The organism is Lentilactobacillus parakefiri (assembly GCF_002157585.1).
GTDB classification, from domain to species: Bacteria; Bacillota; Bacilli; order Lactobacillales; family Lactobacillaceae; genus Lentilactobacillus; species Lentilactobacillus parakefiri.
Genome location: NZ_BDGB01000029.1, coordinates 84,048 through 141,718, shown reverse-complemented (window position 1 = coordinate 141,718; position 57,671 = coordinate 84,048). Strand labels below are relative to the sequence as shown.

Genomic DNA, 57,671 nt, shown 5'->3' with positions numbered 1-57,671 from the left:
TTGATCAATCTTGTAGCTAACGTTGGCATACGGCCTGGAATCAGTGACTTGACGACCAACCTTATATTGCGTCCATGCCGGCTGCTTATAAGTAACCGTCTGATTATCGTTGGCCGTTCCAGGATTAGCAATTTGGAAATTTCCATTGCTCATCTCGCTTGATAAAGAAGTCTGCTGGAAAGTTTGATAAGTCTTTAAACCACCGGCAAAGTTGGTTCTGCTTCTCCCGCCGTAAATCCAGCCACGATCTTTACCATCAAAAGTAACTACTTTGTAGTAAACTCTCCCGCGGTTGGTTCTGGCAACCCGGTAGGCACGAACATTTTTGCTTGATCGGCCAGCCTTGGCAAGATCCTTCAGCGTGATCGTTGTTGCAACCTTTTTAGCCCCTTTTAGTGCCGAGGCCTTATTCCACAACGCTGCTTTACCTGTAAAGGTAACGTTCCGGGATGCGGCATCCGTCTTTAACTTGGCGTTTGAGGTCACCTTCACCCGAGATTTTGCCGAAACAGTTGTGGACTGCGATATCCCAGCTGCGGCAAAGAATCCCAACGCAGCCATTGAGATGGCGACTGATTGCTTAATATGAATTCTCATGTGTATTTCCCCTTAATGTTTTTGTCTTACAGTAATATTGTATCCTAATTAGAAATATATTAACATTACACGAATATTAAGTATTACATTTATGTTAAGTAAGTGCACAAATGATTGGCTTGGGCAAAAAAATAACCCCCGCCCATCAATGAACGGAGATTACGTATGTTAACAATCGTTATTTACTTGCTTCACTTAATACCTTACTCGTGGCTTTTTCATTCAAAGTAATCGAACCGGTCTTCTTGTCACCCTGATGGTAATAGGTAACTGAAATCTTGTCACCGATTTGATGCTTATACAAGATATCACGCAACTGGCTTTGTTGGGTAATCTTAGTTCCATCCAACTCGGTAATCACATCATATTTAGCCAATCCAGCCCGCTTAGCAGGTGAATTCGAGTTGACATTAAGGACAACCGCTCCTTGAGTGACACTCTTAGGCAACTTCAAACCGGAGCGTTGCTGCTGCTCGGAAACGTTAGATAAATCAGTGTAGCCAATTCCAAGTGCTGGGCGAATAACCTGACCATTTTTAATCAGCTGGTTGATAATCATCACAACCTCGTTACTTGGAATCGCAAAGCCCATTCCTTCAACGCTGGTCCCTTGCTGATCAGAGGCTAATTTCATGGAATTGATACCGACAACCTGGCCGGCAAAATTAATCAGCGGTCCACCAGAGTTCCCAGGGTTGATAGCGGCATCAGTCTGAATAACCGTGGCGTTACCAATTTGTTGACCGCCTTCCGAGGTTTGTGGAACTTCCCGTTTTTTAGCAGAAATAATTCCCTGTGTCACTGAAGTTGCATATTGAGATCCCAGTGGCGAACCGATTGCCAGCACTGGTTCGGCAACTTTGATATTGTCTGAATCACCAAAGGTTGCGACTTTCTTGACTTTATCAGAGTTAATCTTGATAACGGCCAAATCAGAAACTGCGTCCTTACCGACAACCGAAGCGGAAACCTTCGAGCCATCGCTGAGAATAATCTCAAGGGCGTTGGCACCGGCAACCACGTGGTTATTAGTAACGATGTAAGCAGTGTTGCCGCTCTTTTTATAGATCACCCCGGATCCTTCGCTTGAGGCTTCAAGTTCGCCACTGCTCTTCTTTTTGCTGGAAGAACCGCCTTGAATTTGACCCAAAATGCCAGATAAGGTGTCGTCACTTGAACTTTGTTTCTGTAAATTAATAACGGAAACAACGGTGCTCTTAGTTGCATTAAACGCTTTTTCTGCCTGAGTATTGAGATTAACTTTCACATTGCTGACCTTGGTATTGCCATTCTTGTTCGTACCAGAAACCAACTCTGTTCCCGTTCCATTATTATTGTTGTTAAAATAAGAAACGCCGCCATAGGTAATCCCACCGCCGAGTGCACCGGCGATAACCGCGGTTGCAATGAATTTTCCAAATCCGTTATTTTGTGCCAATTAGTGTGCCCCCTTATTATTTTATATTACCTATAATATACTTTTTTCATGACGAAAGTGTGTTTAAAAGTTTAGAAATATCTAAAGGATTGTTAAATAATCATTAAAGGTGACGCCTGGTCTTGGGACGTATCGTACAGCTTAAAGTCTTCGCCGACCCCCATATCATGGTCTTCGAGGATAGAAGCAACCGTTAAATGGGCGAGGGTTTTCATATTGTTATGCTGGCTGCGGTGACCCAAGAAGACTCTTTTAGTCCGATGACCAATCACATCCAACATCGTATTGGCGCCGTCTTCATTGGACAAATGGCCCTGATCACCCAAAATCCGCTTCTTAGTCATCCAAGGATAGTCACCATTTTCCAGCATTTCAATATCGTGATTACACTCCAAGAGATACCCGTCGGCATCCTTGATAACACCCTCCATCCGGTCAGAAACATACCCGGTATCGGTTAGGATAACGAAGGACTTATTATTATGATGAAAAACGTAGAATTGCGGTTCGGCCGCATCGTGGGACACAGAAAAACTCTCAACATCCAGGTCGCCCATGTCCATCACACTATCAGGTGCAATGATGTTCTTTTGATCATCGGCGAGCTTGCCAATTCTTGGCGCCATGGCATTCCAAGTGCCTTCGTTGGCGTAAACTTGAATCCCATATTTGCGTGCTAAGACACCGGCGCCCAGTCGATGATCTGAATGCTCGTGGGTCACAAAAAGGGAGTCGACATCGCTGAGGTCACGCCCAATCGAATTCATGAGCGCTTCAATCTTCTTACCGCTCAATCCAGCATCACATAAAACTTTGTGATCCGGCGTTTCGATATAGGTCACGTTGCCGCCGCTGCCACTTGCGAGAACGCTGATTTTCATATCATCATTATTCATAATCGTTCTTCTTCCTAACTTTAATTCATTGACGTTTGATTATTCTTCAAATTCTCATCAGTTTGTTTGATGATTCCACCGGTAAACGCATTGATCCGCTTTAACTGAACCTGAGTTGAATTCTGCGGTCTAATCGCGATGATCCAAGTTGGAATAAAGACCCGATTGCCATCGATTGATAATAACTTCGTATACCCAAGGCTTGCCCAGGCAACCGTTGTGTTGTTTGGGATCTCGTTATACTGATACAACCAAATCAAGGCGCGGGTTTCCGAAATGGTTTCCGAACTTTCCCGAAGGCTCTTAATTCCCTGCAGATAAGACTGTGTGTAGCTGACAATCTGGTAATTGGAATTTAAAGTAAACCTGATTTGTGCTTCGGAGGAGTATATCGAACTGCCCATCGCCTTTTGATTGTAGACGATATTTCGACTGGTTGAAAGGTTTTTGCTGTAGACGTATTGGTCACCGAACAATACAAACGTGGAATCGGTCAACAATTTGTCAATTGATTTCCGCGGATTGTTCTTATCAACCGTGATTGGCTGCTTCAGTTCACTTTCCAGTTCATGGCCAACAAATTGAGGAGTCTGGTTAACCAATTGGCCCATCTGGTTCCGCAAAACATCACTTTGTTCACCGGAAATGTAAAAGGCAGTTTCATTCTTCTTGGACAAATTGCCGACTTTAATCTGGTCGTTACGCATTTCCTTGACGATCACTGAATCTGAGTCGCCTTGCGATACGTTGTCGGCCTGCATGTCCATGTTCTTTTTAAACATCCCGAACAAGAAAATGTCGATTGCGATAAAGGTCACCAAAAAGATGATCTCAATTCTTCGAAAGTTCACCAGGCTCCCTCCTTTCCTAATATTGGTTCATGAGTACAGTATAACTGCGCCACTGATTCTTATAGTAAACGTACCAATCGGGATTCAAATCAATCAAAAGTGGTGAGGTGGCATCCTTTTTCCAAGTGTACCCCAGGCGAACTTTTTGAAGATCTTTCAAGTTATAGCCATGGTTGACCAACCGTTTCAGCATTGTTTCAGTTGAGGGCAGCGAAACGTAACCCTTATTACTTGGCAGCGGCACTTCAGGATTGTCCAATGAAAATTGGGTCCGCTGAGCACTTGAGTTTAGTGTTCGAGTCGACACCGTTCCAAATCCGGAAGTCTTAAAAATCGGAAAGCCTTCAACATAGGTTCGATACATGACCGTCCTGCTCTGTGGATCATAGCTGAAGTAGCGGACATTATCCATTGGTAATCCTAATTTGGTGATGTTCTTGTACGAATCATTAATCGTCGAGGTCAGACTGCGGCGATTGTGATTGGGCCGAAAATCAGAAAATTCCGCCATTCGATTTCGGGAATTAAATGTTAATTGAAGCGAACTTTGATCGCCGTAAATTGTCATATTCTTACGCCGCTTGACGTTAACACTGGTTGAATCCTGAGTGTTCAGTAAACGACTGACATAGTAATCGTCAGACTGACGATCGATTAAATACTTATAGGGCTGCATCTGAACGGTGCTGGTAACGTAGACAGCGGGTCGATTATTCAACAACCTGAAGCTCGCCGGCTGAGTCCGCATATCCATCTGCAGAACTTTGTTTAAGGATTTTAGGCTGTGTTTTTTAACATCAACCTCATACACGGTGAAATTTTTGTCGTATAGCAGATACAGCTTGGTTGAATTATTGGTTGGTAACACCACTCGGTTAATCTTAATATTGGGCAGTTTTCGGAACCGATTGCTGACAATTGCGTTAAAAGTCCGCATCGAAACAGTATCTGAATAATTCAGCATAATCGAATCAGTCTGGTTGGCAATCCGAAAGTAGTCAACCCTTGAATTTTTACTCAAAGTCTTGATTCGTGGGCTGCGATAGTTGTGCATGGTTTTTTTGATCTCAGTAACCGTGTTCACCAATTTATTGACCATGATTTGCTGGGTACCGTCGGCATTCGTGTGAATTGCCTGAACCGGTGAGTAGACGTATCGTTTCGGCTTGATCATCTGCTGGGTCTGCGGGCTCTGGGCGGTCTGCTTATTTGTCCGATAGTTGGCAGGATTGGTCCAAAGAACCACCGACAGCGTTAAACTAATGACCACCGCAATCGTGAGTGCAAGTGGTATTAAGTATTTACTAAACCTCATCCCACAAGTCCTCCTCTTCTACTGGTTCATATGGAAGCGCAATGTAGAACGTTGATCCTTTGCCTTCCACACTTTCAGCCCAAATTTGGCCATGCAAGGCTTCAACGGTTTCCTTAGAAATCGCTAAGCCCAAACCACTGCCGCCTTGCTGACGGGAACGTGCCTTATCAACTCTGTAGAAACGATCAAAGATGTGTGGAATATCCTTTCGGGGAATCCCCAGTCCCTGGTCACTGACACTCAAAATCACTTTATTTCTGGTTTCATAAAGCCGACAGGTGATTACACCACCATCCGGCGAATATTTGATCGCGTTATTCATTAAATTATCCAGCACTTGGGTAAACCGGTCAGTATCCAACTCAACCCATAGATCCCGTTTGGTGAAGTAACGCTTAATCGTGTAGGTCTTTTCTGGGTGATCTTCTTTTTTGAGAATCATATCAAATCGGTTCAAAACATAGTTGAATAGTTCGTTGATATTAACCAGTTCGACTTCCATCTTTTGGGTTCCGGAATCCATCCGTGACAACGTCAGAAGGTCGTTAATCATTCGAATCATTCGATCCGTCTCATCCTGAGTGACTTTTAAGAACTTCGGTGCCAGCTTGGAATCCTTCCATGCGCCATCTGACAAAGCTTCGATGTACGAACGGACACTGGTTAGCGGGGTTCGTAACTCATGAGAAACGTTGGAGACAAACTGTTTTCTGTCTTGGTCAATCCGCTGCTGCTCGGTGATATCCCGAAGGACACAGACCAAACCGCTGATAAAGCCAGATTCCCGCTGAATCAGTGAAAAATGGGCGTGCAAAACTAAACTGTGATCTTCGCTTGAAAAATCAAGAATCAACTCATCCGGTTTTTCGAGTAAGTCCCTCAGGCTATAGTCCTTTCGAATATCTAAAACATCCAAAATTGACTTGCCCATTGCTTGGTTCTCATCAAGATCCAGGAAACTCGCAGCTGTTTCATTGATAATAATGACGTTTCCACGACGGTCGGTGGCAAGAACCCCATCGGTCATGTTTGCCAGGACAGAATCCAAGCGCCGCCGTTCGGACTCGGTCGATTCATGGGACTCTTCAACCCTGACAGACAGGTTGTTAACCGCACTGGCCAGTTGTCCCAGCTCATCGTTTCCATATACGTGAACTTGGCCGGAGTAGTCCCCACGGGCAATTCGAATGGTCTGTTTCTTCATTTCTTCAATTGGCCGGGTGATCGCTCGCGAGATAACAATCGAGATTAATAACACCAATATAATGGCAATCGACGCGGCGAATAGATAGATCAGCGTAATGCTGTTGATGCTGTCATAGACGCTGTCCAGGTTTGCTCGGGTATAGACCACCCCGACGACCGTGCTATTATTATTGGAGCTCTTAATCAACGGTGAAATCATCGTGTAGTACCGCGCACCAGTCGATGAATCATAGGTTGTTTTTTCAAATTTTTTGCCGTTGTAAATCGCGTTTTTAACGTTATCATCGGTGGTCTTTTGGCCAACGATTGCCTGGTTGTTAATCTGGTTGGTTCCACGAATGGTCCCCTTGTTATCGATCACTTGAATCTGGGCGGTATTGCCGCTGTCTGAATCGTTCAAGATTGTTTTAATCCGTCCATTGGCCTGAACCTCATTGGAATTGGATAGTTGCGTCGTCAAGGAATTGGTCACGTATGTCTGCAGCTGAATTTGGTTCTTAAAAGTCGCCAAATTTTGGTGTTCCAGCTGTCTGACAAAAACGGAACCAACAATTTCCAATGTGACTAACAGGATGAGGGCGAAAACTAGTGCGATTTTAAATTTGATTGATTGGTAAAATTTAATTCGATTATTCACAACCAGTTAATACCTCTTATGCATTGATTTCATTGAGATTATGCTTGATCACTTTCTGGGTTGCGCAGGTAATAGCCCACCCCACGACGGGTTACCAGCCAAGTCGGATGACTGGGACTGTCTTCAACTTTTTCACGCAGACGACGAACAGTCACATCAACGGTTCGAACATCACCAAAATAGTCATAACCCCAAACGGTTTGCAGCAAATGTTCCCGGGTCATGACTTGGCCAATGTGTTGTGCCAGATAATGGAGCAATTCGAATTCTCGGTGAGTTAATTCGATATTTTCACCACGTTTGGAAACCGAGTAAGCTTCCGGATGAATCACTAAATCACCAATTTTGATGTCTTTATTTTCATCTTCTTCGTTGTTGGAACCACTGTTGGTGCCCTGGCGACGCAGGTTGGCCTTTACTCGGGCAACCAGCTCACGGTTTGAAAACGGCTTAGTCACATAATCATCGGCACCCAGTTCCAGGCCGAGGACCTTATCTAATTCGGAATCCTTGGCAGTCACCATAATGATTGGGGTGTCCTTTGTCTTTCTGACTTCACGGGCAACTTCCAGGCCGTCAACCTTGGGTAACATCAGATCCAAAATAATTAAATCCGGATCAACGTCTTTAACTTGCTGCAAAGCTTCTTCGCCATCATAGGCCACTGAAACTTCGTAGCCTTCTTTAGTTAAATTAAATTTTTCAATATCGACGATCGGTTTTTCGTCGTCGACAACGAGTATCTTTTTTGCCATTAACAATTTCTCCTAACATGGATTTTAATATTGTTATTTTCTAAAATTTGCACACGCCAACATGTTGCTATTATAACACAGACCATTATTCATCAAATAAATGCGGTAATGCCAAGCAACTGTATGTAGTCAGTACCCTATCAACCCACCCCTTAATTATTAGTTTGCCGTGTTTCTTTCAATAATCACCGTCGCCAGTAAAAAATCTCCTTTTCCGTGTTGCAAATATTTTGAGCATATGCTATTATATTTAAGTCGGTTAGTAATGGGCAGTTAGCTCAGTTGGTAGAGCAACGGACTCTTAATCCGTGGGTCCAGGGTTCGAGCCCCTGACTGCCCATCAATTACATACCATTAAATAACGATCATGCAGCTACTTGTAGCCGTGATTGTTATTTTTTTGCGCAAAAATAAAAAAACTGTTCGATACCCCTCTATACAGGCGGTAATGAACAGTTTTTTGCTACACTAATTTTCATGTGTTGTTAGTCCATTAGTCAAAAAAGCGGTTGTCTGCTGAATCTCATCTTCAATATTAACTGGAATGCCCAACACCCGTTTACCCATATAACCAACCACTGTCGAAAACAGATACTGGATAATGTATTTTTCCGGCAGATCAACCATCTTGCCAGCTGCTTGAAGCCGCTTGATATTGGGAACCAGGTATTGGCCCATATGATTGCCAAACACAGCATTTAACTGAGTCACAATTCCCTGATCGTCAATAATCACTTGGCTGATCAACAGTTTTAACGCCGCAAAGTTTTGGTCAATAAACCGGATTCGGTCCGGCACGATTGCGTTAACAAACGCTTCAACGTCATCAAATGGCTGACTAAAAACACTTCTGCCAAATTCATCAACTGCTTGCGGCAAAACGTCATTTAGCAACGGTGCAAGCACTGCCAGCAGTAATGCCTGCTTGTTTTGAAAACGCTGATAGACAGAACCAACCGCGACTCCTGCCCGTTCCGCAATCTGCGAACTTGATGTTTCACTGAATCCCTGCGTTGAAAATAGTTCCAAAGCCGCTTGGAGAATCTGCTTCTGCTTATCCGTCAAGCCGTCCATTTTCTTGAGCGTCTCTTTATAGAGTTGTTGAAAATCATTCTCCGAATCAGCCATAACTCGCACCTCACTTCGTTTTTAGTTTAGCGGACTTTGAATTGCTTTTCAAATGTGTTTGACATTTGTTTAGAAAAAGATTATGGTTGCTACGTTAGAAAATGAATGAGCGCTCATTCGTTATTTTAAGGAGGAACCGTTAAAATGTCAAAATGGTTTACAAATAAATTTAGTTGGTTGGGAATGTTAGTCGCCAGTTTTATTGCCGTCTCATTTGTATTCTGCATTCTACCAGCATTCAAGCACATGCCAACTAATTCTCAAAACTTACCAATCGTTATTGTCAATCAGGATAATCAACAAATCTCAGACAAAGTTACCAGTGGTTTAAAAGACAACCTGCCTTTTAAGCACATCTCAACTTCAAGTAATCTAAGTCACACCAAGCAGCAAATTAAAGCTCGCAAGGCGTCTCTTGCGATTGTGATTCCAGATGGATTTAACAAGGATGTGCGTGCCGGCAAACGGCCAGCCGTTAATTTTATTGTCAACAACGCCAACAGCATGGTCCAGACCAACGTCAATCAAGGGTTGATCTCACGCATCCAGAGTACGATTAACGCTCAGTTGACTCAGCAGTCGCTTGTCGGCATGTATGCCAAACAACTTGGACCTAAGATGATGAAAACCGCAATGGCAGCTGGGATGAAGACCGCCATGCAAAAGGCCATGACAGCTTCCAAAGGCCAAGCAGTTAATCAAAAGCAGATTCAAAAACAAGTTCAGGCACAAGTACAACCTAAGATTCAAAAGCAAGTCATGGCTCAAGCAACTAAGATGGCGGCTCCCTTTAACATTACCGCCAAATCCTCAACTGATACGCTGGGTACTGAGCAGCCGAACATGCAGCATCAAATGGCCCCGATGTTTATTTCCATGGGCCAGTATTTGGGACTGATGATTGCTTCAATCATCATCACGATGACCTTCATGTCTGTTCGCTTCATCGCCGGCAAGTGGAAAACATTCATTGGCCTTCAAGCCACTGGCGTTGTCACCGCGATTGTTTTAGCATTATTGACCGTTGGTGCGCTGCGGTGCCTCGTCAGCTTTGACGGTGGGGGGTTCAACGCTTTACTTTGGCAAAATGTCTTGTATGACTTCGCAGTCTTCGAATTAACCAGCGGCTTAGCAATCCTGTTCGGCGGCCTGCCAAGTTTGCTGATTCAATTACCACTATTTATTCTTCAAATTATGGCTGGCGGGGGAACTTTGCCGCGAGCAGCTATGACTAGTTTCTACAAGTTCCTAAGTCAAACAACACCGATGTATCAAAATATTTACAGCAACTATAACATCATGGCTGACCTAGGTAATATAGGTGCCTTCCAGCAGACTCTCTGGTGGGTTGGGCTCTGTGGTCTGGTATTAGGGTCATTTGCAGTAGGGATTGGCTATCGTGGTCAAGAGCGACGAGGATTGGCCGCAGTGATTCCGACCAAATTTTAAAAAATAATGAATATCAAAAAGACGGCTTCCCGCAAAGGAGCCGTCTTTTTGCATTGGAGAAGCGATTTACAAGCCACAAACACTATTGACGCATTTAATATTTACAGGAATGAATCGTCACTGCAGCTCATTTATGACCCGAATCGCTTTTCCCAAAATTTGATTATTAGTGTCTGTAGTGAGGATGATTGGTTTGAAACCTGGGTTATCAGGAGTTAAAATGTATTTCCCATCACTTCTGTGGACCCGTTTTAATGTCGCCTCATTATCAATCAGGACCGCTGCTACTTCGCCATTTTCAACCTCGGGCTGTTGATGAATTAAAACCAGTGACCCGTCCTTGATTGTCGGTTCCATCGATTTGCCTTTAACTCGCAAATAAAACAGCGGCCCAGTTGGCAGCCCGAACTTCACCTCATAGATATTCCCTTGAATATTTTCACTTGTCAGGATAGGTGAGCCACCAGCAATTGTCCCAATAATTGGAATTGCTACAATGCCCTTGTTAACTTCTCGTGGATCTTGATTTTCCACCAGATCGCCTTTACTAATCCCAAAATACTTGGTCAGCTTCTCAATACTATCGATCCGCGGATAGGTTCGTCCTTTTATCCAATCCGTAAGTGTCGTATATTTAACGTTCAAATCTGCTGATAGTTTATTTCTGGTCACCCCGTGCTTTTCCATAAGTACCTTTAAATTAGCACCTAATATTTTTCGTCCGCTGGGTTGTTCAACCATATCAATCACTCCTCGTTATGTGTGCACATGAAACAAAGTTGTAACATCGGATATATACAAACGACTATACTTTGTTTGTATTATATAGCAGAAACCATAGTTGCTCTATTGTGATTTACGGTTAGCCCGTTTTTAACTTATTTTGGCTAGCATAAATAGATTATCAACAAATTGCTGACACTTTCCAGCAATTTATTTTTTGCAGTCGCTTGAACATACGTTCCCCTGATACTATGATAAGAGCAATTAATCATCCCTACTACGCTATCAATAACGGGTAACACAAACGAATTTGGCCATATTATTAGAATTTTCGAAAGGAAAGGAATCAATTATGAATCTAAATGACTTACTGCAAACATATGAAGCTGCGGTTGCTACCCGTAATTTGGCAGCTAAACAATACCGAAAACAGCTTCACATCAAAATAGAATTTATTGAACAACATTACCACTGCACAATTGACCGCATTCCAGATACAAATCCACTTATTATGGAACTACAGCAATTTGCCAACCAATATGAACCCCATCTACCACCCAAAAAACGGCGTGATCTCACTTCATTTGATCAAAATCAGCGTGAAGAACTTATTAGGTCAATTATCAAATTACTGGAAATGGGACTTCTATCATCTCAAATTGCCTATATTCTTGGTATTACTGACGACGCATTCTGGCAGCTTGAATTAAAGGCAATCACGTCTCAAGCAAGCGTTCATTGCTAATTGGTTGCATCAATTAGGAGGGATATTATGAAAACAACAACTTTAAACTATCTAGAAGAAATACTCACAGATTATCCTAAACTAACAAGTTACATTCATCACTGTGAGCAGCAAATGATCATCACATCATCATCTGGACAAGGAATGGTTAACACGATTGCGACAGATCGCTATTTACGTAGACTCAAGGAAAATCAGCAGGCTGTTCATGACTGCTTGGAGCAAACTGACCCAGAAACTCGGCAAATCATTCATACTTTGTATTTCTCACCTGGTCTTCGATTGACCCTTAGAGATGTATCAATCCAACTTAACATGAGTCTGGCAACAATTAGTCGAAAACGAAAGCGATTCATGAATAACCTAGGAAAACAACTTGGATTGACCTTGTAGTTAGAGTATGAATCAACATTTAAGGAGGTGAAAATCGTGACATTGGCAGCTATCAGCATAACAAGTATCATCACATTTTTATTAGCTATGATTCCAACTTTGTATAAGTTACTTGAGCCTTTAATCCAAGCTAAAATACTGACCGAAACTAATCAACAAACGAAAGAACAGATGCTAATCTTAAGCAATTTGGCGCAACTGGCAGTCTCTGAAATGGCAAGTCTGAATACTTTGGACAATGAAGACCGCAAGACAGCCGCGATCAAGTTCGTCCTTCAACAACTCCACTCTTTTGGAAATACCGCTTCCAATTCTATGATAAGTGCGGCAATTGAATCCGCTTATCAAATCTACAAACACCAATTGAACGGTGATATCCACCAGAAAAAGCCGAATATTCAAAAGTAATGCGTTAGTTTTTGAATAATTACGGTTAAAAAGAAACAAATGTGAAAATTTATGATTTAAAAACGAGATATACTCTTTTATGTAATCGGCGCTGGTTACAACAAGCTGATTCAATGTTCGGATTGAGTTGGCAAGCTACAAAAATAAATTAGGAAAGAAGATTTTAATTATGACAACAGCAACAATGAAGTATTATTTCACAAGAACTCCAGTCAATAGGGTGGTTCAAAAATTCTATATTGGTAGCACTTATGGGTATGCACTACAGTTAAACAATCCAAGTGGTTCAAATGATCCAACCCCTAATGTCGTTTTATCGCGTGGGTTATTACCAACTGATGGTACAAAGGAAATCCGCTTGACCGATTACATGTACCTAAACAACTTTGGTCACGGTCAAACATTGGAATTCTTTAATTGGAACGGGCAAGATTACTTTTGGATTGCTACCAATGCCGCTGATCAAGTAAATGCTAACGAATATTGGTCAACCCAAATTGGTCGGGTAACATTCCAAAGCAATACCACCATTGATTACAAGGATATCAAGCGTTTATCCTCAATTTCTAGTGCAAATAAGAACGGAACGCCTGCTTTCAAACTAGCACGGGCAGATGCAGCACTGTCTTCTACTCCAACAGCTAATCGAACTGATAATGGTAAACAGCGTATTTTGCTTATGTCGAGTGATTCAACTAATGCCGATGGAACTTATCAATTAACTGCATACAACTCAGATACTATTAATACAAAACTCGATCAGTCTAGCACAAATTATCTTGGGTGTGACAAGCTCACAAGTTCTGTCGTTAGCACGTATAAGATTAAGAATAAGCAAGATAAATTTGTTATTCCAAACGGTTCCTGGCAGGGACTAGAGTTTGCCGACAATAATATGGTTTATATCTCCGGTGGCCAAAAGGGAGATACACCAAAGGTTATTCGTGGAAATTGGCGGTTTACTCAAGCCAAAACCGTTAGTTTATCAGGTTTTAGCGATACAGCAAATGTTGAAACAGAAGGCATTCAGTTAAAAGGTAGCCAAGTTTTGATTGGCTTAGAATTCCATGGCGGGAGTGACACACCGCATACGGTCTATAGTTTTGATAAGTCAGCCTTTGACTAATATCTGACAAATACTAAAGGGGCTCGGAAAAATCCGAGCCCCTTTAGTATACATAAAACACATTTTTAATTTTCTTTTCCCCCCAAAACAACGTTATAAATTAAATAAAATGATGGTGATCCTCCAGGATGAATAAGCGTATCATTTTTGTGATTATCTAGATCCCCCACTTCATCGTAAATACAAATTCCTAGTTGATAGTTTCCCATTTTAGCTCGTTTTTCAGCAGTATAACCTGCTGCATCAAGCATTTTAGCAACTGCATTTACTCGGCCAGTAGCCGGTAGAAGATACGTTCTATATAGAAAAGACCCTGGATTTGAACCAAAGAGTTTATATCCTTTATAACTTTCTGATCGATCATGTAAGAAGGTCAAGCTTTCGGCCCCGAAATCCAATTTGTTAGTAAATCCAGTAAGTGCCATTACTCCCGTTCGAGAATTCCGACCATTCAATGTAGCGACTTGCTTTGACAAATCCAAACTAACTTGACTATTCGGGAATAGCTTCAAAATCTGTCTAGCAAGTTTTTGTGAGGGAGCCGTCTTTAAATAGTTGATGTATTCTGCATCACTAGTAAATGAATTAACGTTCTTAGCTAAAGCCCTGGTCACATATTTATGATAGACAAGCCCCCGAACTGATTGATCGGCGTTACTAATCTTATAATAGATGCCCTTTCCGCGCTTAGTTATAACGGAAACAGCACTATATAAATTCCATTCGGTGTACTTATAGTTGTTTAGTTTATGAATTCGCTTGGTATGCTTAAAGTTCCACATGTAACCAGTTTGCTGACCCTTCTGAATTGCTGGAGCCGTATACATATGCGTTGTATCCAATCGATCATCATGATTATCCCAATAAACTTTAATTTTACTTTTCGCTTGACTGGTATTTGAAATGCCAAGGGTGAGTAAAAAAGTTGCTACTAAAATACCAATCTTAAGTCGTTTTGTCATAAAACCTCCTCCAATTTGAACCAATTCATAACTGTCCCCACGTCTGATTATACTTGATCAACGAAATTCTCGCAAAATATCCGACATAGAAGAATCTTATGAACCAGGGTATTAAAATACGGCCAATGGAAAATTTCCCAAAGGCCGCTTAGAATGATGTTTTGGATAAAATCTATTGCTGTTGAGCATACGAAATTGACGAAAACTTATTGTACGATTTCACGAACAGTAATTTAACCGTTCCACGAGGGCCAGATCGGTTCTTTTCAATAATGACCTCAACTTCGCCAACATTGTTTTCGTCGTCCTCATTCTCAGAACCGGCGTCATCCCCGTCCTCATCTTCATCACGGTAATAATCATCACGGTAAAGAAAGGCAACGATATCGGCATCCTGCTCAATTGAACCCGATTCACGGATATCCGATAAGACCGGTCGTTTGTCCTGGCGCTGCTCAACCCCACGAGAAAGCTGAGATAGCGCAATCACTGGAACATGGAGTTCCTTAGCCAATTTTTTCAGCTGCCGGGAAATGCCAGAAACTTCCTGCTGGCGGTTTTCAGTGTTGCTGCCCTCAATCAGCTGTAGGTAATCGACCACCACTAACCCCAGGTTACCGGTTTCCTTAGCCAGTCGCCGACATTTTGCACGAATTTCAGACATCTTAATCCCCGCCGTATCGTCCATGTAAATATTAGCCCGAGACAAACTACCCATTGCGACAACCAAGTTTTGCCACTCGTCTTCGGTGAGTTGCCCAGTTCGCAAATGGTTGGCGTCGATACTCCCTTCCGCACACAGCATCCGGTTGACCAACGATTCGGCACTCATTTCCAAACTAAAGATGGCAACGGTCTTATCCGTTTTGGTACCGACGTTTTGGGCCAAGTTCAAGGCAAATGCCGTTTTACCAACGGCCGGTCGGGCGGCTAAAATGATTAGCTCATCGCTGTGTAAGCCAGTGGTAATCTTGTCGAGTTCGGGGTAACCAGTTGAAAGGCCGGTGACCGCATCGCCTTCTTGTGACAAGCGGTCAATTTCATTAAAGGCGTTATTTAAGACTTCTTTGATCGGTTTAAAGCCAGACTGCGTCCGATTCTCAGCCACATTCATAATGTCTCGCTCAGCGTCATCCAAGACCGTCGTGACATCGTCATCGGTGTTATAGCTATTGGTAACAATGTTGGTGGCAGTTTGAATTAAGCGGCGCAAAATGGCCTTATCCTTGACGATCTTGGCATAGTAAGCCACGTTGGCAGCTGTTGGAACCGAACCAGCCAGATCGGCAATATATTCCATACCGCCAACGTCGTCCAAGTTATTTTGTTCAGTTAAAATGTTAGTGATTGTCACCACATCAATCGCTTCATCGCGGTCGTTTAAAGTGACCATATCCTGATAGATGATTTGATGAGCATGCTTATAAAAGTCATCGGGCTCTAGGAACTCCATGGACTCAACTAAAGCATCGGTACTCAGAAAAATCGATCCGAGAACGGCCTTTTCCGCGTCGATATTTTGTGGTGGTAATTCGTTGACAAACTCATTGCTCATGTTTATTCCTCAAATTCGTTCACGTTAAATACAATAGTTAAATTGTAGCACACAACACCGAAAATCTCGCATGCTTGGACAAGAAAAGGACCGGCAGCAAAATCATCGTTTTGCGTCCAGTCCTTGTAAATATAATTGACTACTTCTCTGAAACATGCACCCGAATCTTAGCAGTCACATCAACATGCAGTTTAACCGGCACATTGGTGTACCCAGCAACTTTAATCGGTTCCGGTAATTCAATCTTGCGTTTATCAAGCTTCACACCATACTGTTTTTCCAGGGCGGTGGCAATTTGCTTGCTTGGAATTGACCCAAAGAGTCGGCCATCTGTTCCAGCCTTGGCCTTTAATTCAACAACGGTCTTGTCGTCTTCAAGCTTTGCCTTTAACTGCTTGGATTCTTCCAGCTCTTCTTCTTCACGTTTCTCTTCGGCCTTCTGTTGGCCCTTTAACTGGCTCATTGCCGCTCTGGTGGCTGCCTTTGCCTTTCCATTCTTAATCAGAAAGTTTTGAGCATAGCCGTCAGGAACTTCTTTAACTTCCCCGCGCTTACCTTTACCACGGACGTCTTGCAGAAAAATAACTTTCATAACAGATCACTCCTACTATCCTCAAAAATTTAAATACCTTTATTCATTATCATCGATATTCTTGATCGTTTCAAGCAGCATTTTTTTCACATCGGCAACCGACTTGTCGGAAACCTGGGTGGCACCACTGGATAAGTGACCGCCACCGCCCATTTGTTCCATAATAACTTGCACGTTGACAGCACCGGTACTTCGGGCTGAAACCCCAATTTGGCCATCGGAACGCTTGGTAATGATAAATGATGCGTCAACCCCGGACATCGTCAGTAGAGAATCACAGGCTTGGGCTGCTGTCACCGGATCATAAACCTGGTCTTCTTCGCCGACAATCAAGGCCATATTCTTATGGAAGAATTCGACCTTGGAAATCAAGTGATTGCGTTGGAGATAACTATCAATGTTTTCCTTCATGAATTGCTGCATTTCGACAGAATCGGCTCCCGCAGAACGCAGGTAACTGGCGGCGTCAAAAGTTCTGGTACCGGTCCGCATCGAGAAGCGCTGGGTATCAATAAAGATTCCCGTCAGCATAGCAGTTGCCTCGATTCGGTTAATCGGTTCTTCTTCGTGGGGCTGATATTCAAACATTTCTGTAATCAGCTCACAAGTTGATGACGCATAAGGTTCGATGTAGACCAGCATTGGGTTTTCAGGGAACTCTTCACCTCGTCGGTGGTGGTCGATGATAACCACTTTGGCTGACATTCGCTTGTATAAGTCTTCTGAAATACTAATTGAAGGCTTGGAATGATCAACCATAATCAGCATGCTGCTATCAGTTGCTTTGGCAATCGCTTCAGCCGGCGTGATGATCGAATCAGCAATTTCCGGGTACTTCTTAGTTGCTTCCAGTAACCGTTGGATATCTGAATGAACCTTTTCTTTATCAAGAACGATCCAACATTTCTTATTGTTCATTTGGGCAATTCGTCTGATACCCAGGCAGGCACCTAGTGAATCCATATCGGGTCTGGTGTGGCCCTGGACAAAGACCTGGTCGGAGGCGCTCATTAATTCGTTTAACGCCTGAGAAATCATCCGCGCCCGAACCCGGGTCCGCTTCTCCATTGGGTTGGTCTTACCGCCATAGAACCGAGCAGTCCCATCCAGTGATTTAACGACGACTTGGTCACCGCCACGGCCCAATGCCAAATCAAGGTTACTTTGGGCTTGATCGGCTAAATTATTCAAGTCATCCTCGCCATATGCGATTCCAATACTCAAGGTTAGTGGGAAGTTCTGCTTGGAAGTTGTCTCTCGGACGGTATCCAAAATATTGAACTTGTCATTTTCAATCGCCGTCAGTGACTTGGAATAGGCCAACAAGAAGAAGTGGTCGTCATCAATTTGCTTGAGATACATCCCATATTTCTGTGACCAGGTCGCCAGTTCGTTGGTGACGTAGTTACTCAGATTAGAGATTTCCTGGTCGGTCATTGATTGGGTAATTTCATCATAGTTATCCAAAAAGATTTGGCCAACCGAGATCTGTTCTTCGTTGTACCGTTCCTCAAGGTTGGCGTACCGGGTAATATCCATCAAATAAACCGAATTGTATTCCTTTTGGATCAGCATCGTAAATTTGTGGTCCCGCCAAGTAATCGTGTGGAACTCATCGGATTCAGCATACTTAGTGATTAACTGCTGGAGGTCATGGTCAATGTCATCAATCTTTCGCCCCAGTAGATTCTCGTTCTTAAAATACTTCACCATATACGGGTTCGCCCATTCAACCATTTCGTCATCATTTAAAATCATAATGCCAATCGGCATTTCGAGGAGTGATTCCTGTTCCCCACGATGGATTCTATATGACAGGTCAGTAATATAGCGATTGGTATCGGAGCTGATTTCATTCATCATAACAATCGTAAAAATCAGGCCAACAACACTGATCACAATCAGAATGAGGGAAGCCACGATGTTATATAAAAATGAAATAACGATGCCATAGATCACGATTAATGAAATGAACATCATGATTCTTCTGAGGCGTCGGTTATGAACAAATGGTGGCAGTTCACCACGGTTGTTTGTAAACCAATTTTTCATATTAATTCCTCTTCATCAATAGCTTAATGCTCTTATTTTACCATAAATCGGCTTTCTTTATTATTTCTAGCGGGTTGTTGGGTGCTCAAATCAACAATGACACAAAGAAAAATCCCCAGCATCACTGCCAGGAATTTTCCAAATTCGTCATATTATATTGGAAGAAGCATGCAACTTTGGTCCGCTTAAACTATTGATCGGTATTAGGAACCAATTTTCTTTGATGAAGATAGGTCGCGCCACCGAAAACCGCGGTCCAAATGATGGCCCCAACTGCGCCAATAATATCTTCTGGAACAAAGAAGAGGGTTGCGAAGATCACCACGAAGAAGGCAATCGTCAGTGGACTCATGATTTTGTAAGCCGGCATCAAGAACCCATTTGGCAGGAAGTCAGCTGATTGCCGGTACTTCCTGTGAGCTAACATAGCTAAGGTGTATACGATGATATACATATCACTGGAAATACCAGTTACAATCGTAAATACGGATGCCAGTCCGTTGGTGATACTAATCAGCGGTGTAATGAGTACAAGGGATGCCGAAAAGATAATTGCTGCGGCTGGAACGCCATTCCGGGAAATCTTAGCGAATGTCTTTCTCATCCAGCTGTCTTCAGGGACTTCAGTGGCGAGTTGATAGAAGTGTCGTCCCGCTGAGAAGATACAGCTGTTTAATGATGAGGCAGCAGACGTTAATACAACAAAGTTAATCACGGCAGCGGCAGCCGGTAAGCCGGCTAATTTTAATACTTGAACGAAAGGACTACTGTTAGGCGTGATTGACGACCAGGGAATGATCCCCATAATCACAGTCAACGCACCAATATAGAAAATCAAGATCCGAATCAGCGTTTCATTAACCGCTTTTTTAATCACCGTTTGCGGGTTTTTGGCTTCACCAATTGTGATGCTGACAAATTCAATTCCCATGAAAGCAAAGAAAACCATCGGGAATGCGGCAATAAAATTGATGCCGCCATGAGGAAATAATTGGAAATTAGAAAACAGATTGCCGATGGTTGCGTGCCCAAGCGGCGTGACTGAGTGACGGAACATCATGAAGATTCCTGTGAAAATGAGTGCTAGGATCGCAACAATTTTAATCATTGCAAACCAGAATTCCGCTTCGCCAAATAATCGAGCCGCGATCAAATTAACACTGGCTAAAATTCCTAAGAAGATGACCTCAATAAGCCAAGCTGGAATTGACGGGAACCAGAATTTAACGTAAGTAGCGGTGGCACTTAATTCGGCCATGCAGACAAACACCAGACCAATCCAGTATGTCCAGCCGGTAAAATGTCCGACTGTTGGACCGAGGTAACGGGAAATAAACGAGACAAAGGTATGCTGCGATGGATCTGAGTAAAACATCTCACCGATTCCACGCATCATAAAGAAGAAAAACAAACCAAGGACCAAATAAATCAGCATCACCGACGGACCAGTCTTACTGATGGTACTCCCAGATCCTAAAAACAACCCGGTTCCAATCGTGCCACCAATTGCAATCATCTGAACGTGGCGGTTACTTAATGCACGCATGGTTCCATCTTGATTCTCTTGAATTTTTGACTTCATAGGCATCCTCCTAAATAAGAGCAACATAAGAATTGGATTAAAATATTTTAATGAGAATGCATTTATATTATCACAAATGGATCTTTTGTGTGAGCTTTAATGACATTTTATTGTTTAACAAGGGAAAAATAAGATTTTTTTCGATAATCGTAGGTGGATGAGGAAGAATTATTTAGGTTATTTAAGAATCCGGAGTATTTCGACGAATAGCGGCTTCCTTATTACGAAGTTCCACGAACAGAAAACATTTCTTGCAATTCCTCTCATCAAGTTCTATACTCACTTTAATAATTAAAGTCGAATTACATGAAGTAGTGCCTTATCTGGGCGTCAGGAAGTTGGTGGTTGCTGCGAACCAATCAGGGTAAGGTTATGAAATACCGTAATATCACGACAATGGTCAATAACTAGAATCCATTATCTTCTAGTGAGTGGTGTATTTTTTAATACACAAGTTGGGTGGTACCACGGTCAAATCGTCCCTATTGCATTGATGTGCAGTAGGGACGATTTTTTATTTTTTAGGGGGATTGTAAAATGAAACGAACAACCAATGGCGGCTTACCACGATATTTCCGTCAACTGAATTTAAACTAGCAGACAAAAATTTGAAAAATAAAAGAGGTTGGCATTATGAGAAATAGTAAAGTTAGTTTGATAGAAGCAATCTTAGTATTAGTTGTTGCATTGGCCATTATGGGAACCGGGGTAATCGGCTTGGGGCTATCCCCACAGGTTCCGGTATTACTAGCAATCACCGTCACCATTTTTTGGGCCAAGATTACCGGTTTCAGTTGGGATGAAATTAATGCCGGCATCAAGGACGGCATTGATAAAGGGATCATCCCCATTGTCATCTTCATTCTAATCGGCGCCATGATCAGTACCTGGATTGCTGCGGGAACCATCCCCACTTTGATGGTCATTGGCTTTAAGGCCATCAGTGCACAGTGGTTCTTACCAACGGTTTTCCTCGTCTGTTCACTGGTTGGCGCCGCGGTTGGCAGCTGTTTTACGGTTGTCTCAACGGTCGGAATTGCTTTCTTCGGGATTGGCGTCACCATGAATTTCAACCCAGCCTTGGTGGCCGGGGCCATTATTTCAGGTGGCGTGTTTGGTGATAAATGTTCTCCACTTTCCGAAACTAATAACCTGGCAGCCGCGGTGGTTGACACTGACTTGTTTGACCACATGAAAACCATTCTCTGGTCAACGATTCCAGCCGCCACGATTTCGACTATCGCTTTTGCCTTTCTCGGAATGGGCCACAACCATGCCGATATGAACAAAATCAATACAACCGTCGCCGCATTGAACAGCGATTTTCACATCTCACTGGTTGCCTTGATCCCGATTATCTTGGTGTTTGTCTGCGCTGGTTTCAAAATGGCGGCCATTCCAACCATGCTGCTTAATATCTTTGTGTCAGCCGGGATGATGTTTGTGAACAATCCTGGTTTGAACATCACTAAAGCCAGCACCATCATCACCAATGGGTTTGTGGCTAAAACTTCTAATGATGAAGTTAACCTGCTGCTTTCGCGGGGCGGGATCGTCAGCATGATGCCGACGGTTGCCTTAATCGTGTTGACCTTATCGCTTGGTGGTTTATTAGTTCATTTTGGCCTTATCAGCGCCATTATGTCCCCACTGGCTACCAGGTTAAATAGTCCGGCTAAATTAGTCACAGCGGCACTAGGAGCCTGTATTGGGGTGAATATCTTCGTTGGTGAACAATTTCTTTCGATCATACTGCCTGGGCGGGCGTTTAAAAAGACATTCAATCACGGGGGACTTGCCAGCAGAGCCCTCGGCCGGGTCCTTGAAGATGGCGGTACCGTTTTGAACTACTTGGTTCCATGGGGCGTTGGCGGGGTCTTCATCGCCAACACACTGAGCGTCCCAACGATTCAATACCTACCGTTTGTATTCTTCAGCCTACTTTGCCCAGTCTTCTCATTGCTGAGCGGATTCACCGGCATTGGTTTAAAGAAGGTGGAATCTGATCGCCAAGTAGATCACGCAAAACCCGTTACTAACGAAAATTAATTTAGTTTATACAAGCCTTCCCAGTAATCTCTTGGGAAGGCTTTTCTCACGACAAAATAAAAAAGCCATCCCCGAAAGGATGACTTCAATAAATCATTATTAGTCGGCCGCAACGAAAGGCATCAAGCCCATGATACGTGCACGTTTAATAGCAATTGTTAAGCTACGTTGGTTCTTTGCGCTAGTTCCAGTAACTCGACGTGGAAGAATCTTTCCACGTTCTGAAACAAATCGCTTCAATAAATCGATATCTTTGTAGTCGATGTATTCAATGTGATTTGCAGCAATAAAATCAACTTTACGACGACGGCGACCGCCGCCACGTCTTTGATATGCCATAGTTTTTCCTCCTCGAAAATTTACTTTACCACTTCATTAGAATGGTAAATCATCATCAGAAATGTCAATCGAATCCCCGGAGTTAGCGAACGGATCATTGGGATTATTGTTCCCACTGCTCCCGTTATTTCCACCATTATTAGCAGGATTATTCCCGCCGTTATTGTTGGAATTGCCATTATTGCCGGCATTTGAATTGTTATCAAATGGATTGGCATTACCGTTATTTTGTTGAGGAGCAGCACCATTTTGCTGACCATTTGAGTTGTTCCTTGCAGAACGCGGCTCAAGCAGGGCAAAATTCTCTACTACAACTTCAGTCACATAAACCCGTTGTCCCTGTGCGTTTTCATAATTTCTGGTCTGAATGCGACCATCAATTCCAACAAGAGACCCCTTATGAACGAAGTTGGCAAAGTTTTCAGCGGATTTACGCCAGATTACGCAGTTGATGAAATCAGCCTCACGTTCCCCCTGTTGATTGGTAAATTGCCGATCAACGGCAAGTGAGAACGAACCGACAGCGGTTCCGCTTTGAGTGTATCGTAAATCAACATCGCGGGTTAGGCGACCCGTAAGAACTGCACGATTAAGCATGCTGAATTGCTCCTCTCATATTAGAATCAATTATTAGTCGTCACGAACAACGATCATATGACGTAAGATATCGTCATTGATTTTTGAAAGACGATCAAATTCGTTAAGTGATGCGTCTGAATCAGTTGTTAAAGTGACAACGTGATAGGTTCCTTCGTTGAAACCACCGATTTCGTAAGCAAAACGACGCTTTGACCAGTCTTTTGAGCTCAGTACCTTAGCACCATTGTCAGTCAAGATCTTGTCGAATCGTTCGATCAATGCAGATTTTGCGGATTCTTCAATATCAGGACGGATGATGTAAGTAATTTCGTATTTCTTTTCTTCCATGATTTGCACCTCCTTGTGGACTTATGGCCCTCTTCCCGAGAGCAAGGAGAGTTTCTGTTTTTACCCAGATACTCACAATATAAAATAATACCACGTGTGGACCTAAATATCAATTGCCTAATTGTGATTCACGATACACTTATTATATACGATAGAAATCGGCAAGATTATTTTTTCTCGAGAAAATGATTCATAATCAAGAATTAAATAATTCCTTAATATTTTGGAAACCCTTGCCACATCAAGATTTCTTAGGCAAACCACCCAGGATCGTCGAGCAGATACTTGACTCTTCTAATTTTGGAAGTAAACTAGTATCAATTCCAAATTCATTTAGGAGTTTGGAAACGCTTTTCCGTACGTGTCCCATGACTTAACAAAAAATAAAGAAACGAGGAATTCAATGACACTTTTACTTTTAATCATCGTTGGGGTTTCAGCATTTTATTACTTCAGAAACTCTCAAGCAAACACCGGTTCAAATCGATATCAAAACGGCCAGGATCCTCATGCATACGCCTATGCACGTAACGAGCACCCAGAAATTCTGGATAAAGGGCAAACAACCGGCCGACCACGAAAAAACATTAACTAACCTAAAATCCGATTCAAAAACAGCGTTCCTCAAAACGAGGGACGCTGTTTTTCATATTTTGGGAGAAAGAACACGGGGAATGTTCTAATACTGTGCAGCACTCATTGGCATTCTCTGATATTATTTCCCATCATGAGAACAGAAGCGAATACTTAATCAAATCTGTTAGAGAATCCCGATGATCGGACGTTGCACACATTAATAATGAATACTTAAGAGATAGGTCTTCTTAACGTCAGCAATGGTCTTAGTTCCCGCCAATTGCATAGTTGTCTTCAATTCATCACCAAGGTGTTCAAAGACAGCTTGAACCCCTTCAGCGCCACCTAAAGCCAAACCATAAATAACCGGTCGGCCCATGGCAACCAAGTCAGCACCGGAAGCCAGTGCCTTGAAGGCATCAGATCCACGACGAACACCAGAATCAAAGATAATTGGAACCCGGCCGTTAACGGCTTTGGCAACGTCTTCCAACACATCAAATGATGCTGGGCCACCGTTTAATTGACGGCCACCGTGGTTGGAGACATAAACACCGGCAGCCCCGGCACCAATTGCATAAAGGGCGTCTTCTGGCGATTCGATTCCTTTAACAATCACTGGTAAATCAGTATAGTCAGCAATCTTCTTGACGTCGTCAGGCCCAATCTTTTGAGCGGCTGCGGCGTAGATTTCAGCGATTCCCTTACCTTTACCGTCACCCTCACTGAATTTAGTCAAATTTGCCATTGGAATTGGGAATTGGAAGTTATTCTTGATGTCGTCTTCACGATAACCATCGACGGTGGCATCAACGGTCAAGATAATCCCTTTAACGCCAGCCTTTTTTGCCTCGTCAAGCAGGGAATAGTTGAAGTCCCAATCTTTACTCATATAAAGTTGGAAGAATTGTGGGGCACCGTTACCAGCTGCAGCAGTATCTGAGATAGATACTGAGGAGTAAGTACTTTGGGCCATCAACCCACCGACAGCAGCAACACCTTTTGCAGTATCCTTTTCACCTTGTGAGTGCGCCAATCCTTGAGCAGCAGTTGGGGCCATCATAATTGGCGTTTTTAGCGGAATCCCAAAGACGTTGGTATCGAGTGATGGGTTTTCAATGTTGCTCAAAGCACGGGGAACAATTTGCTTGTGGGTAAAGGCTTTCCGGTTAGCTTTTAACGTCCAGTTATTCTCTGAACCACCAACAATGTAACCAAAACCACCGGTTGGAATGATTTGCTTAGCTCGTTCTTCCAACTCTTCCAAATTTAAAATATTGATTTTTTCTTCGTTATCGTTTTGTTTGTAGCCATTAACAACAGTCATGAATCAATTACCTCCAAGTAGTCGTATTTTAATTCTTACAAAAAGCATATCACTTACGAAAAGTAAGTCAAAGAATTAGCATGACTTTTTTGGACGATTTCCTATAAAAGTGTGATGGAGGTTTCATGTGAAACAAAGAGTGGGAAATAGAGCGGTTAGTTTCCAGAATAAAAGCCAGCAATCCGAATATCCTGAACTTGGATATTTGGATTGCTGGCTTTTATGGCCGGAAACTGCTTTAATTCCCACGTTTTTGTTATGAAATAGTCGCAATGCTGAAATATGGGTGAGACGATAATTATTTTTGTCCCAACCTCTGTTAGATCAATTATTGGTTGGATGAATCATCAGAATTTGAATTCTGATCAGGCTGGTTACCGGAATTATCATTTGAGTGATCCGCATCAGCTGATTGCTTTTTGGCATCATCCTCTGAATCATCCTGCTTCTCAACCTTGGCCATGGTAGCAACCTTAGCCCCATCGGTCATTCTGATCAGATGAACGCCAAGTGTTGCCCGTCCAGTCTGAGAAACATCCTCAACACTGAATCGAATCATGACTCCCTGATCCGTGATCAGCATGATATCTTCCTCGCCGTCAACGGTTGTTAAACCAGCAAGCGGCCCATTCTTTTCAGAGATGTTTGCGGTCTTAATCCCTTTACCGCCCCGACCCTTGATTGGGTACTCGGCAGCTGGAGTTCGTTTACCATAACCATTTTCTGAAATGATAAAGACCTCACTATCAGGCTTCAAAAGATCAGAACCAACGACATAATCATTCTCACGTAGTCGAATACCTCGAACACCAGTAGCTGATCGGCCCATAGAACGGACATCGGCAGCGTTAAAGCTGACCGCATAACCACGGTGAGTTCCGATAATAATATTTTGATCCTCATCAGCGATCAAGACGTTACTTACCTGATCGTCATCCTTGAGGTTAATGGCTTTCAGACCGTTGCTGCGAATATTGGCAAAATCAGACACCGGTGTGCGCTTAACAGTTCCCATCAAGGTAACAAAGAAAAGATCCTTCTCAATATCCTTGTGCTTATCAGAAACGTTAATCACGGCTTGAATTTTTTCGTTATTGCCAATGTTCAACAGGTTAATAACGGGGATTCCCTTGGCTGAACGCCCATATTCGGGAATCTCGTAACCCTTCATCCGATAAACTTTACCGGCATCGGTGAAGAACAACAGCACGTCGTGGGTTGACGTCGAAACTAAGTGTTCCACGAAATCATCGTTATGAACACCCATCCCTTGAACCCCACGACCACCACGGTTTTGAGCCTTAAACTCGGAAGTTGGTAATCGCTTGATATAGCCATTGTGGGTTAACGAGATAATGACGTCTTCTTCTTCGATCAAATCTTCATCTTCAAGACTCAAAACTTCGCCGACCAGCAGTTCAGTTCGTCGTGGATCGCCAAATTTGTTTTGAATTTCCAACAATTCTTGATAAATAATTTCATTGACGCGTTCACGACTGGCAAGAATCGCCTTGTATTCTTCGATGTCCTTCATCAATTGATTATATTCTTTATCAATCTTTTCGCGTTCCAAACCGGTCAAACGAACCAGACGCATGTCCAAGATCGCTTGCGCCTGCTTATCGTCAAGACCAAAGCCTTCAATCAGTTGGTTCTTGGCAACGTCACCCGTTTGTGAACCACGGATAATTTTGATGATTTCATCAATATGATCAAGGGCAATCCTTAAACCTTCAAGGATATGGGCCCTTGCCTGAGCCTTGTTTAGTTCATACTTGGTCCGTCGCTGGATCACTTCAACCTGGTGCTCCAGATAGTAGTTCAAAATTTCTTTTAAACTCAAAATCTTTGGCGTCCCCTTGACAATGGCCAGCATGTTGAAACTAAACGACGTCTGCATCAGGGTTAATTTGTACAAGTTATTCAAGATGACTTCGGCACTGGCATCCCGCCGAACATCAATCACCACCCGCATCCCTTCACGGTCGGACTCGTCGTTAATATCCGTAATGCCTTCAATCCGTTTATCACGGGCTAATTCAGCAATCCGTTCAATTAACTTGGCCTTGTTGACCATGTAGGGCAATTCGGTTGCAATGATTCGCTGCTTGCCACCGGCTTCTCCTTCAATTTCAACTTTGGCGCGGACGATAATCGTCCCCTTACCGGTTTCATAGGCCTTCCGAATACCGGATTTGCCCATGACAACCCCGCCAGTTGGAAAGTCAGGTCCAGGCAAAGCTTCCATCAAGTCCGCCGTGGTGGCATCTGGGTTCTTCATCAAAACGTGAATTGCACTGATGACTTCCGACAAATTGTGAGGGGGAATATTGGTTGCCATTCCAACCGCAATTCCTGAGGCCCCATTAACCAGCAGGTTCGGGAATCGTGACGGCAAAACGCTCGGTTCACGTTCGGTGCCATCGTAGTTGGGCTGGAAGTCGATGGTATCTTTATTGATATCCCGCAACATTTCCATGGCAATTTTGCTCAACCGAGCTTCGGTATAACGCATCGCCGCAGCACCATCACCATCGACTGAGCCAAAGTTTCCGTGACCGTCAACCAACATATAACGGTAACTAAAGTCCTGCGCCATTCGAACCATTGACTCATACACAGCCGTGTCACCATGTGGGTGATATTTACCTAAAACATCCCCAACAATTCTGGCTGATTTCTTATAAGGTTTGTCGGGCGTTACACCCAATTCATGCATATCGTATAAAATACGACGGTGAACCGGCTTTAAACCGTCACGAACATCAGGCAGCGCACGAGCAACAATAACACTCATGGCATAATCAAGAAATGACGTCCGCATTTTTTTAGACAAATCAACGTTGGTCACTCGACCAGCAATTGGTTCATCATGGTTATCTTTATTCGCCAAATTATTTACCTCCATTCACAGGCTTGGTTATATGTTTCATGTGAAACATTTTTTCGGCTATTAAACAGTTAGCAACTCGGTAGGTGATTTTAAACATCAAGATTCTCAACAAACGTGGCGTTATCCTCAATAAAATCACGACGCGGTTCCACCTTGTCACCCATTAACATTGAGAAGACTTTATCTGCTTCGGTCGCATCAGTGGATTCAACTCTTAACAAATGGCGGTTTTCAGGATTCATGGTGGTATCCCACAGTTGTTCAGCGTCCATTTCTCCTAAACCTTTGTACCGTTGAATAACTGGTTTTGGTGATGGCTGCAGCGTTCCTAAAAAGGCATTTAAATCATCATCGGAATCGATGTACCGAGACATTTTACCTTGACGGACTTGATACAACGGTGGCTGAGCAACGTAGACAAAGCCGGCATCGATCAATGGTCGCATATAGCGATAAATCAATGTAAGCAGCAGTGTTTGAATGTGCGCACCATCAACATCGGCATCCGTCATGATAATCAGCTTATGGTAATTAATCTTTGATAAATCAAAGTCTTCGCCAAAGCCGGTCCCCATAGCAGTGAATAATGACCGAATTTCTTCGTTGGCTAAGATGCGATCCATACTGGCCTTTTCAACGTTTAATATTTTCCCACGGATCGGCAGGATTGCTTGGGTCAAACGTGAACGGCCCTGCTTAGCTGATCCGCCGGCAGAGTCACCCTCGACAATAAATAATTCAGAAATTTTGGGATCTTTACTGGTGTTATCAGCTAACTTACCAGGCAGGTTGCTGATCTCCAAGCCACTCTTTTTCCGAGTGACTTCACGGGCACGCTTAGCTGCTGAACGGGCTTTTGAAGCTAACATACCACGATCAACAATTTTTCTTGCCATCTTCGGATTTTCCATCAAAAACTTGGTGAAATGATCACTAAAGATGCGATCAGTCACCGTTCGGGCATCAGAATTACCCAGCTTGGTTTTTGTCTGACCCTCGAACTGCGGATCCGGGTGCTTAATGCTGACAACGGCAGTAGTGCCTTCACGGACATCTTCACCAGACAGGTTCGCTTCGTTGTCTTTTAAGAGTTTGTTCTTGCGGGCATAGTCATTGATCACCCGGGTTAGGGCTCGCTTGAAGCCTTCCTCGTGAGTCCCACCTTCATAAGTATGAATGTTATTAGTGAAGGTCATTAATGTATTGTGATAATCGTTAGTATATTGAATGGCAACTTCAACGGTAATCCCGTTCATGACCCCTTCAACATAAATTGGTTCATCCAACAAGGTTTCCTTACTGTTATCAAGATATTCAACGTAATGTTTAATCCCGCCTTCGTACATAAAATCTTGTTCAGTCGGCTTTTCCGGACGCAGGTCACGAACAACAATCCGTAATCCCTTGTTCAAGAATGCCAACTCACGAAGTCGAGCCGTCAATACTTTAATATCATAAGTGGTTGTTTCCCGGAAAATATCAGGATCCGGCAGAAAATGAACCTTGGTTCCGTGAAGATCATCTGAAACTTCACGAACCACTTTCATCTTGGTCTTAACGTGACCGCGGCTAAAGTCCATATAGTAGACTTTGCCATCACGGGTAACTTCGACGTCCAGTTCAGATGACAGTGCGTTAACAACTGAGGCACCCACACCATGCAGACCGCCAGAAACTTTGTACCCGCCGCCGCCAAATTTACCACCGGCGTGTAGAATGGTGAAAACGGTTTCCAGAGCCGGCTTGCCAGTCTTTTGTTGAATATCCACTGGAATTCCACGACCATCATCAGTAACGGTAATGCTATTGTCTTTTTCAACAGTCACGGTAATTTTGGTCGCAAATCCAGCTAGCGCTTCATCAATCCCGTTATCAACAATTTCCCATACCAAATGATGAAGTCCTTGTGAACTGGTCGTTCCGATGTACATCCCGGGACGTTTTCGAACAGCTTCCAATCCTTCAAGAACTTGAATTTGGCTGGCATCATATTCATGTGCTAATTCTTTTTTAGTTTCTTTTTCGTCGGCCATTTTGAGTCTCCTTCACTATTTTGCCAAAGTCACATTACCTTCACTAATCCGAAAAATTCGGGGATTGGTTAGTAATTCCTGTTGAACGCCACTTAAACTGGTGGTGGTTAAAAATGTTTGAACTTTATCTTGAATTGCGGTTAGTAGGTGGGTTTGTCTGAAATCATCAAGTTCGGAAAGAACATCGTCCAACAACAAAATTGGATATTCATCAGTTTGTTCCTTCATTAAATCAATTTCAGCAAGCTTCACTGAAAGTGCGGTTGTCCGCTGCTGACCTTGGGAACCAAATGATTGAACTTCTTTGCCGTTAATCACAAAATGCAAATCATCCTGCTGCGGACCAATTAATGTGGTGGCGCGTAAAATCTCTTTGTCCCGTATTGCAGCAAAATGCTTCAACAAGCTTTGATAAATCGACTCGACTGATCCTAGTTGGTCAGCGCCCACTGTGGTGTGATAGTCAAACGCCAATTTTTCTTTACCTTGTGAAATTTCGGAATGAACATTTTGGGCAAACTTTTCCAGCTGTTTAAGTAGCTGGAGTCGTTGATAAATGATTTCGGCACCATAAGCAGATAACTGATCAGACAGCACGTCCAGGTACACCCGATCCTTTTGCCGTTTATAGTGCAAATCTTTCAAATACCGATTTCGCTGTTTCAGTATCTTTTTGTATTGAGTGGAATTGTATAAGTAACGATTACTCATCTGGGCAAATTCCATGTCCATGAAGCGCCGGCGGACTTGTGGGGCTCCCTTAACAATGGACAAGTCTTCAGGGGCAAACAAGATGACGTTTAACTGACCAATATACGTGGACAGTTTAGCTTGTTCCAAATGATTAACCTTTGCTCGTTTTCCTTTTGAACCCAAATCCAGTTCAATGGGAACCGTTCCAAGCCGCTTTTGCAGCCGGCCCTTTATCTGAGCAGTCTGGCTGTGCCAATTGATCAATTCTTTTTCGTTATTGGTCCGGTGGCTGCGGGTGAGTGCCAAAACATAAATGGCTTCCAATAAATTAGTCTTACCCTGAGCGTTTTCACCAAGAAAAACATTGATCCCATCCGAAAAGTTGAGCGTTTGATCAACATAATTACGAAAATTATGAAGTTCAATTTCAGTTAACTTCATTCATTTCCCTGCTTTGAGCGAATAAAAAATAAGCCAACGTCCGGCACTTCAACATGATCACCGTCATACAGCTTTCGACCACGGCGATTGTCAGGTTCGTCATTGACATTAACGGTTGTCTCTCTTAAAAACCATTTGGCTTGACCGCCACTGGCAATAATTGATTCTTCTTTGAGTAACTGTCCAAGAGTGATATAGGGACTATCAATGAAAACATCTTTTTTCACAATTTCACCCACCTTTTTACTTCCTCTATTATACCTCTTTGTTTACTAAAAGTACACGGCAATGACGATTCTCGGGCATTATGAGCCATTTTAAAGATTTTTGATATTTTTGCATTAAAACGGCAAAAACTGCTAAAAAGTCCGTATATGGACTTCTAATGAAATGACGATCATTTTTTACGATTGAAACATTAGGTAAATGACACGACTGAAAGTCGGAAAGGAATCCATCAAAAAGGCAAATTTTGGCTAAAAAAACAACTCCCAGTATGTGGAAGTTGTTAATGAATCATTATCTGTTTAAAAGGTTCTAATTGGTGTAATCAACTGAACGAAACTGTCACTATCCTCAGTTGGTGCGAGGGTGAATGGTCGCAATGCAGAAGTGAAGTCAATGTTAATCGTTGACTGACTGAATGACCGTAAGGCATCTTTCATATAATCAGGATTAAAGGAAATTTCGAGTTCGCCGCCCGCCAGTGACTTGGGCTCAAGGTCTTCTTCAACGTTTCCGACATCTGGTGAATTACCATAGATGGTCACTGCTTTTTTATCAGGATCAATTGTAATCTTAACCACGTTATTTCTTGATTCATGAGAAAGTAGTGAGGCCCGTTCAATTGCAGCCAGTAGTACAGGTGCTTCAAAAGAAATCCGGGTGTCATGTGAATCCGGAATTAACCGAGTGGTATCAGGATAGTTTCCTTCAAGCAGTCGGGAATAAAACAGCGTGTTACCAAGCACAAACAGCGCTTGATTTTCAGTCACAGATAAGGAAACTTCAGTTTGACCATCATCGATCATTTTGGATAATTCAGTTAAACTTTTACCAGGAATCACGAAATCGTATGAACCGTTAATCGGTGTTTCAAGGGTCACTTTCCGTTGGCTTAATCGATGGCTGTCAGTCGCAACTGCCATGACGTGGTTTTCAGAAATAACAAAGTGAACGCCCGTCAAAATGGGTCGACTTTCTTGATTAGAAACTGCGACAACCGTTTGACTAATAATCTGCTTAAAAAGATCAGCAGAAAGTGGAATGGCGTCATTAGTTTGAATTTCAGGCAGGTGTGGATAGTTATTGGCATCCAAGCCGTTAATGGTAAATGATGATTGACCTGAAGTAATCATGGTCTGGAAGTTTTCGCCGACTTCCAAAGTAATGGTATCTTTAGGCAGTTTCTTAACAATTTCAGTAAAGAATCTGGCAGGTAACACAATGGCTCCTTCAGATTCAATAACTAACATATTGTCTGGATCATCAGCTTTTAATGTCGTTTCAATCGAAATATCCGCGTCACTTCCTGTTAATACCAAACCGTCAGGACCGGCAACGATCTTAAGTCCTGTCAGGATAGGAATCGTGGTTTTGGTTGAAATGGCTCTTGAAACGGTGTTTAAACCTTTTGTGAATGCTGTTCGACCAATGGAAAATTTCATACTTTAATCAACCTCCCGGAAAGTGTAAATATATATTAATTAATAAAAGAAAAGAGAAGTAACAGTAGGGCGTGTGGATACTGTGGATAACTTTTGACAAGGCAGCTATCCCTAATGATTAACCTGTGGATAAGACTGTGCACAACTTATTGACTTCTCGATGATTTATCCACAGTCGATTATACCATTTTAGTTCAAGGCACTTTTGATATCCGCAATTTCTTTTCTCAAGTCGGCATCAAGTTTGATAATTTCAGCAATTTTATCGCATGCGTGAATAACGGTCGTGTGATCTTTACCGCCAAATTCCTTGCCGATTTTCGGCAGTGAGTTGCTGGTCATTTCCCTGGAGAGGTACATGGCGATTTGTCGGGGCATTACAATTGATTTCATTCGTTTTTTGCCTTTTAAATCATTGATGGAAATATGGAAATAGCTGGCCACTTTATTTTGGATATCAACGATTGAAAGCTGACGATTATCCTGGCTCAACTTAAGGCCACGAAGTGCTTCGTAAACTAAATCAGTCGTAATCGGTTCATTCTTTAATTTGGAATAGGCTTGAACCCGTGACAAAGCACCTTCCAATTCACGGACGTTGGAGTCAATTTGGCCTGCAATGTAGGACAGGGTGTCGTTTGGAATGACCAAGTTGTCCAATTTGGCTTTATTTTTGAGGATGGCAATTCTGGTTTCTAAATCCGGTGGTGTGATATCGACTGGCAAGCCCCAGGCAAAGCGTGATACCAGGCGTTCTTGCAGCTTGGGGATTTCTTGAGGAACTCGATCGGATGTTAAGACGATTTGTTTGTCGTTATTATAAAGATCATTGAAGGTATGGAAGAACTCTTCTTGGGTACCTTCTTTTTGGGCAAAGAATTGAATATCATCGACCATCAAAATGTCAACATCCCGATACTCACGACGAAATTCTTCGGTGCGATTCGTCTGAATGGCGTTGATGAAATCATTGGTAAAAGCTTCACTGGTAACGTACTTAACGTTGGTTTCCGGATGATCTTCAAGCCGTTTGTTGCCGATGGCCTGCATTAAATGGGTCTTACCCAAACCAACGCCACCATAAAAGAACAGCGGATTATAAAGCTTGCCGGGTTCTTCGGACACAATTAAAGCGGCGGCATGAGCCATTTGATTGCCCTTGCCGATAATAAAGTTATCAAACGTGTAATTGGGATTAAGGTGATTTTCCTTACTAAATGAAAACTCATCGTTATCTGATTCTTGCTGGACACTGTTATCCACGGGCTTTTCTTGGGCTTCTTGATTAACGTCTGAATCCAGAATAAACTTTGGCTCAATATTGCCTTTGGTAATGACAAACGCATATTCAATCAAATTTGCTGCCAATTGTTCTTTCCAATAATCCCGATGCAATTCAGAAGGTAAAGATAAAGTGAGTGTGGATCCATCAAAGCTGATCGGCTTGACCGGTTTGATCCAGGTGTCATATGTAAGGTCAGTGGTGTTACTACGAAATTGGTCGCTTAATTTTTGCCATAATGAATCCTTATCTAACACTACGAATTCCCCCTCTGTTTTTAGTCGTGTAACGAAATGCAAATTAATTTTAGCATTCTCTATAAAAGTTTTCCACAGGCAAAAACAGCCTGTGCATAATTGTTTCACAGGGGTGGATGAAATGTATAAGTGGTCTGTGGATAAGTGGATAAAACGAGGAGAAATTGGGCTGATGAACAAGTATCTGTGGATAACTAAAACTGATAACAACGGTTTTATTCACCAAAAAGAGAATATAATCCACAGCCTGTGGATAACTTTTGAAACAAGGTGTGAGCTTGTGGATAACCTTGTGTAAATCTCGAAAATCAGCTATGCTTAAATCTGCGGTTATCCACACTAATTGTTCATGAAACAAATTTTAAATAATTTTTGAAATCAACGATCATTCAAAAGACTATTCCATTAATGAACAAATTATGTTAATATATTTGGGAAATGCATTTGAACATAATTGTAATTAAATGCTTAAACGCGACTTTTATATTTAAAGGAGGAATTCATTATGAAGAGAACTTATCAACCAAAGAAACGTCATCGCGCTCGCGTTCATGGCTTTCGTAAACGTATGAGTACCAGCAATGGTCGTAAAGTGTTGGCTCGCCGACGTCAAAAAGGTAGAAAATCATTGTCTGTATAGACCACTGACCATTCAGTGGTCTTTTTCATTTATTTTTCAAAAGTCTGTGGAGATGGATCATGCGAAAATCGTATCGAGTAAAAAAAGAGGCTGAATTTCAAGAAGTATTTGAGACTCATAACTCTGTTGCAAATCGTCAATTTGTTGTCTATTCTTTGGATAAACCCAATCAATTACATTTTCGCGTCGGTATTTCTGTTGGTAAGAAGATCGGTAATGCGGTACATAGAAATTGGGTTAAGCGAAGAATTCGTCAATCCCTGTTGGAATTAAAGCCTGATCTTCGTCAGGACGTTGACTTCATTGTCATTGCCCGGCCAGCTGCTGACCAGATGGCGATGAGTGATGTCAAGGCAAGTCTAATTCATGTGCTCAAGTTAGCTAAACTAATCGATCCCAACTATGATAGTGAGGAAAAAAGTTGAAAAAGAGAATAAAGAAATTACTAGTATTACTCTCATTAGTAAGTTTGACGGTAGTACTTTCCGCATGTAGTAACGCACCAATAACTAATCACAGTACAGGAATTTGGGACGGCTGGGTTGTTTTGAACTTTTCTCGGGCCATTATCTGGCTGTCCAAATTCTTTAGCGACAATTATGGAATGGGTATTATTATCTTTACCATTCTTGTCCGGATTGTGATTTTGCCATTGATGATTTATCAAACCAGAAGTATGCGAAAGACTCAAGAAGTCCAACCGCAGCTGAAGGCCTTGCAGAAAAAGTATTCATCAAGGGATGCAGAGACCGTTCAGAAGCTTCAAGCAGAACAAAAGAAGCTGTACGCTGAAGCAGGCATTAATCCGCTTGCCGGCTGTCTGCCATTGATTGTTCAAATGCCAATTCTGTTTGCTTTGTACCAAGCAATTTGGCGGACCCATATTTTGAGAAGTGGGACGTTCTTCTGGCTGCAGCTTGGTCATCCGGATCCGTACTTTATCTTACCGATCCTGGCGGCCTTGTTCACCTTCATTTCTTCATGGTTGGCAATGAAAGGTCAACCTGAATCGAATTCAATGACGACAATGATGACGGTTGGAATGCCATTCTTCATTTTAATCATGGCCGTTAGCCTCCCATCTGCTTTGTCACTTTATTGGGTGATTACCAACGCGTTCCAAGTAGGTCAAACCTTGGTTATTCAAAATCCTTGGAAGATCCGTCGTGAACGTGAGAAGAAACAACGCGAAGAGCGCGAAAAGCAACGGGCAATCAAAAAAGCCATTAAACGTGCAAAGAAGAGTAAACGTAAATAACTAGCAAACAGCGTGATCATCTGATCACGCTGTTTTTTTGTTCAAGCACCCATATTCAGGTACACTAAGTTCAATAGTTAGTTAAAGGAAGTTGACAATGGAAAAAATTGTAATTGCGACCGATTCATTCAAAGGCAGTGCCAGTTCACAGGAAGTTGCGGATGATTTACAACGGGGACTGATGGCGGCCAATGCTGGCCTCCAAATCAAAAAAGTTCCCTTCGCTGATGGCGGTGAAGGAACTGTCACAGCTGTTGTCGGGGCGACTAAGGGCCAATTGATGACAACTAAGGTAACTGGCTCCGCTGGCAGTCAAATTGACGCTGAATGGGGTTTGATTGACAATCAGACGGCGGTAATCGAAATGGCCGCAGCTGCTGGATACACTCAAGGACAAAAGACGGATGTCACTCTTCGGTCAACTTATGGTGTTGGAGAACTCATTGAAGCAGCGTTGGATCACGGCGTTAACAAAATCTTTCTGGGACTTGGCGGAAGTTCAACCAACGATGGTGGCGTTGGAATGGCTCAGGCCTTGGGCGGGCATTTTTACGATCGAAAAGGACATGAAATCTCCCGTGGGATTGGCGGACTCAAAGACTTGGAAAAAGTTGATTTGAGCCAAATTGACCAACGGATTCACTCAGTTCAAGTAGTTGGTCTTTCAGACGTCATGAATCCATTGGTTGGCAAATCAGGGGCCACAGCAATTTTTGGTCCACAAAAAGGGGTTCAAAAAGCGCAAATTGCCGCTTTTGATGCCCGATTGCAACGATTGGCACGGTTGACGGCTGACTCAATCGGTCAGGATTTTTCATCCGTTTCTGGAGCTGGGGCCGCCGGTGGTTTGGGATTTGGCGTCCTGGCTTTTCTAAATGGCAGGCTAACCTCCGGTATTGATGAGATCATGAAATTGGTGAACTTAAAGGCGCTGATTCGGGATGCTGATTGGGTCATTACCGGTGAGGGGCGGATTGATTCACAAACTCTCAGCGGCAAATTGCCAATGGGGGTTGCCAAGCTGGCTCATTCAGCCAAAGTTCGGGTGATTGCCGTTGCCGGGAGTTTGGCAACCGATATCCAGCCTTTATACGATCAAGGATTTGACTTGATTGTTTCCACGACGACTCGTCCGGTGACTGTTCCAGAAGCGATTCACCAAGCTCCTCAGTTGATTCAGCAGACTGGTTTTCGGATTGGGAAGCTGATTCAGTTGATTCATTAAAGAGATCAGGTAAATAATTGGTTAGGAGTCAAGACAATAAGAGAGAGTGGGACACGAGGCGTTTTGATCCCAGAATTTAAGCAAATAATCCGGTTATTCCTGCTTTTGGGAATAACCGGATTATTTGCTTAAATGGCCGGGATCAGCCGATTGTTCCACGTTTAATCTAGATAGTAGTGGAGCCAAAACGAGGCCGAGATAAAATTATGTCCCAGCCTCTTAAGCAATTTTAACGCACGTTTTCAAGTAATAGGCGAGCGACAGCCCGTGGTGAGAATGGATTTTGACCAGTAATTAACCGATCATCTTGAATGGCGTACTCCTTGTAAGCCCGTTTCTTTTTGAACTTGCCACCGCGTTTTTCAACTGCCTGCTTATTCAGAAAGGGAACCACTGATTTTTTACCGGCAATGATTTCTTCCGCAGTTGTGAAACCCGTGATTGATTTGCCGGCAATTAAATAGCGACCTGCATCGTCCTTAATGTTGAGTAAGCCGGCAACCCCATGACAAACGGAAGTGACGTATCCGCCATTATCGTAAATTGACAAGGCAATTTGCTGGAGGGATCGATCATTTGGAAAATCCCACATCACCCCATGGCCGCCAGTGTAGTAGATGGCTAAATAGTCGTCAGGATTGATTTCATTTGGCCGCAGCGAGTTGGTCAACGCCCGTTTTTGGAAATCGGCAGTCTCATAGAACTTCATGATCGACTCATTAGTGTATTTCATACTGCGTGGATCAAGTGGCACAAAGCCACCTTTTGGACTGACATAGTCGACGCCAATCCCTGCTTCTTGAATTGTTTCGGCAAATTCTGTTGCTTCCCCCAGCCATAAGCCAGTGGGATCATTCGTGCCTTGATAACGGGTAACATTTGTTAAAACGATCAATACTTTTTTCATAGTTTTGTCTCCGTTTGATGAATGATTGCTGTGACATGATCCAGAAGCGTTTTTAGTTCATTAATCTCCTTGATGTCATGGGAAAGGTAGTAAAAATTCTTGGTCCCTTGACTTTTGACGGCAACTAAATGGGCATCTTTCAAAATTTTTAAATGATGAGAAACTGCCGGCCTGGATAAGCCGGTCACACTGGTAAGTTCAGGGACTTGCAGCCCCCCACAAGAATTGGTTTTTAGCAGGGAAATGATAATTGCTTGACGTTTTTGGTCCCCCAAAGCAGTTAAGAAGCTGCTGACATTGGCGAATTCAGTTTGAATTTGGTGTAAATCAACCATCGTACATTCCTTTCAGTTCATATTTTTAAACCATTAAACCATTTTATTTGTCGGCCGTCAATGAATTGGCATTAAACAATCTTGCTTGACGCCCACCAAATTGTGATTTATGATTTGGGCTACATTCGTTTAAAAATTTAAACCAATAAAATGGAGCTATTAATGATGACAAAAATGATGAAAGCTGCCCAGATCGACCATTTTGGGCAGCAGCAATTAGAGATCGTAGACGTGCCCATTCCAACGATTAGGCATCATGACGTGTTAGTGAAAGTTTCTGCGGCAAGCATTAACCCGATTTATTTAAAGACCCGTGATGGCAAGCTTAAAATGTTGTTGAAGTATTCGATGCCCTTGAGATTAGGGAGTGATTTTTCTGGGACAGTTGTTCAGACGGGAACAATGGTTAAGGACTTCAAGGTTGGTGATGAGGTATATGGCCGAGTGCAGAAGAATCGTATCGGAACTTTTGCCGAGTATCTGGCTGTAGACCAAGATGATATTACCTTGAAACCAGTCAACTTATCCTTGGTAGAATCCGCGGCAATGCCGTTGGTTTCGCTGACGAGTTACCAGGCGTTAGTTGATCTGATGCACATCAAGCCAGGAGACAAAGTCTTGATTCAGGCGGGGTCCGGTGGGATTGGGACAGTCGCAATTCAACTTGCCAAGTCTTTGGGAGCATTTGTGGCAACGACCACTAGCGCAAAGAATACGGCTTTGGTCAGGCAGTTAGGAGCCAACCAGGTCATCGACTATCACCAAACGGCATTTGAAGATGTCTTAGTTGATTACGATGCCGTGTTTGATACACTTGGGGGTCAACAATTAGCAAATGCGTTTCAGGTCGTGAAACCCGGAGGCAAAGTGGTCTCAATTTCAGGGCTGCCAAATCGGGCATTCGCTCAGCAGGCTGGTCTACCAATGTGGAAACAGCTGGCATTTTCCCTGGCTACAGCAAAGATTGGTCGACTGCAACGCCAATTTCAGGTTGGTTATGAGTTTTTATTTATGAAGCCCAGTGGGATTCAATTGTCCAAGATTACCAAAATGGTCGAACGCGGAACCCTACACCCGGTCATTGATCGTGTCGTGCCATTTCCCGATATTCAGTCGGCTTTTGATTATTCAGCGACTGGTCGGGCTGTCGGGAAGATTGTCATCAAAATGGATTGACGGGCAAATTAGATATAAAAGGGCAGCCATGAGATTGTGCTCATGGCTGCCCTATTAATCACGCTCGTTTTCGATTATTTTACTGGTATCTCATGCCACCATCCACCAGAATTGATTGGCCGGTGATATAGGCGGCATCAGGGGATGCAAACCACGAAACAACTTTTGCGACGTCTTCAGGAGTCGCTTCTCTGCCCAGTGAGATCTCACTGAGGCAGTTTTTTTGTTGCTCAGCGACGGAGATTCCCTTGATTTCAGCAGTTCGTTTGTCGATCCCGTCTCTTAGAGGAGTTCTGACAATTCCTGGATCGTAAGCGTTGACAGTGATTTGGTCCTTTGCCAATTCCTTTGAAGCGGCTTGGGTAATCCCCCGAACGCCAAACTTTGAAATTGAATAGGCACTCTGCAGAGCAGATGCTTCAACCCCAGCCAGGGAGGCTGCATTGACGATTCGACCACCGTGACCCTGTTTTTTGAATTGTTCGGCTGCCGCTTGGGTTCCCCAGTAAGTTCCTAATAGATTGACATCTAATAATCGCCGGATATCTTTTTCTGCTGAATCAACAATTTCATCAATGAAAGCGACACCGGCATTATTGACGTACACAGCAAGTTCGCCAAGATCGGCAACCGCCTTTTGCACTAATTCAAAGACCCGTTCACGGTCAGCAACGTCGATATGATACGATTTGGCGGTGTAACCATCGTTAACCAAATCGGTGGTTACCTTGTCAGCTGTTTTCCCGTTAATGTCTGCGACTGCAATCGCAAACCCATCTTTGGCTAGTCTGTGAGCGATGCCTTCTCCGATTCCTTGTCCTGCGCCAGTTACAATTGCTAATTTTGTCATACTTGCCACCCCAAATTTATAATTTTTTGCCCATTAAATTAAAAAACGCTTCTGCAGCATTAGCTGCAGAAGCGAATAACACGTTACCATTCTGATTTATTTAACGATTACTCGTTAAACCTTAATAACCATCACTGAAAGATGGTGTGTCTACTAACGGGGACCTATCCGTCTGCTGCTCGTTATCTACTTACAGCAACCAATCATCGGCCATCTTCGTTCAAGCTGAATATTGGCTCTCATCAACGCCAACTCTCTGATAGACAACTTTAAACTACTCACCGATTCATTTTGTTTAACAAATTATCATTTAATTAAAACTGAATATAGACCTGATTTTTTTATTTGTCAAACGATTAATTAATCAGCCGAATGTGGATTGTCCTTTTGACTAACCGGATAGCTCATAACGTCAGCATCGAGAATGTCATATTTTTTCATCAGATTGTGCTCAACCTTTTCACCAATTGCGTAGGCAGTCTTTAAATCGGTATCATCTGCTAAATAAATGCCAATCTTCATCACAATCTGATCACCCAGCCAACGCGGCTCAATTCCTTGAATTCCCAAGACACCGGGGATTGCACTAATCGTTTCGTTATAGCGTTCAATATCTTTGGGGTCAAACCCTTCACTCAGCCGCATAATGGTTGTTCTAAAGATGCTGATTGATGAATGCAGAATGAGGCAGCCGACAATTAAAGTTGCCACTCCATCCAACCATTGAGCACCAAGATAGGCACCACCAATGGAGAGAAACGTTCCCAAACTGGTCCAAGCATCACTGTTGAGGTCTTGTCCAGAAGCCGTCAATGCCTGATTCTTAAGTTGGATGCCCTTTGCCTTATTAAAGCGCGCCAAGATACCAATGATGATTGCCGCGATCAGGCTAACCTCTAATGACCAATAATTTGGTCGAATGGTGTGACCGGAAAAGAAGCGTTGAACCGCGAAAACGCCATCAACGAAAATTTGAATACTAACCGCAAACATAATTGTCGCAGATAGCAGGGCAGCAATGTTCTCATACTGCCAATGGCCCATCACATGATTAGAGTCTGGGGGACGTTTAGAAATCTTTAAGCCAATAATTAAAATGGCGCCACCGCAAACACCCGTCAGATTATTTAACCCATCGGCAATTAACACGGTGATCTGGGCCAAATAACCAATGATGAGTTCAGCCACCATGATTGCAGAGTAGGCACTGAGATTAATCCAGGTAATCTGTGAGGCCTCCTGAAGCTTACTAAGCCGGTGCTGGCGGTCGATTTGAATGTTTTGGCCAACGTCATATTGATTTGTGTTTGCCATTGTCTCACTTTCCAAATCGAAAACCTAAAGTAGCAGTCACTGGTGATTGATGTTGATTCAGACAAAACCAGCTTTCTTAAAAAATGCTACTAAACCCATTATATCGACTTTGGCGTGAGATGGTAGATTGATGTTTTTTAATGTGACAAAATAAATAAAGTTTGCGTTTAGTTTCCGTTTTTCGCAACAAACCGTTTAATAATGCGCGTTTTTATGCTATTATTAACCAGTTAATTCAATTAAAGGGAGTTCATTATGACAATTTACTCTGGAAAAACCATCCAAGACGCCGTAGAACAGGGTTTAACCGCACTATCACTCACTTCGGACCAAGTTGAAGTTACCGTTATTCAACAACCTAAGAATGGCTTTTTAGGTTTTGGTCGCAAACTTGCACAGGTTGAACTTGTCAAAAAAAGTCATCCTCAACAGCAGACAAATACTAAAAAATCAAGTAGCCAACCAGTTTCAGATCTAAATAACCAAGTTGAAGAAACCGAAAACACCGTTGATATTGAAGAAGTATCTCAAAAGCTTGCCAACTACTTAAATGATGTCCTTGAAGCAATGGGCTTCTCGTTCAAACTAAAGCTGGATTTGAAGAATCGCCATTCAATCTATATTGATATTGATACCGACCAGGAGAGCCGATTAATCGGCCGTCATGGCCGCACAATTAATGCGCTCCAAAACCTCTCACAGATATTCATTAATCGTTTGGGGGCCAACAACGTTACTGTTGAGTTGGATACCGCAAACTATCGGTCAAGAAGAAGTGAGTCGCTGGTTCAATTAGCGGATAAAACCGCCCGAAACGCTATTGCGAATGGCAAACCGGTGTATCTCAATCCGATGCCGGCATTCGAACGTAAACAAATTCATAATGCTCTGGCAGACAATGATCATGTGATGACTTATTCAACGGGCAAAGAGCCCCACCGAGTGATTGTCGTTGCCCCCAAATAATTCTTGAAATCAATTGACAAATGATCAGCTTTAAAATATTATGTAGTTAATCATTCTTATCTTAACTAGGTAAAGTAGTCAAAGTGCTTTATCCGTGCTATCTTTTTTAGCATGGAGTGGCGCTTTTTTTGTGCTTTTAGATAAGTTTTGTGGTTAAATTAACGACACTATTCAATTACTCGTGGAGGGAAGCTTAATCATGGTTTTAACAACAACTGAATTTGATACGATTGCAGCGATTTCGACACCACCTGGCGAAGGTGGTATTTCGATCATCCGAATTAGTGGTGAAGAAGCGCTTGATGTTGCAAAAAAACTCTATCGTGGCAAAGACCTTGATAAAGTTGCCAGCAATACCATCAATTACGGCCACATCATTGATCCAGATACCAACGAAGAGGTTGATGAGGTGATGCTTTCGGTCATGAGAGCCCCTCACACCTATACTGAAGAAGATATTGTTGAAATTAATTGTCATGGTGGGATTGTTGCCACCAATCGAATTCTTCAGCTTGCGGTGAGTCATGGTGCCAGGATGGCTGAACCTGGTGAATTTACAAAGCGTGCGTTTTTGAATGGTCGAATTGACTTATCACAGTCTGAGGCCGTTATGGACCTGATTGAAGCCAAGACTGACCGTTCAATGAAAGCTGCCATTAACCAGCTGGACGGCAATCTGTCGCACCTGATTAAACATTTACGCCAAGACATTCTGGACGTTTTGGCTCAAGTGGAAGTTAACATTGATTATCCTGAATATGATGATGTTGAAACCATGACTAGCAAGTTGTTGCGGGAAAAGGCAACTGATGTCCACGCACGGATTGTTCAACTGCTGAAGACTGCCAAACAAGGTAAGATTTTGCGAGAAGGTTTGGCAACTTCAATCATTGGCCGGCCAAACGTTGGCAAATCCAGTTTGCTTAACAACCTTCTTCATGAAGACAAAGCAATTGTGACCGACGTGCCAGGGACAACCAGAGATGTTCTCGAAGAATACGTCAACGTCCGGGGTGTGCCATTGAAGCTGGTTGATACTGCCGGCATTCGCGATACTACGGACAAAGTTGAAAAAATTGGCGTTGACCGCTCTCGAAAAGCGATTAACAGTGCGGATTTAGTCCTGTTAGTTCTGAATGCCAGTGAACCATTAACTGAAGAGGACAAGAAGTTGTTAAGTGCCACTCAAGACAAACAACGGATCATCATCCTCAATAAGACTGATCTACCGGCTAAAATTAATTTAGACCAGATTAAATCACTTGCTGATGGCAATAATGTAATCTCAACCTCAGCGATTAAAGCGGACGGATTGACCCAACTAGAAGAATTGATTGCCAAGATGTTCTTCGATGAAGGCATTGAAAGCAGTCAAAACGATATTATGGTCACTAATGCCCGCCACATTGGCTTATTAAATCAAGCCAAACAGGCTCTCGAAGATGTGATCAAAGGCTTGGATGACGGTATGCCAGTTGACCTGGTTCAAATTGATATGACCCGCTGCTGGGATTTCTTAGGTGAAATCACCGGCGACAGTTACCAAGATGAGTTAATTGACCAGTTATTTAGTCAATTCTGTTTAGGGAAATAACCTGTTTCACGTGAAACAGTTGGAGGAAAAACAGTGAAAAGTTTACGAGTTAGCGATGTTAAACAAAAATATCGCGGCCAAGATTATGATGTGATTGTCGTTGGTGCCGGTCATGCAGGCTGTGAGGCCGCTTTAGCCGCTGCCAGAATGGGTAACAAGACCCTACTACTCACGATCAACCTGGATATGGTTGCGTTCATGCCCTGCAATCCATCGGTTGGCGGGCCTGCCAAAGGGACCGTAGTCCGTGAAGTTGATGCCTTGGGCGGCGAAATGGGCAAGAATATTGATAAGACCTACATCCAAATGCGGATGTTGAATACCCGTAAAGGACCGGCTGTTCAAGCCTTGCGTGCTCAGGCTGATAAACATGCTTACCATGCCGAAATGAAGCATACGATTGAAAAAGAACCTAATTTGACTTTACGTCAGGGGATTGTTGATTCCTTGATCGTTGAAGACGGTGTTTGTAAAGGGGTTATCACCAATACTGGCGCCGAGTGCTATGCGAAGGCAGTCGTGATTGCTGCTGGAACGGCTGCGCGTGGAAAAATTATTATTGGTGAGTTGATGTATGCTTCTGGGCCCAATAACTCACAGCCGGCTGAAAAACTTTCCGGCAATTTGGAAGATCTCGGTTTTGATTTGGAACGATTTAAGACCGGAACCCCACCACGAGTTGATGGGACAACGATTGACTATTCCAAAACTGAGGAACAGCCTGGTGACGAGAAACCGCATCACTTTAGTTTTGAATCTTCGGATGAAGACTATTTGGCAGTCAAAGATCAATTATCTTGTTGGTTAACCTATACCAACGAAATGACTCACAAGATTATCCGCGATAACCTTGACCGGGCACCTATGTTTACCGGCGTTATTGAAGGGGTTGGCCCACGTTATTGCCCATCAATTGAGGACAAAGTGGTTCGTTTTGCTGATAAGAGTCGTCACCAACTGTTTTTGGAACCTGAAGGCAGAAAGACTGAGGAATGGTACGTTGATGGACTTTCAACATCAATGCCCGAAGAGATTCAGCAGAAGATGATTCATTCAATCGTCGGCATGGAAAACGCACAGATGATGCGTCCGGGTTACGCGATCGAATACGATGTTGTTGCGCCATACCAACTCAAACAGACTTTGGAGACTAAGATCGTCAAAAACCTATTTACCGCTGGTCAGACCAACGGAACGTCAGGTTATGAAGAGGCTGCTGGTCAAGGCCTAATTGCGGGTATCAATGCGGGCCGGCGGGCACTTGGTAAAGGACCCTTCGTTTTGAAACGCAACGAAGCCTATATTGGCGTCATGATTGATGATTTGGTGACTAAGGGGACCAAGGAACCTTATCGACTATTAACCAGCCGGGCCGAGTATCGACTATTGCTGCGTACTGATAATGCTGATATGCGTTTGACAGAAAAGGGTCACGAGATTGGCTTGATTTCTGATGATCGCTACGCCAAGTTCTTAGCCAAGAAGAAGGCCATTGAAGATGAATTTGATCGGTTGAATACCATTCGAATTAAGCCTTCAGATGAAGTGAACCAATTTGTCCAGGAACATGGTGACAAGCCACTTCAAGACGGGGTGTTGGCATCGATTTTCCTGCGGCGGCCATACGTCGATTATCAGACATTGATGCGCTTCATTCCCCAAACGGAAGAAATGCCTGACCGTCATGTGATCGAACAAATTGAAATCCAGACTAAATATGCTGGCTACATTAAAAAAGCTGAGCAAAGTGTTGAAAAGATGAAGCGGATGGAAGAAAAGAAGATTCCTGACCGGATTGACTATGACGCAATTGATGGCATTGCCACCGAGGCCCGGCAGAAGCTACAGAAAATTCATCCTGAAACAATTGCCCAGGCCTCACGAATTAGTGGTGTCAATCCTGCTGACATTGCAATTTTGAGCGTTTATATTCAACAGGGCAAGATTAGTAAGCTGGCTGAGTAGTTTTAAAGGATAGTGGCCGTAAAGACCATCGAAACCAATTTAAGCTGGTTGTTGTTAAACATGGCAACCTAGTCAATCATCCAAATAAGGCTGAGGGCAAATTTTGCTCCCAGCCTCATTTGTGTTATTGAATGGATTGTTGCTTATTATGAATTGTGCTGAAGAGAAACAAACTCAATCCCATGCACCCCATAATTGCCAATGACATTGGCAGATAGGTTCCAGTCCCCATCAGCCCCACCAATGGCGACATGAGCCCACCAATTGCATTCTGTGACAAGCCAAGCATTGCTGAAAGACCGCCGTTATTATGTAATGTGAGGTTCATGATAATTGAAGTGGTTAATGTAAACAGCATCCCGAATTGAGTCACCGTCAGGAACACTAAGATAATGACCAGCAGGAGGTTGTTTAGGAATAGGGCACTAAGCGTTAGTAAAACAGAAGTGATGAAAGTCGATGTTAAGATGACTTTAGTTTGGCCAGCTTCACTAAAGCGTCCGGCCAGGGCACCTGGAACCACTGACCCAATCGCGATCCCAATCCCGTTTAATGCGTAAAGCAAGCTGAAGTTTTGAACGGACATGTGGAAAAAGCTCTGAAAGACAAATGATGAAGCAGAAATATAACTGAATAAACCACCGGATACCAACCCAGTTGCCAGAACCAACCGGACAAATCGAGAATTTTTCAGTAATTTAAACATTTGACCAATTGATTTGCCCGGGCTTCCTGAAATTCGTTTCTCCTGGGGTAATGTTTCCTTAATTCCCAGCCATAATGCCAGGACTGAAACAAAGCCAATTGCTGCCAACAAAATGAAAATTCCCTGCCACTCGACATAACGGATCATAAATCCGCCAATGACGGGAGAAATAACCGGAAAAATGCCATTGACGGCCGATAACATCGAATAAAACTTGGTTAACAGAGGCCCTGAGAACATATCTGAAGCGATTGCGCGGGACAGCACCTGACCACTGGCCCCAGCTAGTCCCTGGATAAACCTTAACAGGATTAACAGATAGACTGAACTGCTGTAGGCGATCATCAAAGATACCAGTCCAAAGATGAAAAAGCCAATCATTAAAGGCTTTTTCCGTCCATATTTGTCACTCAAAGGGCCAGAAATCAATTGGCCTAGCGCTAACCCGATTAAGCAGGCACTTAGGCTCAGTTGAATCAGTGATGGCTGGGCATTGAGATCCCGCGTCATTTCAGGGAGGGCTGGTAAGTAGAGATCGATCGACAGTGGGCCAGTTGCGCTAATCGTTCCCAGTATAAAGACCAGCCAGATTTTACTGCGGAGTTTAAGGTTTGTGTTCATGTGGTTACCTCTATTTCACAAGCAGATTCATACAAATTATGATACAGTTTGATTGCAATATGAGCAATTAATTAAGGTTCTGTTAATTCGGCACGAAAGAGTTGTTCTGGCGAGTAAATGTGATAAAATTAATAGCGATTGTGTAAGCTAACTGTTATGGATAGTATGCATAGCTAATTGTGTTGTTCATAAAGGAGCTTAAGATGAAAGTATTTAAAGAAATTATGAGCTGGGTCATTCCCATCCTGGTCGGACTGCTGGTTGCCCTATTGATTCGTCAGTTTGTCTTTACGTTTGCCCGGGTTGATGGCCCTTCAATGGAACCCAACTTAGTTAATAAAGAGCGGTTGATTGTTTGGCGGCACGCCAAGATTAAGCATCTGAGCGTCATTGTTTTTGATGCGCATGGTGAGGATCCGACGGCTACCAAACCTAAAACAGATTACGTTAAGCGGGTGATTGGCCTTCCCGGCGACACGGTCTCCAGCAAAAACGGTAATCTTTACGTGAATGGTAAGGTGGTTCCCCAAAAGTTCATTAGTACCAGTGAACGGACAACCGGAACCGGTAATTGGAATCTGAAATCTCTATCAAAGAGCTGGGATAAAAATACCAACGCTACCAAGGTGCCCAAGGGTGAATACTTTGTTTTGGGTGACCATCGAAGTGTCTCAAATGACGGTCGATATTGGGGCTTTGTCCCAAAGAAGAAGATTACTGGGGTTGCCAAGACCTTCTTCTGGGAAACCAACAAGACTAAACGCACCAACGTTAACAGCTTAGGCTATTAATCATCACTTAAAAATCTCACTAAAAGATTAACTACGCAATCTATTAGTGAGATTTTTTTATTCGTTGTAGGAGATAATCTGCGGGGTGGAGCTAACATCCAACTTGGTAACACTGCCATTGCCGGGTTGTTCAACAGCGGAAGTGGTGTTGCTATACATGGTTGCCAGGTTTCTTAGAAAAGTTCCATGTGAAACAACCAGGGCGTTCTGGCCGTCTGCCAGTTCATCTTGAATATGCTGGACGGCATTATCGATTCGGGCCTTGAGATGACCGGTTGTCTCGGCTTCATGAAATGGATCGGCGGCATGCATGAAATCACGCATTTTGAACAAACCATATTCTTTAATTAAGTCTTCTTGATTCCGATGCCCCAGCGGTCCGCCGATCATGTTCCAGGTTTGAATACTGTCGATTCCTTCAAACGAGCCGAAGTAAATTTCCCGCACCCCGAGAAACACCTCTCTGGAAACGGTCGCTGATGTATGATTGTTGGCCAGAATAATGTCTAAGGTATGAATGGCCCGCATCATATCGGAACTCATCGCCAAGTCGAAGTGGACATCGGCGAGTTTTTGACCGGTCGCTTTTGCTTGGGATTCCCCTTTTTCGGTCAATGGTGAGTCCACCCAGCCCTGCATTCGGCGAAATTGGTTAAGCAGTGTTTGGCCATGGCGCACAAAATAAATGGTTTTCATGTTGAATCCTTTCAAATAGTTTCTTGATCCAATTATAAAAGAAATCCGGCTAAACAACACCCCTATCCAGTTTTTTCTTCAACTTCACAATTTCGTCACACTTATTTAAGGCTGAGTTAAGTTGGTAGCCATAATATAAAGACAATCAATTTTGAAAGATAAATTGGTTTACAAGTGAACTTACTCCTCCAAAGTATGAAACTTGATTATCTTACCTCTCCCCCAAGAAGTAAGATCCCCTCTAATATGAATATGATTTGTCATAACGTCTGGGCCTTAGTACCGGGCGTTTTTTGTGGTTTGAGTGCCTTTGGGATTATAATGAGGTCAGCTTAGAAGAAATTGGAGTCAGTAACATGGATCATCAATTAACCAGGTTGAGTAAACGGCTGTCGTACGTCCTTAGACACCATCCGGACAAAATTGGCATCCAGTTGGATCGATACGGACGGGTGGACTTGCAAACGCTCATCCAAAAATTTAATCAGCACTTTGGCACCCCAATCAGTGAAAAAATCATTCGAGAGATTATGAAAAAGAGTGACAAACAACGTTATGCGATTGAAGGCCACACGATTCGGGCTCTGTATGGCCACAGCATCCCCGTAGATCCATTAACACCGCCAACGGTGCCGCCAGAGAAGCTGTATCATGGAACGAGTCACGCGGCTGCGAAATTCATTGTTGATGAGGGTTTAAAAAAGATGGATCGAGATTTTGTTCATTTGTCTGCCACTCCCAAAATGGCGATTGAAGTGGGCAAACGACGTGACCCACTCCCAGTGATTTTTGAAATTGAAGCCAGGAAAGCGGCACTTTCAGGAGGATTATTTTATCCAACCGAAAGTGGCGTTTGGTTGGTGGATAAAGTGCTGGCGCAGTTTCTGAAGGTTATTAACCAGTAATGATATTTAGTGGAGGGTAATATGTACGATCAGGCAGATGAAAAAGAATCAAAACCAACCAAGATTCAAAGGCCAATGCAGGGAAATTGTCCGAAATGCCACCGACCAATGTCCATTAGTTATGGCTTAAATAGGTGTCCCAATTGCGGTTTTATATTTAAATCCAATTTTAAAGTGGAATAGTGTCAATCAGGCTAAGATAGCAGCCGATAGGGTCAATCAATGAACGATTTGTGTTTGTTGATTGCCCTTTTTTGCTGTCGAGATTTTACAAAATTCCAAAGGATTTCTAAAGATCGCGTTGATTACCGGCTAAACATAATCGATTTAAGTCCCAATTAAGCTTTCCCCGATATTCTAACAACATCAAGTATGAAGGGAGGGCAGCTGAACTAAGATTTACATCAAACCAACAAACGTTAAGACGAAAGGAAGTTTTTCATCTATGAAAATTAAAAAATATTTAGTGACAGTTGGTGCGGCAGCCGCCATGGTTGCGCCAACATTTCTGAGCAGTGTTGTTGCCAACGCGGACACGGTGCAACCGCAACGACAACAACAGGGAAATAAACAGGATAACGCTAAGTCTACCAAGCAGGTAGCAGGGAAAAATCTGTCCCAACAGTCGCGTGAAACCGGCAGTCAATATACCAATGACAATTCCGGCTACAACGTGACTGTCAAGGCAACCAACCTCATCAATACGCTGCATTACAATGTCAACACGTCAACGGATAGCGGTGCCTCAAGTGCCGATTCATTTTCAATCAGTATTTACAAGGATGGTGAACTTTACAAGACCATCAGTTCATCAACTGGCACATTGAGCGGCCGGTTGTGGGTCGGTTCTGGTACGTACTCCATTAAAGTCTATACCAGCAGCGCGGCCAGTCATTGGACGGGTGGTTTGACGACTTCATAATCAACTGATTCTATAAGGATAAAGCTTTCATTTAGGTCAAATGAAAAAAGCGTGGGATAAGAGATGGTCAAAGTGCCGTTTCAAATCCCACGTTTTGTGTTAAAAAATGTTTTTAGACGATAACGATCGTTGACTTCACATTTGTCAAAAATTAACTTTGACATTTCATCGATTCGTTATATGATAAAACCAGCTATGTAAATTGTGGCTAATTGAATAAAGTAGTCTGGGGTGCCCTAAACGGCTGAGATAAATACCCATTGAACCTGATGCAGTTAGGACTGTCGAAGGAAGAACGAAACTTTTTTGTGTGAGCTAATAGAGATAAAGTCGATTCAACTTTAATCTGTTCCCTCTTTCTTCGAGGCTTTGAAGAAAGGGGGATTTTTTTGTTTTGATACAGTACATGACTAATTGAGTGGAGGGAGTCGAAGTTGACAGATAAGGAAACACTACTTCAAGCAGTTGATGCGAGAAAAGATCAGCTGTTGGCGTTGTTGGAACGGTTAATTTCATTTGAAACAATGTCACCACCTGCCCGCAACACGGTGGCAATTCAACACTTTCTTGACGATGAGTTAACCGAGATTGGATTTAGAACCAAGCGAGTCGCCTTTTATGAGGGCGATGAACTGCTTTCCGCTCAGAAAGCGGGGACGGATGCGGCGAACTATCACAGCCTGCTGCTGAACGGCCATGTTGACGTGGCTACCGTGGATCGCCCAAGCTGGAACTCAGATCCATTTAAATTAGTTCAAAACGGTGATCTGCTGTATGGGCGTGGTGTCAGCGATATGAAGGGTGGTATTTCAAGCTTTATTTATATCTTCTCGCTGCTTAATCAGCTTGGCATTGACCTACCGGGTGATTTACGGTTCCAATCCGTTGTTGGTGAGGAGGCTGGCGAAGCGGGAACGAAAACGTTATTGAAAAATGGCGAAACCGCTGATTTTGCCGTCGTTGGCGATACCAGCAATATGAATTTTCAAGGTCAGGGCGGCGTTGTGACCGGCTGGATTACCCTCAATAGTCCCCATATTTATCATGATGGCAACCGAGCCGCAATGATTACCACTGGCGGCGGCCTGAAAGCAGCCAACATGATTGAAAAAATGGTGGTTGTGATTCAAGCATTGGAAAAATTAGAGCAGTATTGGGGGATCACGAAAAGCTACCCTGGATTTGCGCCGGGAATTGATACGATTAATCCAGCGTACATTCAAGGCGGCTTGCACCCCGCTTATATCCCGAGCGAGGCGAAGTTATGGATAACCGTCCATTTTTACCCGAATGAAAATGTCGATGATATTACTCAAGAAATTGAGGATCAAGTCATTGCAGCAGCAAAAGCTGATCCTTGGCTGCGGGATAATCTGCCAACCTTCACTTGGGGCGGCGATTCACTGTTAGTCGATAAAGGCGAGGTGTTCCCATCACTGGCACTTCATCCGGATCATCCGGGGATGCAGGCACTTGAGAACAGCTTTAGGGAAGTGTCTGGCAAACAGCCGACGGTGGGGATGTCACCGTCTGTTTCGGACAGTGGCTGGTTTGGCTATTACCACATTCCAGCAGTTGATTTTGGGCCAGGGACCATGGAACAAGCTCATAGTGACAACGAAAGTCTTAGTTTTCAGCAATTATTAACGTATACCAAAATAATGGCCGCTTTCATTTATGACTGGTGTCATTCAAAAGGAGAAAAATCATGAAAAAGAAATTTCGCTTACAGGATGTGATTCTGTTAGCCATTGTTGCAATTGTTTTTGGTGCCATCTTTGTCGGCACGGACTATCTTTATAATTTCCTGGCAGTTGCCATTGGACCATTCTCAAATGAGGCGCTGTTTGGCCTTTGGATTATGGCTGGACCGCTTTCAATCTACTTGGTAAGAGTTCCCGGCGCTGCGATTATCGGCGAAGTCTTAGGTGCCGCTGCCGAGGTCATTTTTGGCGGAACCTTTGGCGCCAGTGCCCTCATTTCAGGAATTGTTCAAGGAATCGGAAGCGAGCTTGGGTTCACCGTGTGGGGATACAAAAATTGGGGTTGGCCGGTTTTAACAACCTCAGCCATCACAACCACCGTTGTTTCATTTGGATATGAACTCTTCCGTCTGGGTTATGTTCACTATCACCTGCCAATGATTTTGGCATTGTTCTCGGTTCGTTTAATCTCGGTCTTCTTCTTCGGCGCCGTTTGTGTTCGGGCAATTTTCAAGATGATCAGCCGATCACAGGTGCTCAGACAAGTTCAATAAGAGAGGGCATCTAAAAATTAAAGGGATTGCGCTAAACTAATCATTTACGCAATCCCTTTTTCTGTTCAATAAGCTGCGGTAGACACTTTAGCAATCCTTGCAATCTTTAGAAAATTCTTGATAATCTGTTTCCCTACTTCTGGATCAGTCATGATTGATTCGGGATGAAATTGAACGCCGTAGACCATCTTGGTTGGATTACTGATAGCCATGATCTCACCGCCGTCGGTGACCGCGGTGACGTCCAAGTTATCAGGGACCGTTGTTGGATCAACGATTAGCGAATGGTACCTGGCGGCTTGAAAATGATGTGGGCAATTTGCAAATAGTGGATCATTTCCCAAAAGTTGAATAGTTGAGGGTTTCCCATGCATCAAATGGGGCGCATGCACCACTTTGGCACCAAAGGCTTCGGCGATGGCCTGGTGCCAAAGACAAACGCCAAAAATTGGGACGCGGCCAAGAAATGCGGCTAAGATTGCCGGCATATTGCCAGCATCTTTTGGGCGGCCGGGACCAGGAGATAGAATGATGCTTTCAGGGTTTGCTTTCATTAAATTTTCAACAGTGATGGCATCGTTTTTCACCACCTTAATTTCTTCGGCGGTCTGGGATCCAATCAATTGGTATAGGTTATATGTGAAACTGTCATAGTTATCAATGAGATAATGCATGATAAACACCTCCCTTAGCTGCCGTTTCCTGCAGGGCTGTTACAATTGCTCTAGCCTTGTTGTTAAACTCTTGGTATTCATGTTTTGGAATGCTATCTGCGACAATCCCTGCTGCACTGCGGACCACTAAATCGTCACCTTTTCGATACGCCAGCCGGATTCCAATACACATATCGAGGTCACCATCAAAACCAAGGTACCCTAAACAGCCGCCATAAAGCCCATGTTTATTATTTTCTAATTCACCGATAATCTGCATCGCCGATATTTTGGGTGCGCCTGAGAGGGTTCCAGCAGGTAATAATGAATGAATGATATCAATTGACGAAACGTCTGGATCGATTTTACTTTCAACCACGGACCCCATATGCATCACGTTCGAGAATTTCAGCAGGTTCCGATAAGCTGTGACCTTGACCGACCCGAATTGACTGATACTTCCCAGGTCATTTCTTCCTAAATCAATCAGCATATTATGCTCAGATAATTCTTTTGGATTGTGCTGTAGTTCGTCGGCAAAAGCGTCATCCTCAACCTGATTTTTCCCTCTCCTTCTAGTGCCGGCCAACGGATATGTGAATAGTGTACGGTCACGTTTGGTAATCATAGTTTCGGGGGAAGCACCGATCGTTTCAAAATCGTTATGGCGAAAATAGAATTGATACGGTGATGGGCTTTCTTTAAACAATGTTGGCGTGGCAGCAAATAACGAACCGGTCATTTTGGAATGCTGCGGATTGGAAAGCTGGACTTGGAAGATGTCACCGTCAACAATATGATGTTTTGCTTCTGCGACCTTTTCCTCGAATTCGCTCAAAGAGAATTGCAATTTGAACGGCGTCATTGTAAATGGTGGGAGCGGCTGTTGATCGTGGATCTGCAGAATTTTGTCCTTCAGAACGGTTAAGTCACTTATCACCGATTCATATTGCGCCGTAAGCTGATCGGCAGGGATCACTTGAATTAATGTGACAGTTTGGGTCGTGTGATTATATGCAATGACTCGATTAATGAGCAGCAGGTCAACATCATTGAGTTTCATCGGATCGCTAACGACTGGTAAGTCTGCACTCGTCGCATAACGAGCATAATCATAACTGAAATAACCGACAAGCCCACCTGAAAACGGCGGCATATGTGTCAATTTTGGTATATAGTTGTCTGCCAGAATCCGTTCCAGGATAGGTTTTAAATCCGTTGTTTCATGTGAAACATTGCCTTTTTCATCCGAGCGCGTTAAGACGCCATTTCGATAAGTAATGGTCATCCTTGGATTCAATCCGATAAATGAATACCCATCTTCTTGTTGCTTGGGTTTTCCAGTCAGTAAGAAGCACGGCGCGCCTGGCTGATCGAATCGTTGCGTCACGGCGATAGGGTCAAAGTCCGGCATTGTAAAATTAATTGAAATTGGTATAGCTGAAAAATCATTTGTATATTGTTCAAGTTGTTCTAAATTCATGATGGCTTCCTCCATTGCTTTAGTGTGTTTTGCTAAATACTAAAGTTGGAATTGCCATCGTTTTCTTGTTGTTTTCATGAAAGATACCTCTATTTTTTGGCTGGATTGCGTGACTGGTTAGCTGAAGTGTGTTCTGATGCAGCCATTGGACCGGAGAAGGCACGTTTGTTAGGTTCTTGTGTGCTTCCTTCGGCCTTGAAAATACGCTTCGACGGGCCAGATGCTAACTTCTAAGGGGACTTTGATTAAAGCCCCAAGCCCAGGGACTTTAATTAAAGTCCCCTTAGAAACCGCATCTCCTAGCACTCGTCGCGCTGTAGACAAAAAATCCGCCCCAAATGCTTTCACATTAAGGACGGATTTTTCCGCGGTGCCACCTTAGTTCAATTGATCGAAAAGATAGTCTACCCCTGGTAAATCAAGTCTTTTCCGTCAATTACGCTTAGCAAGGGACTAACATCCCTCCGACAACTGACGTATGCCAACACGTTTCTTCGTACTCATAAACTTTCGGAAGAACCCTCGGTGGTCCATTTAACTGCCTGCGTTCGGCCGCGCTCTCAGCAACAGCGACTCTCTTTTCGTGCACAACAATCTTGATCTCCACCTCAATGGTTTATTTGGGACGGTATTTTATTGCCATTAAAATTACACTCATTATGAGAAGATGTCAAGAAATTTAATAATTTAAACTTTGGGGTTGACACTTCTTGGAATTCATTATATGCTCTATGCAATTAAAATTTAACTTTCTTAGGAGATTCTAATCATGATAACAATTAATTCAAAAATTAATCGATTTTATTACTATTGGTTCGTTTAGTGTTCACACCGGACAGGATGTGGGCACTCACTCACATCTTGTGCGGCCAATAGTATTTCATCATGATTACTTACTTCGGTCACACAGTTATTTACCAAATATACTGCGGGACCAATTTTTTTACCCAAAATTCTGACTCCCGCAGTGTTGTACACACTGTGGGAGTTTTATTTTATTCAAAAACACGTCAAACACAGAAATGGAGATCTTATTATGATTATTGTACTGAAGAACGGACACGAAAACATTATTGACGAGATCAAGAGTCGCTTCACTGAAACCAATGAGGTATTTGTCCACAACAACCGCGTCGCAATTCAAGGAATTAGTGAAGATGAGTTGAACGCAGAAGAAAAAAATGCGATTGATCTGATTATTGACAACGTTCCTGCTGCGGTTCAAGGCAGCCGACTATTTCACCCGGAAGATACCATTGTAACCACACCGCATAGCCAGATTGGCGGGGATCACTTTACCATGATGGCCGGCCCGTGCTCAGTTGAGTCTGCAGAACACGTCATGAAGATGGCCAAGGTTGCTAAAAGCGGCGGTGCAACAATCCTTCGGGGCGGCGCTTTCAAACCGCGAACTTCACCATACTCATTCCAAGGTCTTGGCGAAGATGGCTTGAAATTCCTCAGAGCTGCCGCTGACGCTTACGACATGGATGTATTAACCGAGGTCATGGAT

General features: G+C 43.2%; 53 protein-coding genes, 1 tRNA gene, 1 riboswitch and 1 other annotated feature (2 of these 56 cut by a window edge). Of the genes, 22 read left to right on the top strand and 32 right to left on the bottom strand.

Features of this window, described 5'->3' with window-relative positions; all coding sequences use genetic code 11:
• The 7 genes from LPKJCM_RS02510 to yycF all read right to left on the bottom strand — a co-directional run.
• A protein-coding gene (locus tag LPKJCM_RS02510; RefSeq protein ID WP_225364089.1) for a surface layer protein SlpB crosses the window boundary here: on the bottom strand, positions 1–597 show its 5' end (the start). The gene continues 1,509 nt to the left of window position 1, outside the view; only the first 597 of its 2,106 coding nucleotides appear in the window; its start codon is at positions 595–597; the stop codon falls past the left edge of the window.
• Positions 598–775: 178 nt separating this feature from the next.
• Positions 776–2,035, bottom strand: coding sequence for a S1C family serine protease (locus LPKJCM_RS02505; RefSeq protein WP_057962118.1), 1,260 nt, complete (start codon positions 2,033–2,035; stop codon positions 776–778).
• A gap of 92 nt (positions 2,036–2,127) precedes the next feature.
• Complete coding sequence (locus tag LPKJCM_RS02500) at positions 2,128–2,931, bottom strand: MBL fold metallo-hydrolase (RefSeq protein ID WP_057962117.1); 804 nt, start codon at positions 2,929–2,931, stop codon at positions 2,128–2,130.
• 20 nt (positions 2,932–2,951) lie between these two features.
• On the bottom strand, positions 2,952–3,782 hold the full coding sequence (locus LPKJCM_RS02495; RefSeq protein ID WP_087069520.1) for a two-component system regulatory protein YycI: 831 nt from the start codon (positions 3,780–3,782) through the stop codon (positions 2,952–2,954).
• A 16-nt stretch (positions 3,783–3,798) separates the two neighbouring features.
• Complete coding sequence (locus LPKJCM_RS02490) at positions 3,799–5,097, bottom strand: YycH family regulatory protein (protein ID WP_057962116.1); 1,299 nt, start codon at positions 5,095–5,097, stop codon at positions 3,799–3,801.
• On the bottom strand, positions 5,087–6,940 hold the full coding sequence (gene walK / locus LPKJCM_RS02485; protein ID WP_057962115.1) for a cell wall metabolism sensor histidine kinase WalK: 1,854 nt from the start codon (positions 6,938–6,940) through the stop codon (positions 5,087–5,089). Before walK ends, LPKJCM_RS02490 begins: the two co-directional genes overlap by 11 nt.
• A 38-nt stretch (positions 6,941–6,978) precedes the next feature.
• A complete protein-coding gene (gene yycF / locus LPKJCM_RS02480; RefSeq protein ID WP_057962114.1) occupies positions 6,979–7,695 on the bottom strand; it encodes a response regulator YycF in 717 nt (238 codons plus the stop codon).
• A gap of 267 nt (positions 7,696–7,962) precedes the next feature.
• On the opposite strand from yycF, the gene LPKJCM_RS02475 reads away from it, so the two are divergent.
• Positions 7,963–8,035, top strand: a tRNA-Lys gene (locus tag LPKJCM_RS02475).
• 128 nt (positions 8,036–8,163) lie between these two features.
• Here LPKJCM_RS02475 and LPKJCM_RS02470 read toward each other — a convergent pair.
• Positions 8,164–8,823 carry a TetR/AcrR family transcriptional regulator gene (locus LPKJCM_RS02470; RefSeq protein ID WP_057962113.1) on the bottom strand — a complete coding sequence of 220 codons (660 nt, stop codon included), beginning with the start codon at positions 8,821–8,823 and terminating at the stop codon, positions 8,164–8,166.
• A gap of 144 nt (positions 8,824–8,967) precedes the next feature.
• Here LPKJCM_RS02470 and LPKJCM_RS02465 point away from each other — a divergent pair, with 144 nt between their 5' ends.
• Entirely contained in the window at positions 8,968–10,272 is a 1,305-nt protein-coding gene (locus LPKJCM_RS02465) for a YhgE/Pip domain-containing protein (RefSeq protein ID WP_057962112.1), read from the top strand.
• A gap of 117 nt (positions 10,273–10,389) precedes the next feature.
• Here LPKJCM_RS02465 and LPKJCM_RS02460 read toward each other — a convergent pair whose 3' ends face one another.
• Positions 10,390–11,013 carry a LexA family transcriptional regulator gene (locus LPKJCM_RS02460; protein ID WP_057962111.1) on the bottom strand — a complete coding sequence of 208 codons (624 nt, stop codon included), beginning with the start codon at positions 11,011–11,013 and terminating at the stop codon, positions 10,390–10,392.
• A 334-nt stretch (positions 11,014–11,347) separates the two neighbouring features.
• Here LPKJCM_RS02460 and LPKJCM_RS02455 point away from each other — a divergent pair, with 334 nt between their 5' ends.
• The 4 genes from LPKJCM_RS02455 to LPKJCM_RS02440 all read left to right on the top strand — a co-directional run bounded on the left by LPKJCM_RS02455 (position 11,348) and on the right by LPKJCM_RS02440 (position 13,667).
• A complete protein-coding gene (locus tag LPKJCM_RS02455; RefSeq protein ID WP_057962110.1) occupies positions 11,348–11,740 on the top strand; it encodes a hypothetical protein in 393 nt (130 codons plus the stop codon).
• 27 nt (positions 11,741–11,767) lie between these two features.
• A complete protein-coding gene (locus LPKJCM_RS02450) occupies positions 11,768–12,133 on the top strand; it encodes a DUF722 domain-containing protein (RefSeq protein WP_057962109.1) in 366 nt (121 codons plus the stop codon).
• A gap of 36 nt (positions 12,134–12,169) precedes the next feature.
• Positions 12,170–12,541, top strand: a complete 372-nt coding sequence (locus LPKJCM_RS02445; protein WP_057962108.1) for a phage holin, LLH family — start codon at positions 12,170–12,172, stop codon at positions 12,539–12,541.
• Positions 12,542–12,710: 169 nt separating this feature from the next.
• Entirely contained in the window at positions 12,711–13,667 is a 957-nt protein-coding gene (locus LPKJCM_RS02440) for a helveticin J family class III bacteriocin (RefSeq protein ID WP_057962107.1), read from the top strand.
• 65 nt (positions 13,668–13,732) lie between these two features.
• Here the strand turns inward: LPKJCM_RS02440 and LPKJCM_RS02435 are convergent, their stop codons facing one another.
• The 5 genes from LPKJCM_RS02435 to LPKJCM_RS02415 all read right to left on the bottom strand — a co-directional run bounded on the left by LPKJCM_RS02435 (position 13,733) and on the right by LPKJCM_RS02415 (position 20,410).
• Positions 13,733–14,629 (bottom strand): hypothetical protein, encoded by an 897-nt coding sequence (locus tag LPKJCM_RS02435; RefSeq protein ID WP_057962106.1) that lies wholly within the window; start codon positions 14,627–14,629, stop codon positions 13,733–13,735.
• A 172-nt stretch (positions 14,630–14,801) separates the two neighbouring features.
• A complete protein-coding gene (dnaB, locus tag LPKJCM_RS02430; RefSeq protein WP_057962105.1) occupies positions 14,802–16,184 on the bottom strand; it encodes a replicative DNA helicase in 1,383 nt (460 codons plus the stop codon).
• Positions 16,185–16,323: 139 nt separating this feature from the next.
• A complete protein-coding gene (gene rplI / locus LPKJCM_RS02425; RefSeq protein WP_057962104.1) occupies positions 16,324–16,776 on the bottom strand; it encodes a 50S ribosomal protein L9 in 453 nt (150 codons plus the stop codon).
• A gap of 39 nt (positions 16,777–16,815) precedes the next feature.
• Complete coding sequence (locus LPKJCM_RS02420; protein WP_174659001.1) at positions 16,816–18,828, bottom strand: DHH family phosphoesterase; 2,013 nt, start codon at positions 18,826–18,828, stop codon at positions 16,816–16,818.
• 190 nt (positions 18,829–19,018) lie between these two features.
• Positions 19,019–20,410, bottom strand: a complete 1,392-nt coding sequence (locus LPKJCM_RS02415) for an amino acid permease (protein ID WP_057962103.1) — start codon at positions 20,408–20,410, stop codon at positions 19,019–19,021.
• Between the two features lie 633 nt (positions 20,411–21,043).
• Here LPKJCM_RS02415 and nhaC point away from each other — a divergent pair.
• Positions 21,044–22,459: a Na+/H+ antiporter NhaC gene (nhaC, locus tag LPKJCM_RS02410; RefSeq protein ID WP_174659000.1), complete on the top strand. Its 1,416-nt coding sequence runs from the start codon at positions 21,044–21,046 to the stop codon at positions 22,457–22,459.
• 99 nt (positions 22,460–22,558) lie between these two features.
• Here the strand turns inward: nhaC and rpsR are convergent, their stop codons facing one another.
• The 3 genes from rpsR to rpsF are packed head-to-tail and all read right to left on the bottom strand — an operon-like array spanning position 22,559 to position 23,725.
• Positions 22,559–22,798: a 30S ribosomal protein S18 gene (gene rpsR / locus LPKJCM_RS02405; protein ID WP_057824588.1), complete on the bottom strand. Its 240-nt coding sequence runs from the start codon at positions 22,796–22,798 to the stop codon at positions 22,559–22,561.
• A 36-nt stretch (positions 22,799–22,834) separates the two neighbouring features.
• On the bottom strand, positions 22,835–23,395 hold the full coding sequence (gene ssb, locus LPKJCM_RS02400; protein ID WP_087069519.1) for a single-stranded DNA-binding protein: 561 nt from the start codon (positions 23,393–23,395) through the stop codon (positions 22,835–22,837).
• Positions 23,396–23,428: 33 nt separating this feature from the next.
• Positions 23,429–23,725 (bottom strand): 30S ribosomal protein S6, encoded by a 297-nt coding sequence (gene rpsF, locus LPKJCM_RS02395; protein ID WP_087069518.1) that lies wholly within the window; start codon positions 23,723–23,725, stop codon positions 23,429–23,431.
• 403 nt (positions 23,726–24,128) lie between these two features.
• Between rpsF and LPKJCM_RS02390 the strand changes: the two genes are divergently transcribed.
• Complete coding sequence (locus LPKJCM_RS02390) at positions 24,129–24,320, top strand: hypothetical protein (protein ID WP_057962099.1); 192 nt, start codon at positions 24,129–24,131, stop codon at positions 24,318–24,320.
• 198 nt (positions 24,321–24,518) lie between these two features.
• On the opposite strand, the gene LPKJCM_RS02385 is transcribed toward LPKJCM_RS02390, so the two are convergent.
• The 7 genes from LPKJCM_RS02385 to dnaA form a co-directional block, all read right to left on the bottom strand.
• A complete protein-coding gene (locus LPKJCM_RS02385; RefSeq protein ID WP_057962098.1) occupies positions 24,519–25,628 on the bottom strand; it encodes a lactate oxidase in 1,110 nt (369 codons plus the stop codon).
• Positions 25,629–25,956: 328 nt separating this feature from the next.
• The gene (gene gyrA, locus LPKJCM_RS02380; RefSeq protein WP_057962097.1) at positions 25,957–28,536 is read right to left on the bottom strand and encodes a DNA gyrase subunit A; all 2,580 of its coding nucleotides are present in this window, start codon (positions 28,534–28,536) and stop codon (positions 25,957–25,959) included.
• 74 nt (positions 28,537–28,610) lie between these two features.
• Entirely contained in the window at positions 28,611–30,554 is a 1,944-nt protein-coding gene (gyrB, locus tag LPKJCM_RS02375; protein WP_057962096.1) for a DNA topoisomerase (ATP-hydrolyzing) subunit B, read from the bottom strand.
• 15 nt (positions 30,555–30,569) lie between these two features.
• Positions 30,570–31,688 carry a DNA replication/repair protein RecF gene (recF, locus tag LPKJCM_RS02370; RefSeq protein WP_057962095.1) on the bottom strand — a complete coding sequence of 373 codons (1,119 nt, stop codon included), beginning with the start codon at positions 31,686–31,688 and terminating at the stop codon, positions 30,570–30,572.
• Positions 31,685–31,927, bottom strand: a complete 243-nt coding sequence (gene yaaA / locus LPKJCM_RS02365; protein WP_013726861.1) for a S4 domain-containing protein YaaA — start codon at positions 31,925–31,927, stop codon at positions 31,685–31,687. The genes recF and yaaA overlap by 4 nt, the downstream gene beginning before the upstream one ends.
• A 288-nt stretch (positions 31,928–32,215) precedes the next feature.
• Positions 32,216–33,355, bottom strand: a complete 1,140-nt coding sequence (gene dnaN, locus LPKJCM_RS02360; protein WP_057962094.1) for a DNA polymerase III subunit beta — start codon at positions 33,353–33,355, stop codon at positions 32,216–32,218.
• A gap of 189 nt (positions 33,356–33,544) precedes the next feature.
• Entirely contained in the window at positions 33,545–34,894 is a 1,350-nt protein-coding gene (gene dnaA, locus LPKJCM_RS02355) for a chromosomal replication initiator protein DnaA (protein ID WP_057962093.1), read from the bottom strand.
• A gap of 505 nt (positions 34,895–35,399) precedes the next feature.
• On the opposite strand from dnaA, the gene rpmH reads away from it, so the two are divergent.
• The 4 genes from rpmH (at position 35,400) to LPKJCM_RS02335 (ending at position 38,017) form a co-directional block, all read left to right on the top strand.
• Positions 35,400–35,534 (top strand): 50S ribosomal protein L34, encoded by a 135-nt coding sequence (gene rpmH / locus LPKJCM_RS02350; protein ID WP_087069517.1) that lies wholly within the window; start codon positions 35,400–35,402, stop codon positions 35,532–35,534.
• Between the two features lie 59 nt (positions 35,535–35,593).
• Positions 35,594–35,959: a ribonuclease P protein component gene (rnpA, locus tag LPKJCM_RS02345; protein WP_057962180.1), complete on the top strand. Its 366-nt coding sequence runs from the start codon at positions 35,594–35,596 to the stop codon at positions 35,957–35,959.
• Positions 35,956–36,792, top strand: a complete 837-nt coding sequence (locus tag LPKJCM_RS02340; protein ID WP_057961581.1) for a YidC/Oxa1 family membrane protein insertase — start codon at positions 35,956–35,958, stop codon at positions 36,790–36,792. The genes rnpA and LPKJCM_RS02340 overlap by 4 nt, the downstream gene beginning before the upstream one ends.
• 97 nt (positions 36,793–36,889) lie before the next feature.
• Positions 36,890–38,017: a glycerate kinase family protein gene (locus tag LPKJCM_RS02335; RefSeq protein WP_057961582.1), complete on the top strand. Its 1,128-nt coding sequence runs from the start codon at positions 36,890–36,892 to the stop codon at positions 38,015–38,017.
• 229 nt (positions 38,018–38,246) lie between these two features.
• Here LPKJCM_RS02335 and LPKJCM_RS02330 read toward each other — a convergent pair whose 3' ends face one another.
• Both LPKJCM_RS02330 and LPKJCM_RS02325 read right to left on the bottom strand, forming a co-directional pair.
• Positions 38,247–38,924 (bottom strand): type 1 glutamine amidotransferase domain-containing protein, encoded by a 678-nt coding sequence (locus LPKJCM_RS02330; RefSeq protein WP_057961583.1) that lies wholly within the window; start codon positions 38,922–38,924, stop codon positions 38,247–38,249.
• A complete protein-coding gene (locus tag LPKJCM_RS02325; RefSeq protein WP_057961584.1) occupies positions 38,921–39,259 on the bottom strand; it encodes an ArsR/SmtB family transcription factor in 339 nt (112 codons plus the stop codon). The genes LPKJCM_RS02330 and LPKJCM_RS02325 overlap by 4 nt, the downstream gene beginning before the upstream one ends.
• A 174-nt stretch (positions 39,260–39,433) precedes the next feature.
• Here LPKJCM_RS02325 and LPKJCM_RS02320 point away from each other — a divergent pair, with 174 nt between their 5' ends.
• Positions 39,434–40,435 carry an NADP-dependent oxidoreductase gene (locus LPKJCM_RS02320; protein WP_174659002.1) on the top strand — a complete coding sequence of 334 codons (1,002 nt, stop codon included), beginning with the start codon at positions 39,434–39,436 and terminating at the stop codon, positions 40,433–40,435.
• 79 nt (positions 40,436–40,514) lie between these two features.
• Here LPKJCM_RS02320 and LPKJCM_RS02315 read toward each other — a convergent pair whose 3' ends face one another.
• Entirely contained in the window at positions 40,515–41,285 is a 771-nt protein-coding gene (locus LPKJCM_RS02315; protein WP_057961586.1) for an acetoin reductase, read from the bottom strand.
• A gap of 64 nt (positions 41,286–41,349) precedes the next feature.
• Positions 41,350–41,584: a binding site (T-box leader), on the bottom strand.
• A gap of 61 nt (positions 41,585–41,645) precedes the next feature.
• Positions 41,646–42,599, bottom strand: a complete 954-nt coding sequence (locus tag LPKJCM_RS02310; RefSeq protein WP_057961587.1) for a cation diffusion facilitator family transporter — start codon at positions 42,597–42,599, stop codon at positions 41,646–41,648.
• Positions 42,600–42,854: 255 nt separating this feature from the next.
• Between LPKJCM_RS02310 and jag the strand changes: the two genes are divergently transcribed.
• The 3 genes from jag (at position 42,855) to mnmG (ending at position 47,124) form a co-directional block, all read left to right on the top strand.
• Complete coding sequence (jag, locus tag LPKJCM_RS02305; protein ID WP_057961588.1) at positions 42,855–43,565, top strand: RNA-binding cell elongation regulator Jag/EloR; 711 nt, start codon at positions 42,855–42,857, stop codon at positions 43,563–43,565.
• A gap of 199 nt (positions 43,566–43,764) precedes the next feature.
• Positions 43,765–45,159, top strand: a complete 1,395-nt coding sequence (mnmE, locus tag LPKJCM_RS02300) for a tRNA uridine-5-carboxymethylaminomethyl(34) synthesis GTPase MnmE (RefSeq protein ID WP_057961589.1) — start codon at positions 43,765–43,767, stop codon at positions 45,157–45,159.
• 33 nt (positions 45,160–45,192) lie between these two features.
• Positions 45,193–47,124 carry a tRNA uridine-5-carboxymethylaminomethyl(34) synthesis enzyme MnmG gene (gene mnmG / locus LPKJCM_RS02295; protein ID WP_057961590.1) on the top strand — a complete coding sequence of 644 codons (1,932 nt, stop codon included), beginning with the start codon at positions 45,193–45,195 and terminating at the stop codon, positions 47,122–47,124.
• 124 nt (positions 47,125–47,248) lie between these two features.
• Here the strand turns inward: mnmG and LPKJCM_RS02290 are convergent, their stop codons facing one another.
• A complete protein-coding gene (locus LPKJCM_RS02290) occupies positions 47,249–48,451 on the bottom strand; it encodes a multidrug effflux MFS transporter (RefSeq protein WP_057961591.1) in 1,203 nt (400 codons plus the stop codon).
• 203 nt (positions 48,452–48,654) lie between these two features.
• Here LPKJCM_RS02290 and lepB point away from each other — a divergent pair, with 203 nt between their 5' ends.
• Entirely contained in the window at positions 48,655–49,242 is a 588-nt protein-coding gene (gene lepB, locus LPKJCM_RS02285; protein ID WP_057961592.1) for a signal peptidase I, read from the top strand.
• A gap of 57 nt (positions 49,243–49,299) precedes the next feature.
• On the opposite strand, the gene LPKJCM_RS02280 is transcribed toward lepB, so the two are convergent.
• Entirely contained in the window at positions 49,300–49,938 is a 639-nt protein-coding gene (locus LPKJCM_RS02280) for a histidine phosphatase family protein (RefSeq protein WP_087069516.1), read from the bottom strand.
• Positions 49,939–50,294: 356 nt separating this feature from the next.
• Here LPKJCM_RS02280 and LPKJCM_RS02275 point away from each other — a divergent pair, with 356 nt between their 5' ends.
• From LPKJCM_RS02275 to LPKJCM_RS02255, 4 genes are all read left to right on the top strand, one after another.
• On the top strand, positions 50,295–50,843 hold the full coding sequence (locus LPKJCM_RS02275; protein ID WP_057961593.1) for an RNA 2'-phosphotransferase: 549 nt from the start codon (positions 50,295–50,297) through the stop codon (positions 50,841–50,843).
• A 445-nt stretch (positions 50,844–51,288) separates the two neighbouring features.
• Positions 51,289–51,765: a hypothetical protein gene (locus tag LPKJCM_RS02265; RefSeq protein ID WP_057961595.1), complete on the top strand. Its 477-nt coding sequence runs from the start codon at positions 51,289–51,291 to the stop codon at positions 51,763–51,765.
• Between the two features lie 217 nt (positions 51,766–51,982).
• Positions 51,983–52,075, top strand: a riboswitch (TPP riboswitch).
• A gap of 124 nt (positions 52,076–52,199) precedes the next feature.
• Positions 52,200–53,477, top strand: a complete 1,278-nt coding sequence (locus LPKJCM_RS02260; protein WP_057961596.1) for an acetylornithine deacetylase — start codon at positions 52,200–52,202, stop codon at positions 53,475–53,477.
• Positions 53,474–54,022 carry an ECF transporter S component gene (locus LPKJCM_RS02255; RefSeq protein WP_057961597.1) on the top strand — a complete coding sequence of 183 codons (549 nt, stop codon included), beginning with the start codon at positions 53,474–53,476 and terminating at the stop codon, positions 54,020–54,022. Before LPKJCM_RS02260 ends, LPKJCM_RS02255 begins: the two co-directional genes overlap by 4 nt.
• Positions 54,023–54,087: 65 nt before the next feature.
• Here the strand turns inward: LPKJCM_RS02255 and LPKJCM_RS02250 are convergent, their stop codons facing one another.
• Together LPKJCM_RS02250 and LPKJCM_RS02245 are read right to left on the bottom strand one after the other, a co-directional pair.
• A complete protein-coding gene (locus tag LPKJCM_RS02250; RefSeq protein ID WP_057961598.1) occupies positions 54,088–54,696 on the bottom strand; it encodes an anthranilate synthase component II in 609 nt (202 codons plus the stop codon).
• Positions 54,680–56,158 carry an anthranilate synthase component I family protein gene (locus tag LPKJCM_RS02245; protein ID WP_057961599.1) on the bottom strand — a complete coding sequence of 493 codons (1,479 nt, stop codon included), beginning with the start codon at positions 56,156–56,158 and terminating at the stop codon, positions 54,680–54,682. Before LPKJCM_RS02245 ends, LPKJCM_RS02250 begins: the two co-directional genes overlap by 17 nt.
• Positions 56,159–57,194: 1,036 nt before the next feature.
• Between LPKJCM_RS02245 and aroF the strand changes: the two genes are divergently transcribed.
• Positions 57,195–57,671, top strand: the start of a protein-coding gene (aroF, locus tag LPKJCM_RS02240; RefSeq protein WP_057961600.1) for a 3-deoxy-7-phosphoheptulonate synthase. Its footprint extends 540 nt past the window's final position; the window shows 477 of its 1,017 coding nt (coding positions 1–477); it begins with the start codon at positions 57,195–57,197; the stop codon falls past the right edge of the window.

What these genes read in the sequence shown, in the direction of transcription:
- LPKJCM_RS02500 (WP_057962117.1), bottom strand. Translation starts at nt 2,931, where the DNA reads ATGAATAATGATGATATGAAAATCAGCGTTCTCGCAAGTGGCAGCGGC.
- LPKJCM_RS02490 (WP_057962116.1), bottom strand. Translation starts at nt 5,097, where the DNA reads ATGAGGTTTAGTAAATACTTAATACCACTTGCACTCACGATTGCGGTG.
- yycF (WP_057962114.1), bottom strand. Translation starts at nt 7,695, where the DNA reads ATGGCAAAAAAGATACTCGTTGTCGACGACGAAAAACCGATCGTCGAT.
- LPKJCM_RS02470 (WP_057962113.1), bottom strand. Translation starts at nt 8,823, where the DNA reads ATGGCTGATTCGGAGAATGATTTTCAACAACTCTATAAAGAGACGCTC.
- LPKJCM_RS02465 (WP_057962112.1), top strand. Translation starts at nt 8,968, where the DNA reads ATGTCAAAATGGTTTACAAATAAATTTAGTTGGTTGGGAATGTTAGTC.
- LPKJCM_RS02460 (WP_057962111.1), bottom strand. Translation starts at nt 11,013, where the DNA reads ATGGTTGAACAACCCAGCGGACGAAAAATATTAGGTGCTAATTTAAAG.
- LPKJCM_RS02455 (WP_057962110.1), top strand. Translation starts at nt 11,348, where the DNA reads ATGAATCTAAATGACTTACTGCAAACATATGAAGCTGCGGTTGCTACC.
- LPKJCM_RS02450 (WP_057962109.1), top strand. Translation starts at nt 11,768, where the DNA reads ATGAAAACAACAACTTTAAACTATCTAGAAGAAATACTCACAGATTAT.
- LPKJCM_RS02440 (WP_057962107.1), top strand. Translation starts at nt 12,711, where the DNA reads ATGACAACAGCAACAATGAAGTATTATTTCACAAGAACTCCAGTCAAT.
- LPKJCM_RS02435 (WP_057962106.1), bottom strand. Translation starts at nt 14,629, where the DNA reads ATGACAAAACGACTTAAGATTGGTATTTTAGTAGCAACTTTTTTACTC.
- dnaB (WP_057962105.1), bottom strand. Translation starts at nt 16,184, where the DNA reads ATGAGCAATGAGTTTGTCAACGAATTACCACCACAAAATATCGACGCG.
- rplI (WP_057962104.1), bottom strand. Translation starts at nt 16,776, where the DNA reads ATGAAAGTTATTTTTCTGCAAGACGTCCGTGGTAAAGGTAAGCGCGGG.
- LPKJCM_RS02420 (WP_174659001.1), bottom strand. Translation starts at nt 18,828, where the DNA reads ATGAAAAATTGGTTTACAAACAACCGTGGTGAACTGCCACCATTTGTT.
- LPKJCM_RS02415 (WP_057962103.1), bottom strand. Translation starts at nt 20,410, where the DNA reads ATGAAGTCAAAAATTCAAGAGAATCAAGATGGAACCATGCGTGCATTA.
- nhaC (WP_174659000.1), top strand. Translation starts at nt 21,044, where the DNA reads ATGAGAAATAGTAAAGTTAGTTTGATAGAAGCAATCTTAGTATTAGTT.
- rpsR (WP_057824588.1), bottom strand. Translation starts at nt 22,798, where the DNA reads ATGGCATATCAAAGACGTGGCGGCGGTCGCCGTCGTCGTAAAGTTGAT.
- ssb (WP_087069519.1), bottom strand. Translation starts at nt 23,395, where the DNA reads ATGCTTAATCGTGCAGTTCTTACGGGTCGCCTAACCCGCGATGTTGAT.
- rpsF (WP_087069518.1), bottom strand. Translation starts at nt 23,725, where the DNA reads ATGGAAGAAAAGAAATACGAAATTACTTACATCATCCGTCCTGATATT.
- LPKJCM_RS02390 (WP_057962099.1), top strand. Translation starts at nt 24,129, where the DNA reads ATGACACTTTTACTTTTAATCATCGTTGGGGTTTCAGCATTTTATTAC.
- LPKJCM_RS02385 (WP_057962098.1), bottom strand. Translation starts at nt 25,628, where the DNA reads ATGACTGTTGTTAATGGCTACAAACAAAACGATAACGAAGAAAAAATC.
- gyrA (WP_057962097.1), bottom strand. Translation starts at nt 28,536, where the DNA reads ATGGAGGTAAATAATTTGGCGAATAAAGATAACCATGATGAACCAATT.
- gyrB (WP_057962096.1), bottom strand. Translation starts at nt 30,554, where the DNA reads ATGGCCGACGAAAAAGAAACTAAAAAAGAATTAGCACATGAATATGAT.
- recF (WP_057962095.1), bottom strand. Translation starts at nt 31,688, where the DNA reads ATGAAGTTAACTGAAATTGAACTTCATAATTTTCGTAATTATGTTGAT.
- dnaN (WP_057962094.1), bottom strand. Translation starts at nt 33,355, where the DNA reads ATGAAATTTTCCATTGGTCGAACAGCATTCACAAAAGGTTTAAACACC.
- rpmH (WP_087069517.1), top strand. Translation starts at nt 35,400, where the DNA reads ATGAAGAGAACTTATCAACCAAAGAAACGTCATCGCGCTCGCGTTCAT.
- rnpA (WP_057962180.1), top strand. Translation starts at nt 35,594, where the DNA reads ATGCGAAAATCGTATCGAGTAAAAAAAGAGGCTGAATTTCAAGAAGTA.
- LPKJCM_RS02335 (WP_057961582.1), top strand. Translation starts at nt 36,890, where the DNA reads ATGGAAAAAATTGTAATTGCGACCGATTCATTCAAAGGCAGTGCCAGT.
- LPKJCM_RS02330 (WP_057961583.1), bottom strand. Translation starts at nt 38,924, where the DNA reads ATGAAAAAAGTATTGATCGTTTTAACAAATGTTACCCGTTATCAAGGC.
- LPKJCM_RS02325 (WP_057961584.1), bottom strand. Translation starts at nt 39,259, where the DNA reads ATGGTTGATTTACACCAAATTCAAACTGAATTCGCCAATGTCAGCAGC.
- LPKJCM_RS02320 (WP_174659002.1), top strand. Translation starts at nt 39,434, where the DNA reads ATGATGAAAGCTGCCCAGATCGACCATTTTGGGCAGCAGCAATTAGAG.
- LPKJCM_RS02315 (WP_057961586.1), bottom strand. Translation starts at nt 41,285, where the DNA reads ATGACAAAATTAGCAATTGTAACTGGCGCAGGACAAGGAATCGGAGAA.
- LPKJCM_RS02310 (WP_057961587.1), bottom strand. Translation starts at nt 42,599, where the DNA reads ATGGCAAACACAAATCAATATGACGTTGGCCAAAACATTCAAATCGAC.
- jag (WP_057961588.1), top strand. Translation starts at nt 42,855, where the DNA reads ATGACAATTTACTCTGGAAAAACCATCCAAGACGCCGTAGAACAGGGT.
- mnmE (WP_057961589.1), top strand. Translation starts at nt 43,765, where the DNA reads ATGGTTTTAACAACAACTGAATTTGATACGATTGCAGCGATTTCGACA.
- LPKJCM_RS02290 (WP_057961591.1), bottom strand. Translation starts at nt 48,451, where the DNA reads ATGAACACAAACCTTAAACTCCGCAGTAAAATCTGGCTGGTCTTTATA.
- lepB (WP_057961592.1), top strand. Translation starts at nt 48,655, where the DNA reads ATGAAAGTATTTAAAGAAATTATGAGCTGGGTCATTCCCATCCTGGTC.
- LPKJCM_RS02280 (WP_087069516.1), bottom strand. Translation starts at nt 49,938, where the DNA reads ATGAAAACCATTTATTTTGTGCGCCATGGCCAAACACTGCTTAACCAA.
- LPKJCM_RS02275 (WP_057961593.1), top strand. Translation starts at nt 50,295, where the DNA reads ATGGATCATCAATTAACCAGGTTGAGTAAACGGCTGTCGTACGTCCTT.
- LPKJCM_RS02265 (WP_057961595.1), top strand. Translation starts at nt 51,289, where the DNA reads ATGAAAATTAAAAAATATTTAGTGACAGTTGGTGCGGCAGCCGCCATG.
- LPKJCM_RS02255 (WP_057961597.1), top strand. Translation starts at nt 53,474, where the DNA reads ATGAAAAAGAAATTTCGCTTACAGGATGTGATTCTGTTAGCCATTGTT.
- LPKJCM_RS02250 (WP_057961598.1), bottom strand. Translation starts at nt 54,696, where the DNA reads ATGCATTATCTCATTGATAACTATGACAGTTTCACATATAACCTATAC.
- LPKJCM_RS02245 (WP_057961599.1), bottom strand. Translation starts at nt 56,158, where the DNA reads ATGAATTTAGAACAACTTGAACAATATACAAATGATTTTTCAGCTATA.